The sequence below is a fragment of the Bradyrhizobium sp. MV1.5 genome (assembly GCF_055807615.1).
Genome location: NZ_JBVVPL010000022.1, coordinates 1 through 56,788, shown reverse-complemented (window position 1 = coordinate 56,788; position 56,788 = coordinate 1). Strand labels below are relative to the sequence as shown.

Here is a 56,788-nt window from a genome sequence, read left to right as displayed (position 1 = left end):
GACGGCCTCTTGACCGATTCCTATGATTTCGAGAGCCGCAAGAAGTACATGAAGGAGAAGGGCGGCTGGAGCAAAGCGGTCTGGGGCAAGCTCGCAGAGCAGGGACTGCTCGGTCTGCCCTTCGCGGAGGCCGATGGCGGCTTCGGCGGCGGCGGCGTCGAGACCATGATCGTGATGGAGGCGCTCGGCAAGGCACTGGTGCTCGAGCCTTATCTCGCAACCGTCGTGATCGGCGGCGGCTTCCTGCGCCATGCGGGCAGCGATGCGCAGAAGGCCGCGCATGTGCCCGGCATCGTCGACGGCAGCAAGACGCTCGCCTTTGCCCAGCTCGAGAAGAACTCGCGCTACGATCTCTTCGACGTCACCACGACGGCGAAGAAGAAGGGTGAGGGTTGGGTCATCGACGGCGAGAAGTTCGTCGTGCTCAACGGCGAGAACGCAGACACCCTCATCGTGACCGCGCGCACCAAGGGCGAGCGCCGCGACAAGACCGGCATCGGCGTGTTCCTGGTGCCGGCCGATGCCAAGGGCGTCGCCAAGAAGTCGTATCCGACCCAGGACGGCCTGCACGCCGCCGACATCACCTTCACCGGCGTCGAAATCGGTGCCGATGCCGTGCTCGGCAATCCCGACGACTCGCTCGGGCTGATCGAGCGTGTGGTCGACGAAGCCCGCATCGCGCTTTGCGCCGAAGCGGTCGGCCTGATGGACGAGTCTCTGAAGACAACAGTCGAGTACATCAAGACGCGCAAGCAGTTCGGCGTGCCGATCGGCTCGTTCCAGTCGCTGCAGCACCGCGCCTCCGACATGTTCGTCGCCGCCGAGCAGGCACGATCGATGTCGATGTTCGCGACCATGGCTGCTGATTTCGAGGACGCCAAGGAGCGCAGCAACGCCGTTGCCGCGGCTAAGGTGCAGATCGGCAAGTCGCTGAAGTTCGTGGGACAGCAGGCGATCCAGCTCCACGGCGGCATCGGCATGACCATGGAGGCGAAGATCGGCCACTATTTCAAGCGCCTGACCATGATCGAGAACTCGTTCGGCGACACCGACTACCACCAGCGCCGCGTGGCGGACGGTGGCGGGTTGATCTAGCCGCGGCAGCTGTCGTCCCCCGCGAAAGCGGGGGATCCAGTACGCCGCGGCTTCTCGGTTCTAGCCGCGCCGTCTCTGGAATACGGGATCGCCCGGTCAAGCCGGGCGATGACGTCTGAATGAGTGGCCTCAACGGAGCAACAAGAATGAAAAACACCCCGTTCGATCTCACCGGCAAGGTCGCCGTGGTCACCGGCTCCAGCCGTGGCATCGGCCGCTCCTCCGCCGAGCTGCTCGCAAAGCTCGGCGCCAAAGTGGTGGTCTCCTCGCGCAAGGCCGACGCCTGCCAGGACGTCGCCGACGGCATCAAGGCGGCCGGCGGCGAGGCCACCGTCATCCCCTGCAACATCGCGCGCAAGCAGGAGGTCGAGGCGCTGATCGCGGGTGCGACCAAGCACTACGGCAAGATCGACATCCTCGTCTGCAACGCCGCGGTGAATCCGTATTACGGCCCGCTGCTCGACATCACCGACGAGGCCTTCGACAAGATCATGGGCTCGAACGTCAAGAGCAACATCTGGCTCTCCGCGCTGGCGATCCCGCAGATGGCTGAGCGCGGCAACGGCTCCGTCGTCATCATCTCCTCGATCGGGGGCTTGCGCGGCTCGACCGTGATCGGCGCCTACGGCATCTCCAAGGCCGCCGATTTCGCGCTGTGTCGTTCGCTCGCCGGCGAATGGGGCCCGAAAGGCGTTCGCGTCAATTGCATCGCGCCCGGCCTCGTCAAGACCGACTTCGCCCGCGCGCTGTGGGAGGACGAAGCGAATCTGAAACGCCGCACCGCAACCACCCCACTTCGCCGCATCGGCGAACCCGACGAAATCGCAGGCGCGGTCGCCTACCTCGCCTCCGATGCGTCGAGCTTCATGACGGGACAAACGATCGTCATCGACGGTGGCGTGACCACGGCGGCGCCGTAACTCCTGCTCTACTTTAATTGTACGCCGGGCGCGTTTCACTTATCCTCCGCCGGAGGGGGAGGGTCGCTTCGCTGCATGCGAGCCCACCCTGCCCCTCCAGGGGAGGGTGGGAGGACAGCCGTCTTGACCTTCCCGCCCCAATCCGCTCCCTTTGAGCCGACACAATCTCCCATCACCGGACAACGCCGGGACAGCGCCAAAGAAACCCCAAGGTTCGCCGCCATGTCTTTCGTCCTCGCCATCGACCAGGGCACCACCTCCTCGCGCGCGATCGTGTTTCGCGGCGACATTTCCATTGCGGCGAAGGCGCAAGCCGAGTTTCCGCAGCATTTCCCCGCCTCGGGCTGGGTCGAGCACGAGCCCGAGGACATCTGGACATCGACCGTGACGGTCTGCCGCGAGGCGATCGCGCAGGCGGGCATCGGGCCCAAGGACATCGCCGCGATCGGCATCACCAACCAGCGCGAGACCACCGTCGTGTGGGACCGCGCCACCGGGCAGGCCGTGCACCGCGCCATCGTCTGGCAGGACCGCCGCACCGCTGACATCTGCGCGAAACTGAAAGCCGACGGCCGCGAGCCCGTGATCTCGCAGAAGACCGGCCTGATCATCGATCCCTATTTCTCCGGCACCAAGGTCGCCTGGATTCTCGACCACGTCCCCGGCGCCCGGGCGCGTGCCGCGCGCGGCGAATTGATGTTCGGCACCGTCGATTGCTATCTGCTGTGGCGCCTCACCGGCGGCAAGGTGCACGCCACCGACGCCACCAACGCCTCGCGCACGCTGCTGTTCAACATCCACACCGGCCAGTGGGACGACGAGCTCTTGGAGATCATCGGCGTGCCGCGCTCGATGCTGCCCGAGGTGAAGGATTCCTCCGCCCGCTTCGGCGAGAGCACGCCGGACCTGTTCGGCGGCGCCATTGCGATCTCCGGCATCGCCGGCGACCAGCAGGCCGCGACCATCGGCCAGGCCTGCTTTCGTCCGGGCATGATGAAATCCACCTACGGCACCGGCTGCTTCGCCCTGCTCAACACCGGCACCACGCCGGTGGCCTCGAAGAACAAGCTGCTCACCACCATCGCTTACCAGCTCGGTGGCAAACGCACCTACGCGCTCGAAGGTTCGATCTTCGTCGCGGGCTCGGCAGTGCAGTGGCTGCGCGACGGCCTCGGCATCATCAAGCACGCCGCCGAGACCGGACCTCTTGCCGATCAGTCGGACACCATGCAGAGCGTCTATCTCGTCCCGGCCTTCGTCGGCATGGGCGCGCCCTACTGGAATCCGCGCGTGCGCGGCGCGCTGTTCGGCCTCACCCGCAACACCGGCCCGGCCGAGCTTGCCCACGCCGCGCTCGAAAGCGTCTGCTACCAGACCTTTGACTTGTGGGCCGCGATGCGCGCGGACTGGCCGAGCTCGGAAACCGCCAGCGTCGTGCTGCGCGTCGACGGCGGCATGACCGCCTCGGACTGGACCATGCAGCGCCTCGCCGATTTGTTGGACGCACCGGTCGACCGCCCCGTGATCCAGGAGACCACCGCGTTAGGTGCCGCCTATCTCGCCGGTCTCCAGGCCGGCGTCTATCCCGAACCAACAAAATTCGCCGACAACTGGCGCCTCGAGCACCGCTTCAAGCCCAACATGAGCCAGGCGACGCGCGAGCGGAAGCTGGCGGGCTGGACGAGGGCAGTGAAGGGCGTGCTCGCGAGCGACGAGGGGGAGGGGTAGGCCGTCTCGTAGCCCGGATGGAGCGCAGCGAAATCCGGGGTTCTCTGGAAGCGATTACCCTGACGCCGTGGTGAATGAAGCCTATCCACAAACTCCGCCGTCGTCCTGGCGAAAGCCAGGACCCATAACCACCGAGCTAAATTGCCTTGGACCGCTGGCGGCCTCAGCCTGCCGCGACAGCGACCAGCTGTGGTTATCGGTCCTGGCTTTCGCCAGGACGACCCGGAATGTGTGGCCGGCGCTCAGCTTCAAAGGGACGCATCCCATGATCCTCCCCGACGGTTATTCCGACATCTCCGCCGGCAAGATCGCTGCCGTCGTCACCCATCTCGAGATGACAGCGACGCCTGCGCGCCGCAACGATCCGCCTGACGCTCCATCAGGTCCTCGGATCCTGCGCAAGGTCGATACCCCCGCGCTGCATTGGTATCGCGATCTCCATCGCCGCGTCGGTGAGGAGTGGTTATGGTTTTCGCGGGCGCGCATGAACGACCCGGAGCTCGCCGCAATTATCCACGCACCGGGCGTCGAGGTCTATGCACTGGTCGTGGACGGCCACGATGAAGGCCTGCTGGAGCTGGACTTTCGCGAGGACGGCCAGTGCGAGCTCGTGTATTTCGGTGTCACCGCAAAGCTGATCGGCAGCGGTGCCGCCCGCTTCATGATGAACCGTGCACTTGAGCTCGCATGGTCCCGCGACCTGTCCCGCGTCTGGGTGCACACCTGCACCTTCGATCATCCGTCCGCCGTGGCGTTCTACCAGCGCTCCGGCTTCCGTCCGTTCCACCGCCAGATCGAGGTCGCCGACGACCCGCGCCTCGACGGCACGCTGCCCCGGACGGCGGCGAAGCATGTGCCGATCATCGAATAGTGCGTAGCTGCCTCCTACCCGTCATTGCGAGGCGCCCTTGCGACGAAGCAATCCAGTCTGTTTCCGCCGAGAGATACTGGATTGCTTCGCTGCGCTCGCAATGACGGAGCGTGGCGCCGTCGTCGCCTTTCATTCGGGCTACGCGCTCCCGATCATGCGAAGCTCGCTAGCTGTTGAAATTGACCGCGTTGGTGTTCGCCCCGCAAACCAGCACCGCGACCCGCTCGCCGGGTGCCGGACGATAGCGACCGGAGAGCAAGGCGGCAAATGCCGCTGCGCCGCCGGGCTCGGCCACCAGGCGCAGGCTCGACCACAACGCTGCCTGCGCCTGCCTGATCGCATCGTCGGCGACCAGCACGACCTTTTCGACATGGGCCCGCGCAATCGGAAACATCAATTGTCCGACACGTCGCGGGGCAAGACTGTCGGCGGCGATGCCGCCCGCCGGCGCATCGATCGGCGCGCCCGCCGCGAAGGCGGCGTGAAGCGTTGGCGATTGCTCCGGCTCGACCGCGACGATGCGCGTCCTGCCGGCACTCCAGGCCGCCATGCCACCGATCAGGCCGCCGCCGCCGACTGCAACCAGCACCGTGTCGATACCCGGTGCATCCTGCTCCAGCTCCATTCCGACGCTGCCCTGACCGAGCAAGGTCTCGACCTGATCGTAGGCATGCACGGCCATGGCGCCGGTCTGCGCGACATGGGTTTCGCTCGCGGCGAGCGCGTCGGCATAGCGGCTGCCCGCAATCACGAGTTTCGCGCCATAGCCCCTGATCCGCTCGGCCTTGGCCGGCGAGGTGATGTCGGGCACGAAGATCGTGGCAGGAGCGCCGAGCCGCTGCGCCGCATAAGCTACCGCCGCGCCGTGATTGCCGCCCGATGCGGCGACGACACCGGTCTCCGGCAGCTGCCGCAACAGCAGGTTGGCGAAGGCGCCGCGCGCCTTGAACGATCCGGAATGCTGCAGCATCTCGAGCTTGAAAATGACGGGTGAAGCCGGCAGGCCGAAATCGGAGAGATCGGCCTGGAGGAGTGGCGTGCGCCGTATGTGCGGACGGATGACGGCCTCAGTCGCCGCGATCCGCTCCCGATTGATGTCCATTGTTGCTGTCATGATGCCGTCCTTGATAGCGCATCCGGCAGACGCTGTCGCGGCGTCGTTGCATCCGGCGCAATGCTCCGCTTCCATGATTTTGCTTGCGCCACTGCGGCCTTGCCGTGGAAACTGATCCGCCCTGCCTCGTCCAAAAGCCAGAAGAGCGCAAACCATGTTCCTGATCGGCCAATACGACTCCCCCTTCGTCCGCCGTGTCGCGATCGCGCTGCGGCTTTACGGCCTCGCCTTCGAGCACAAGCCGTGGTCGACCTTCGGCGATGCCGCGAAGATCGCGCCATATAACCCGCTGCGACGCGTGCCGACGCTGGTGCTCGACGACGGCGAGGCGCTGATCGAGAGCACGGTCATCCTCGATTATCTCGACGAATTGGTAGGGCCGGAGAAGGCGATGCTGCCGCGCTCCGGCGCCGAGCGCCGGCATCATTTGCGCATCTGCGCGCTCGCTTCCGGCCTTGGCGACAAGTCGGTCAGCCTGCTCTACGAGCGCGTGTTGCGAAAGGAGCAGCTTGCGCTGTGGGTCGAGCGCTGCGAGGCGCAGATCGCGGACGTGCTGAAAGCGCTGGAGGCCGAGCGCGCCAAGGTGACCACGCCTTACTGGCTGGGCGAGCGCATCGGTCACGCCGACATTGTGGTCGCCTGCGTCGTCCGCTTCACCCGCGAGGCGCACCCTCAATTGTTCGAGCCGTCGCGGTATCCGGCGCTGTCGGCGCACGCCGACGCCTGCGAGGCGCTGGCGCCGTTCAAGGAGATCGTGCAACCGCTGGCACCACCGAAGGGGTGAGGCTTTTTCAGGCTCTCCCGCAATTGCAGAGGATTTCACGAGGACCGCGCGGCTTGCTCCGCCTCTCCCGCTTGCGGGAGAGGCCGACGCGCCCCGGGCGATGCGCAGCATCGTCCCGCGCGCGGCGGGTGAGGGCTCTCACGACCCAGGGACTTCCTCCGCAATTCTCGACAATCCCGACGCGGAGAGACCCCCACGCGTTGCCGCAGGGCGCCGCTACGCAAACCCGACCTTGATCAGGATCATCAGAAAAAGGCCGCCGACAACCGCGCAGACCGCGGCGCCGATCAGCGGCCCCAGCGCGCCTTCCCGGCTTGCTGGCTCCAGCACGGCTTGTCCGGGCCGGTCCGGATCGTAATAGACCTGGACGCTCTTCCCAGGTCGATATTTCGCCGCGGCCTCTTCGGCGACCTCGCGCAGGCCGGAGATCATGGTGCCGTTCCAATCGACTTCGGTGCCGATGAAGTCGCGCTTGCCGACCCTGTAGGCGTAGCGCAGGTCGACCTGATAGCGGTGCACGAGCTTTGAAGTCGTCGGTCGATTGTCGTGCTCGGTCTTCTCCTCGACGATTTCCTCGATCACGTCGCAATGGGTGACCCTGCCCGATGCGGTCGGCCAGCGCAGGCTGGCGCTCGCCAGCCGGCGCGTCCGGACATAATCGGCGGCGAGGAACACCCCGCCCACGAGCACGATGATCGGCACCGCGAACGCGAACAGCGGAATGCCATTGTCGGCGTAGAGCACGTGGCCTGCGAACGAATGCGCGGTCAGGGTGGCGGCGATGACGCCGAACACCATCGTGAACGCCACCAGCGCCGCGACGTTCTGCGCGGCAGCGGGCTCCAGCAGCGCCTCGGTCGGTTGCTTCGGATCGACATGGACCTCGACATGGGCGCCGACCGGATAGCGTCCGGTCAGTTTTGCGGCCAGGACCCTCGTCGTGATGACGGTGCCGCCGACAAAGACCTTGTCGCTCTCCAGCTCCTGGCCGCCGGCCTGATAGCGATAGCGGATGATGGGCTTGGCGTCGTTCCGGTCGTCCGAGGAATGCGTCGCCGGCTGGTCGACCCGGGAGACCGTGATGATGCCCTCCACCTTGTCCCAGCTCCGCGCCGCCACCATCCGGCCCCGCATGCGGACCAGGTTGAACAGCGTCAATCCAAACAGCAGCACGGCGATGCCGGCGGCAATCTGGGTCCACATCAATTGTTGGGCGTTCAGCATCCGATTCCCCTGCGCTTCGGCGGCGACCGCCATTGGTCGCAGCCAACACGCTTTGCGTTCGATGCTGTGCGTTGCCCAGCACATGCCAGGCGTTGCTTCACCAATGTCGTCCTGGCGAAAGCCAGGACCCATTGCCCTAGCGGGTCATTTGCCGAAGACTGGTCGTTCGGTATCGCCTGCGATGGTCACCGATGGATCACCCGGCCCTTGGCGGGCTCATAGAAGTGCAGGTCTTTGTCGGTCACGGGCTTTTTCCTTCTCGTCATTGCGAGCGCAGCGAAGCAATCCAGAATCCCTCCGCGGAGACAGTCTGGATTGCTTCGCTGCGCTCGCAACGACGGAGTGTGTTGATCCGTCATTGCCCGCATGGATCCTGGCCTTCGCCAGGACGACACAGAACGTTCGACCGAACGTGTGGCATGCGCCCATGATCGCGGCGGACGAGGCAGCGAGTATCAAACGGACGCGGTCGGCAATGATGGAATGTTACAGGTGTTTTGCCCGACGCCGCAAGTCATTTCGGCAAGACCGAAAATTATCGAGCATCTTCAACCCCATGCCTACTGTGCATGGGGTTGATTTTCGCTTTTTTGTTTGGAGGGCGCCTAACCCGCCCCCGCACGCTTCTTCTGCCAGACCAGGTGCACCGCGCAGGTGCAGCCCGGCGGATGCGAGGCAAGCTCCTTCGACGTTTCGTCGTTGGCCGGTGTTGCCGCGAACGCCGCCTTGTCGCTCGCGCTCTCTCGCGCCGGGATGTAGTTCAGGATCGGCGCGAGCCAGCGCTCGGCCTCGGCGAGGCTCATGCCCTTGCGCGCAGCATAGTCCTCGACCTGATCGCGCTCGATCTTGCCGACGCCGAAATAATAGCTCTCGGGATTGGCGAGATAGAGCCCCGACACGGAAGAGCCCGGCCACATCGCAAAGCTCTCGGTCAGCTTCACGCCGGCGGTGTTCTCGGCGTCGAGCAGTTCGAACAGCGTCGCCTTCTCGGTGTGATCGGGCTGCGCGGGGTAGCCGGGGGCGGGACGGATGCCCTGATACTTTTCGAGGATCAGATCGTCGGTCGAGAGCGTCTCGTCCGGCGCATAGGCCCAGAACTCGCGGCGGACGCGGGCATGCATGCGCTCGGCGAAGGCCTCCGCAAGGCGGTCGGCCAGCGCCTTGCACAGGATCGAGGAATAGTCGTCATTGGCCATCTTGAAACGGTCGGCGACCACATCCTCGCCGATGCCGGCGGTGACGACGAAGCCGCCGACATAATCGGGCACGCCGGTGCCGGCAGGCGCGACGAAGTCGGCGAGTGCGGCGTTGAAACGGCCCTCGCGCTTCTCGAGCTGCTGGCGCAGCGTGTGCAGCGTCGCGATCGTCCTGGTCCGGCTCTCGTCGGCATAGAGCACGATGTCGTCGCCCTGCGCATTGGCGGGCCAGAAGCCGACGGTGGCCCGCGCGCGGAACCATTTCTCCTTGACGATCAGGTCGAGCATCTTTCGCGCGTCGTCGTAGAGCGAGCGCGCGACTTCGCCGACCTTGACATCGTTAAGGATGGCGGGGAAGCGCCCGGCGAGCTCCCAGGTCTGGAAGAACGGCGTCCAGTCGATATAGGGCACCAGCTCGGCGAGATCGTAGTCGTCGAAGCTCCTGGTGCCGAGGAAGGTCGGCTTCACCGGCTTGTTGGCGGCAAAATCGACCGGCACGCGGTTGGCGCGGGCGGTCGCCAGCTTCAGCCGCTTCTTGTCGGCCTGGGCGCGCATATGCGCGTCCGAAATCTTTGCGTACTCGGCACGCACTTCGGCGGCATAGGCCTCGCGCCTCTCGGGCGACAGCAGCGCGGAGGCGACGCCGACCGCACGGCTGGCGTCGTTGACATGCACGACGGGACCGGCGCGATAGCTCGGGTCGATCTTGACCGCGGTATGCACGCGGCTCGTGGTGGCGCCGCCGATCAAGAGCGGCAGCTTGAGGCCTTCGCGCTGCAATTCGCCGGCGAAAAACGCCATCTCATCGAGCGAGGGCGTGATCAGGCCGGACAGTCCGACGATGTCGGCCTTCTCCGCCTTCACGGTCTCGACGATCTTGGCTGCGGGCACCATCACGCCGAGGTCGATCACCTCGTAATTGTTGCACTGGAGCACGATGCCGACGATGTTCTTGCCGATGTCGTGGACGTCGCCCTTGACGGTCGCGAGCACGATCTTGCCGGCGGACGAGGAGCCTTCCGTGCCGATGCCGTTGGCGAGATTGCGCGCCTTCTCCTCCTCCATGAACGGCATCAGCCAGGCGACCGCCTGCTTCATCACGCGTGCCGATTTCACCACCTGCGGCAGGAACATCTTGCCGTCGCCGAAGAGATCGCCGACCACGTTCATGCCGGCCATCAGCGGGCCCTCGATCACGTCGAGCGGGCGCTTGGAGGCCTTGCGCGCTTCTTCGGTATCCTGCTCGATGAACTCGGTGATCCCATGCACCAGGGCGTGCGACAGCCGCTTCGCCACCGGCCATTCGCGCCAGGTGAGATCGGCTTCCTTGGTCTGGGTCTTGTTGCCGCGGAATCGTTCCGCGAGCGCCAGCAGACGCTCGGACGCACCGGGGTCGCGGTTGAGGATGACGTCCTCGCACACCTGGCGCAACTCGGGATCGATGTCGTCATAGACGATCATCTGCCCGGCGTTGACGATGCCCATGTCCATGCCGGCCTTGATGGCGTGATACAGGAACACCGAGTGCATGGCCTCGCGCACCGGCTCGTTGCCGCGGAACGAGAACGACAAATTGGACACACCGCCCGAGATATGCGCACCCGGCAGATTCTTGCGGATCCAGCGCGTCGCCTCGATGAAGTCGACGCCGTAATTGTTGTGTTCTTCGATGCCGGTTGCGATCGCGAAAATATTCGGATCGAAGATGATGTCCGCCGGCGGGAAGCCGACGCGGTTCACCAGGATGTCGTAGGCGCGCTTGCAGATCTCGGTCTTGCGGGCGAACGTATCGGCCTGGCCGACCTCGTCGAACGCCATCACCACGACAGCCGCGCCGTGACGGCGGGCGACCTTGGCCTCGTGAATGAACTTGTCCTCGCCTTCCTTCATGGAGATCGAATTGACGACCGGCTTGCCCTGCACGCATTTCAGGCCGGCCTCGATCACGGAGAATTTCGAGGAATCGACCATGACGGGGACGCGGGCGATGTCGGGCTCGGCGGCGACGAGGTTGAGGAAGGTCACCATCGCGGCTTCCGAGTCCAGAAGCCCCTCGTCCATGTTGACGTCGATGATCTGCGCGCCGTTCTCGACCTGGTCGCGGGCGACCTGCAGCGCGGCGGTGTAGTCGCCGGCGGTGACCAGCTTGCGGAAGCGGGCGGAGCCCGTGACGTTGGTGCGCTCGCCGACGTTCACGAAAGGAATCGCGTCGGTCAGGATGAACGGCTCGAGGCCGGAAAGCCGCAAGCGAGGTTCGATCTCCGGCACGATGCGCGGCTTGTGCGGCGCGACCGCAGCCGCAATCGCCGCGATATGGTCCGGCGTGGTGCCGCAGCAGCCGCCGACGATGTTGACGAGGCCATCGCGCGCGAACTCGCCGACCAGGCGGGCCATGTATTCCGGCGTCTCGTCATATTGGCCGAACTCGTTGGGCAGGCCGGCATTGGGATAGGCACAAACAAGCGTATCGGCGACGCGGCCGATGTCGGCGATATGCGCGCGCAGATCTTCCGCGCCGAGCGCGCAGTTGAAGCCGATGGTGACGGGCCTGGCGTGCTGCACCGAATGCCAGAACGCTTCCGGCAACTGGCCGGACAGCAGGCGGCCGGACTTGTCGGTGATGGTGCCCGACACCATCACAGGCATGTCGATGCCGCGTTCTTCCGTGATCTCGGCGATCGCGTAGAGCGCCGCCTTGGCGTTCAGCGTGTCGAAGATGGTCTCGACCAGCAGCAGATCGACGCCGCCGTCGAGCATGCCATTGATCTGCTCGCCATAGGATTTGCGCAGATCGTCGAATGTGACGGCGCGGTAGCCGGGATTGGAGACGTCGGGCGAGATGGAGGCGGTGCGGTTGGTCGGCCCGATGGCGCCGGCGACGAAGCGCGGCTTGCCGTCCTCGGCCTCGACGCGGCGTGCGGCGTTGCCGGCGAGGCGGGCGCCTTCGCGCGCCATCTCATAGACGATGTCGGCGAGATCGTAATCGGCCTGGGCGATCGACGTCGTGGAGAAGGTGTTGGTCGCGACGATGTCGGCGCCGGCACGCAGATAGGCGGCGTGGATGTCCTCGATCGCCTGCGGCTGGGTCAGGATCAGGAGGTCGTTGTTGCCGCGCAGATCGCGATGGAAGGTCTTGAAGCGCTCGCCGCGGAAGGCGGCTTCGTCGAACTGGAGGTTCTGGATCATTGTCCCCATGGCGCCGTCGAGCACGAGAATGCGCTCACGCGCGGCGTCGAGCAGGGCGGTTCGCTTGGGAGAGGTGGATACGGTCATGGTGTCTTAAGCCGCCTTCTGCGCGCTCTTGGCGCGGATGCCGAGCAAATGGCTGATCGCGAACACGAGATCGGCGCGGTTCATGGTGTAGAAATGGAAGGTGTCGACGCCGTGCTTCGCCAGCTTCTGCACCTGGCCGGCCGCGACGGTGGCCGCCACCAGCTTGCGGGTCTCGGCGTCTTCATCGAGGCCCTCGAACTTCGCGGCGAACCAGTCCGGCACCGAGGTGCCGTTGCGGGTGACGAAATTGCGAGCCTGCTTGAAATTATGCATGGGCATGATGCCCGGCACGATCGGAATGTTGATCCCGCGCGCGCGGACGCGGTCGAGATAGCGGAAGTAGAGGTCGTTATCGAAGAACACCTGCGTGATCGCGCGGGTCGCACCCGCATCGACCTTGGCCTGCAGCGTGTCGATGTCATCGTCGAAGTCGCGCGCGTCCGGGTGCTTCTCAGGGTACGCCGAGACCGACACCTCGATATCGCCGTGCCGCTTCTTGATGCCGGCGACGAGGTCGGCGGAGCTCTGGTAGCCATCGGGATGGCTGGAATAGGCCGTGCCGATGCCGCCCGCGGGATCGCCGCGCAAGGCCACGATGTGGCGTACGCCGACCTCGTGATAGCGGTCGACGATCTCGTCGATCTCCCCGCGCGAGGCGCCGACGCAGGTCAGGTGCGCGGCCGGCAGCAGCGCGGTCTCCTTGAGGATGCGCGAGATGGTCGAGTGGGTGCGCTCACGGGTCGAGCCGCCGGCGCCATAGGTGACCGAGACGAATTTCGGGTCGAGCGGGGCCAGCCGGTTGATGGTGTCCCAGAGATTGCGCTCCATATCTTCGGTCTTGGGCGGAAAGAACTCGAAGGAAATCGCAGGCCGCTTCAGGTGCCCGTCTTGCCCGTCGGTATGGGCAGTCGTCGTCACGTCAGTCATGGGCACCACTCACTCCAGGGGCTCGCCGGGTCGTTGGCGGTTCGGCGGTCAGGTCTAGATTGGGAGAGGCTAAGATAAGCCAAAACGGCCGCACTCGACAGCCCATCAGAGATGGGAAATTGCCCACTTTCTGCACATCGATTAAAAAAGTCTGAGGTATGAGGTCAAGGTGGGAAGATCGCTTTCAACTAAATCTTTTGTCTTGTCAGATAAATAACAAAAGATGGCGGCTTGCTCGTTGCGTATTTATCGGTGGGCAATATGAAAATCATAATGTAAGGGCGGTAATCGTCCCAACGCTGCGGCGAAGGCGCGCGAGCCCGCGGCCTGCACGTCAGACCTGCGCGCCCTGCCCATTGCCGCTGCGCCGCTCTCCACTACGTTAGCGCGCCATGATCCCGCTCTCAGTCCTCGACCTCTCCGTCGTCACAACTGGCACAAAGCCCGCCGCGGCGCTGCGCAACAGCATCGACCTGGCGCGCCATGTCGACGGACTCGGCTATGTCCGCTACTGGCTCGCCGAGCATCACAACCTCGCCTCCGTCGCGAGTCCGGCGCCCGACGTGATGATCGGGCAGATCGCGGCGGTGACCAAGCACATCCGCGTCGGCTCCGGCGGCGTGATGCTGCCCAATCACGCGCCGCTGGTCGTGGCCGAGCGCTTCAAGATGCTGGAGGCGTTGTTTCCCGGCCGTATCGACCTCGGCCTCGGACGCGCCCCCGGGACTGACGGTGCCACGGCCTATGCGCTGCGAAGCCGGCTCGACCGTCGCGAAGGCGACGATTTCCTAGAGCGGCTGCACGAATTGATCCTGTGGCAGACCCGTGAATTCCCCTCGGGCCATCCCTACCACAATGTCGTCGCGATGCCCGACGATACGCCGTTGCCGCCGATCTGGCTGCTCGGCTCCAGCGATTATTCGTCGGAGCTCGCTGCGCAGGTCGGCATGGGCTTCGCATTCGCCCATCATTTTGCGTCCCATGATGCGATCGATGCGATGGTGCATTATCGCAATCGTTTTCAGCCCTCGGCCTGGAGCGCGATCCCGCGCGCGATCCTCGCGGTCGCCGTCATCACGGCCGATACGGATGACGAAGCCGAAAAGCTCTCCGCGTCTTTCGACCTCAACCGCCTGCGCCGCGACCGCGGCCAGTATCTTCCACTGCCGAGCGTCGAGGAGGCGCTGGCCTATCCCTATACCGACTCGGAGCGCACCTCGATCCAGCGCAACCGCTCGCGCCTGTTCGTCGGCAGCCCTGCAACCGTGCGGAAGACGCTCCAGCCACTGATCGACGCGAGCAAGCCGGACGAGTTGATGGTGATCACCGCTGTGTATGATCACGAGGCGCGCAAGAAATCGTATTCGCTGCTGGCGGAGGCGTTCGGGCTTAAGGCGGTCGGATAAAGCTCTCGTGCCCCGGCTCGCGCTTCGCGCGCCCGGGACGCGAAACTACTCCATCGTCGCGCGGAACGGGTGACCCGGATACACGCCGACGATGCGGAATTCGCGTGAGAAGAATTTCAGCTCCTCGATCGCGAACGCGAGGCCCTTGTCCTCGGGGTGGCCGTCGACGTCGGCGTAAAACTGGGTGGCGAAGAAATTGCCGTCGACCATGTAGCTCTCGAGCTTGGTCATGTTGACGCCGTTGGTGGCAAAGCCACCGAGCGCCTTGTAGAGCGCGGCCGGCAAATTGCGCACCCGGAATACAAAAGTCGTGACCAGCGGACCGGAGCCCTGTGCGGCCCATTTCGGTTCGCGCGCGAGCAGCACGAAGCGCGTGGTGTTATGGGCCTCGTCCTCGATGTCCTCGGCCAAAATGTCGAGGCCGTAGATTTTTGCGGCGAGGCGCGAGGCGATCGCAGCCACGGTCTTGTCGTTGCGCTCGGAAATGTCGCGGGCGCTGCCGGCGGTGTCGGCGTGCACGATCGGCTTGATGCCGAGCTTGCGAATGATGCGCCGGCATTGACCGAGCGCGTGCACATGGCTCTCGACGCTCTTGATGTCTTCGAGCCTGGTCCCCTTCACCGCCATCAGCTGATGCCGGACCGGCAGAAACCATTCGCCGATGATGAAGAGGCCGGAGGCCGGCAGCAAATGATGGATGTCGGCGACGCGGCCCGCGACCGAATTCTCGATCGGGATCATACCGAGGTCGGCTTCGCCCGACGAGATCGCCGACAAGGCGTCCTCGAAGGTGGCGCAGGGCATCGGCTCGGCGTCAGGATAGGCCTCGACGATGGCGATGTGGGAATTGGCGCCAGGCTCGCCCTGGAATGCGATTTTCAGCTTGCTCATGCTCGGTCTTGTAACAGCGGCTCAGGATTTGGAAAGGATGCTGCGGGCCGTTTCCAGGTCCGCCGGCGTGTCGACCCCGCGGGGCACGGTATCGACGATGGTGAAGTCGATGCGCATTCCGGCCTCGAGCGCCCGGAGCTGCTCGAGCTTCTCCTGCAGTTCCAGCGGCGAAGGCGGAAGCCGGACGTAGCGCTCCAGCGCGGCGCGGCGATAGGCGTAGAGGCCGATATGGTGGTAACGCGGCCCGTCGCCGGTCGGCGCCGTTGCGCGGGTGAAATAAAGCGCGCGCATGCGTCTGCCGCCGAGCGAGGTCCCGATCGCCTTCACGACGCTCGGCGCGAGGTCCTCCTCCTCCGTATGGATCTGCGAAGCCAGCGTCGCGATATCCACGTCAGGGTCTTGCAGCGGCGGCAGCACCTCGCGGATGTTGTCGATCGTGATGGTCGGGAAATCGCCCTGCAGATTGACCACGATTTCGGCCTTGCCGTCCGGATCGAGCTTCTGCATGGCCTCGTGGATGCGATCGGAGCCGGACGGGTGCTCCGGGCGGGTCATCACCGCCTCGCCGCCATTGGCGGTCACGACGGACGCGATCTCCGCGGTGTCGGTTGCGACCGCGACCCGACCGATGCCGGCGGCCTCGGCGCGGCGCATCACGTGCACGATCATCGGCTGCCCCGCGATATCGGCGAGCGGCTTGCCGGGCAGGCGGGTGGCGGCCATGCGGGCCGGAATTAGCACCAGGATGCGGGGATCGATCATCGGTCAAGGGCCTGGAAACGGGGCGTTTTCCGCGCCGAGAAATCGGGTGGGGACGGGCGTGAAGCCCGCTCGCTTATACGGGTTGCCAGACCCCGGGCAAACCGATATCTCAATGGCAAAACTCGGGGAAACAGTAAGGAACGTTGATTCTCCGAGGCTCGTCCTGGCGGCCGCATTGGGCCGCTCGATCCTTCTTGCGGTGTGGGGCCTGGCCGGAAATGGACTCTTTCGAACTGAACAAGATTCTCGGTGCCGTGCTCGGCACCTGTCTCCTTTTGCTGGTGACGAGCTTCACCGCCCAGGCGTTGTTCTCGCCCAAGATGCCGGAAAAGCCGGGTTTCGAGATCGCGGTGAAGGAAGACGCCGGTCACGGCAAGGAAGGCGGCGCTGCCCCCGCGGCCGCCGAACCGATCGAAAAGCTGCTCCAGACCGCCTCGGTCGAGAAGGGCGCCTCCGCCGCCAAGAAGTGCGGCGCCTGCCACACCTTCGAGAAGGGCGGCCCGAACCGTGTCGGTCCGAACCTCTACGGCGTTGTCGGCGACCACGTCGGCGAGGGCCGCGGCGGCTTCAACTTCTCGGCCGCGATGAAGGCCAAGGGCGGCACCTGGGATTTCGAAGCCCTCAACAAGTTCATCGCAAATCCCAAGGCGGCTGTGCCGGGCACGGCGATGGGCTTTGCCGGCATCCCGAAGGATAGCGAGCGCGCCGACGTGATCGCTTACCTGAACAGTCTCTCCGACAGCCCGAAGCCGCTGCCCACGGCGGCGAAGTAAGGCCTATCGACTCCGATCTTAGTACGCGGCCAGGCTGAAAAGCCTGGCCGTTTGCTTATCCGGGCCTCGCGGCGTTGTTATCGGGGCGTTTGGCCGCAGCCATCAGCCAGCCGGCCTTCCAAGATGAGGAAAAAGCAACATATTCCGTCGAAACCTCGCCTATATTGGGAACTTAAAGGAGTAGCCTCCTTCAAGACAGGAATGTTGATTTGGCCCTTACCCGACGCGATCTCCTGCTCACCGGCACTGCTGCCGCAACGCTCCCCGCCCTTGGTTCCGTAGGGGGTCTTCCCGGCGTCGGCGCGGCACACGCGCAATCCGCCGGCGAGCCCACCTGGCGACACGCGCTGTCGCTGTTCGGACAGGTCAAATACCCAGCGGACTTCAAGCGCTTCGACTACGTCAATCCGGAAGCGCCAAAAGGCGGCGTCGCACGCCAGATCGCCGTCGGCACATTCGACAATTTCAACATCGTCGTCTCCGGTGTGAAGGGGCAAGTCGCCGGTGCCGTAGCATTCATCTACGAATCCCTCACGACGGCCGCGCTCGACGAAGTCTCGACCGAATACGGCGCGCTGGCCGAGGCCGTCAGCCATCCGGATGATTTCTCCTTCGTGACCTACCGCTTGCGGCCGCAAGCCAAATGGCATGACGGCAAGCCTGTTACCGCGGACGACGTGATCTTCTCGCTCGATTCCTTCAAGAAGCACCACCCGATGTACTCGGCCTATTACAGCCATGTGGTGAAAGCCGAGAAGGTCGGGGAGCGCGAGGTAAAATTCGTGTTCGACGCGCCAGGCAACCGCGAATTGCCGCAGATCGTCGGGCAGCTCACGGTCCTGCCGAAGCATTGGTGGGAGGGCACGGACGCGCAGGGCCGGAAGCGCGATGTCTCCGCCACCACGCTCGAAGTGCCGCTGGGTTCGGGCCCCTACAGGGTCAAGGAATTCGTTGCCGGACGGTCGATCGTGCTGGAGCGCGTCAAGGATTATTGGGGGCGCGACCTCGCGGCCAATGTGGGCCGAAATAATTTCGACGAGCTGCGCTATGAGTATTTCCGCGACGCCACCGTGGCGATCGAGGCTTTCAAGGCCGATCAGGTCGATTGGCGCACCGAGAACAGCGCGAAAAATTGGGCAACGGCCTACGACTTCCCGGCCGTCACCGACAAGCGCGTGATCCTCGAGGAGTTCGCCAATCGCAGCTCGGGCGTCATGCAGGCCTTCGTGCCGAACCTGCGCCGCGCCAAGTTCAAAGATCCGCGCGTGCGACGTGCGCTCAATTACGCGTTCGACTTCGAGGAGATGAACAAGCAGATCTTCTACGGCCAGTACAAGCGTATCAGCAGTTATTTCGACGGCATCGATGAGCTGATGGCGACCGGGCTGCCGCAGGGAAAAGAGCTCGAGATTCTCGATACGGTCCGCGCCGAGGTCCCGCCCGAAGTCTTCACCACGGCCTATACCAACCCGGTCGGCGGCAGTCCGGAAGCCGTGCGCGACAATCTGCGCGAGGCGCTGCGGCTGTTCAAGGAAGCCGGCTATGAGGTGCGCGACCGCAAGCTGGTCGACGTGAAGACCGGCACGCAGTTCTCCTTGGAATTGTTGAACTCGGATCCGAGCTTCGAGCGGATCACGCTATTCTACAAGCCGTCGCTGGAACGGCTCGGCATTGCCGTCAGCGTGCGGACGGTGGATCCCACTCAGTACGAGAACAGGACGCGCGAGTGGGATTTCGATATCGTCACCAACTCCTGGGGCGAGTCGCAGTCGCCGGGCAACGAGCAGCGCGAATTCTGGTCGTCGAAGACGGCCGACATCGCGGGTTCGCGCAACATTACCGGCATCAAGAATCCGGCGGTCGACAAGCTGATCGAGCGGGTGATCTACGCCAAGGGTCGCGACGATCTCGTCGCGGCAACCAAGGCACTCGACCGCGTGCTGCTGTGGAATCACTACGTCGTACCGCAGTGGACTTATACGAAGGTCCGCACCGCGCGCTGGGATCGGTTCGGCCGGCCGGCGGAATTGCCCAAATACGGTCAGTCCGGCTTTCCGTTCATCTGGTGGTACGACGCGGACAAGGCGGCGCGGATCGCAAAGAAGTCGTGAAGGACATTTCTCGCATGGCGCAGCTTTCACGCCGGCATGTGCTGGCTCTGGGTGCCGGTGGCGCGTTCAGCGCCGCCTGGCTCCGGGGTGCGGCAGCGTCCGAGATGCCTGCCGAGGGCCATGGCATGTCGGCCTTCGGCGACCTCAAATATCCCGCCGACTTCCATCACTTCGACTACGTCAATGTCGAGGCGCCGAAGGGCGGCACTTTCTCGCTTATCCCGTCGGTGCGCGCCTACAACCAATCCTACCAGACCTTCAACTCGCTCAATGCCTTCATCCTCAAAGGCGATGGCGCGCAGGGCATGGACATGACCTTTGCGCCGCTGATGCTGCGAGCCAATGACGAGCCGGACGGGATGTACGGGCTTGCCGCCAAGTCTGTAAAGATATCGGCAGACAGGCTGGTCTATCGCTTCACGATGCGGCCCGAGGCGAAATTCCATGACGGCACCAAGCTCACTGCTCACGATGTGGCGTTTTCGCTGACGTCGCTGAAGACGAAAGGCCATCCGCTGATCATCGTGCAGATGCGCGACATGGTCAGCGCGGAAGCCGTTGACGATGCAACACTTGTTGTGACCTTCGCCAAGGGACGCGCGCGTGACGTGCCACTCTATGTGGCGAGCCTGCCGATCTTCTCGAAAGCGTATTATGCCTCTCGCGCCTTCGACGAAACGTCGCTCGATATCCCGTTGGGCTCGGGCCCGTACAAGGTCGGCAAGTTCGAGGTCAACCGCTATATCGAATACGAGCGCGTCAAGGACTGGTGGGCTGCCGATCTGCCCCCCTGTCGCGGCAGCTACAATTTCGACGTCGTGCGCTACGAATTCTACCGCGACCGCGATGTCGCCTTCGAGGGTTTCACCGGCAAGAACTATCTCTACCGCGAGGAGTTCACCTCCCGCCTCTGGGCGACGCGTTATGATTTTCCTGCCGTGAAGGACGGTCGCGTCAAGATGGAGGTCGTGCCCGACGACACGCCCTCCGGCGCGCAAGGATGGTTCATCAACACGCGGCGCGACAAGTTCAGGGATCCTCGCGTGCGCGAGGCACTGATCGACGCCTTCGACTTCGAGTGGACCAACAAGACCATCATGTACGGTGCTTATGCCCGCACGGTGTCGCCATTTCAGAACTCGGACCTTATGGCGAGCGACGGGCCTCCGCCGCCGGAAGAGCTGAAGCTGCTGGAACCGTTTCGCGGCCAGGTTCCCGACGAGGTGTTCGTCGCACCGTTCACGCCGCCGGTCTCGGACGGCTCCGGGCAGGACCGCAGCCTGTTGCGCAAGGCGCAGCAATTGCTCAGCGAGGCCGGCCTGCCGATCAAGGACGGCAAGAGGATGCTGCCGAACGGCGAGATCTTCAGGATCGAATTTCTGTTGGACGAGCCTTCGTTCCAGCCGCACCATGGGCCCTACATCAAAAATCTCGCGACGCTCGGCATCGAAGCGAGCGTGCGTCTCGTCGATGCCGTGCAACACAAGGCGCGCCAGGAAGATTTCGACTTCGATCTGACGATCCAGCGCTTCAGCATGTCGGCAACGCCGGGCGATGCCATGCGCTCCTTCTTCTCGTCGCAGGTCGCGGCAACCAAGGGCTCGTACAATCTCGCGGGCGTCGCCAGTCCGGCCATCGATGCCATGATCGAGAAGATCATGGCGGCCGACAGCCGCGAGGAATTGACCGTCGCCTGCCGCGCCTTCGATCGCCTGTTCCGTGCCGGCCGTTATTGGGTGCCGCAATGGTACAACAAGACGCATCGGCTTGCTTATTGGGACCAATTCGGCCATCCGCAGAAGCCGCCGCGTTATGCCAACGGCGTCGGCGCCCCCGATATCTGGTGGTACGATGGCGGCAAGGCCGCTAGGCTCGAGCAGGCGAAGCAGCCATGAGCGCCTATATCGCCCGCCGCATCCTGCTGATGATCCCGACCTTGCTCGGGATCCTCTTCGTCTCCTTCATCGTCGTGCAGTTCGCGCCGGGCGGCCCGGTCGAGCGCGTGATCGCGCAGCTCTCGGGCGCCGACACCGGCGGGACCTCGCGCATCTCGGGCGGCAGCGACTTTGCGCAGCGCGCCCCGGGGCAGCTGGGGGCCGGCGGTGACGCCATCAATTCGAAATATCGCGGCGCGCAAGGCCTCGATCCCGATTTCATCAAGAAGCTGGAAGTGCAGTTCGGCTTCGACAAGCCGGCCCCGGAGCGCTTCGCGCTGATGGTCTGGAACTTCGCTCGCTTCGATTTTGGCAAGAGCTATTTTCGCGACGTCAGCGTCCTGCAGCTCGTCAAGGAGAAGTTGCCGGTCTCGATCTCGCTCGGCATCTGGCTGACGCTGCTGACCTACCTGATCTCGATTCCGCTCGGCATCCGCAAGGCGGTGAGGGACGGGACGCGCTTCGACACCTGGACGTCGAGCGTGCTCGTGCTCGGCTATGCCATACCCGGCTTCCTGTTCGCGATCCTCCTGATCATCCTGTTTGCCGGCGGTTCGTTCTTCAACTGGTTCCCACTGCGCGGACTAACGTCGGACGGCTGGTCGCAGTTTCCGTGGTACTGGAAGATCATCGATTACTTCTGGCATTTGACGCTGCCGCTGATCGCCATGGGACTCGGCGCGTTCACCACCATGACGTTCCTGACCAAAAACTCGTTTTTGGACGAGATCCGCAAGCAATATGTGATGACCGCGCGCGCGAAAGGCTGCAGCGAGAATCGGGTGCTCTATGGTCACGTCTTCCGCAACGCGATGCTGATCGTCATCGCCGGCTTTCCCAGCACCTTCATTCACGCCTTCTTCTCGGGCTCGCTTCTGATCGAGACCATCTTCTCGCTGGACGGGCTGGGGCTGCTCAGTTTCGAGAGCGTTCTCAACCGCGACTACCCCGTGGTGTTCGGCACGCTCTTCATCTTTTCGCTCGTCGGCCTCGTGATCAACCTGATCTCTGACCTGACCTATATGTGGATCGATCCGCGAATCGATTTCGAGGCGCGGGAGGTCTGATGACGCTGGCTGTCCCCACCACGCCGATCGAAACCACTGCGAAGTCGCCGCTCGGCAATGCCGTGCCGATCACGCGCAAACCGTTCGTGCCATCGCCGCTCAACAGACGCCGATGGCAGAATTTCAAGGCGAACCGGCGCGGTTATTGGTCGTTCTGGATCTTCCTGATCCTGTTTGTGGTGTCGCTGTTCGCCGAGCTGATCGCCAACGACCGGCCGTTCCTGATCAAATATGATGGCCACCTCTATTGGCCGTCCGTCGTCACCTATTCGGAAACCACTTTTGGCGGCGACTTCGAAACGGCGGCCGACTATCGCGATCCCTATTTGCAGAAGCTGATCAGAGACAAGGGCGGCAGCATCGTCTGGCCGCTGATCCGCTATTCCTACGACACCCACAATCTCGATCTGCCGACGCCGGCGCCGTCGCCGCCAACATGGATGTTGACGGAAGCGCAGTGCAAGCCCGTCGTCGAGAAGAAGGGCCTCAAGAGCTGCCGCGATCTCGAATACAACTGGCTCGGCACCGACGATCAGGGCCGCGACGTGGTCGCGCGGCTGATCTACGGCTTCCGCATCTCGGTGCTGTTCGGCCTCTGCCTGACCATCGTCTCTTCCGTCGTCGGCATCGCGGCCGGCGCGGTGCAGGGCTATTTCGGCGGCTGGATCGACCTGTTGTTCCAGCGCTTCATCGAGATATGGACCGCGATTCCATCGCTCTATCTGCTGCTGATCCTGTCGTCGGTGCTGGTGCCCGGCTTCTTCGTGCTTCTCGGCATCCTGCTGTTGTTTTCCTGGGTGTCGCTGGTCGGACTCGTGCGCGCGGAATTCCTGCGCGGGCGCAATTTCGAGTACATCCAGGCGGCGCGGGCGCTCGGGGTGTCGAACAAGGTCATCATGTTCCGGCATCTGTTGCCGAACGCGATGGTCGCGACCATGACGTTCCTGCCGTTCATCGTGTCGAGTTCGGTGATGACGCTGACGGCGCTCGATTTCCTGGGGTTCGGACTGCCGCCCGGCTCGCCGTCGCTCGGCGAGCTGCTGTCGCAGGGCAAGTCCAACGTGCAGGCGCCCTGGCTCGGTTTCTCCGGCTTCTTCTCGGTCGCGATCATGCTGTCGCTCTTGATCTTCATCGGCGAGGCCGTGCGCGACGCCTTCGATCCGCGCAAGACGTTCAGGTAAGCCAATGGACGCGATCAACCAGCCTTTGCTCAGCGTGCGCGAGCTCTCGGTGGCCTTCCACCAGGGCGGCGTCACCACGCTCGCGGTCGACAAGGTCTCGTTCCAGATCAGGCGCGGCGAGTGCGTGGCGCTGGTCGGCGAGTCCGGCTCCGGCAAGTCGGTCAGCGCGCTCTCGATCCTCAAGCTCCTGCCCTATCCGAACGCCTCGCATCCCTCGGGCAGCATCCATTTCAAAGGCCAGGAACTGATCGACCGGTCGGAGCAGGAGATGCGGGAGATTCGCGGCAGCGACATCTCCATCATCTTCCAGGAGCCGATGACCTCGCTCAATCCACTGCACACGATCGAGGCGCAGATCGGCGAGATCATCCAGCTGCACAATCCGACCAGCAATGCCGAGGCGCGCAGGCGGACGCTGGAATTGCTGACGCAGGTCGGCATTCCCGAGCCTGAAACGCGGCTGAAGAGCTATCCGCACCAGCTCTCCGGTGGCCAGCGCCAGCGCGTGATGATCGCGATGGCGCTCGCCAACGAGCCGGACCTGCTGATCGCGGACGAGCCGACGACGGCGCTCGACGTCACCGTGCAGGCGCAGATCCTGACGCTGCTCGCAGAGATCCGCGGCCGACTCGGCATGAGCCTGCTTTTCATCACCCACGATCTCGGCATCGTGCGTCGCATCGCCGACCAGGTCTGCGTCATGAAAGGCGGCGAGATCGTCGAGCAAGGACCTGTCGAGCAGGTCTTCAAAAGCCCGAAGCATCCCTATACGCGCGACCTGCTTGCCGCGGAACCGAAGCCCGATCCAGCGCCGCCGCAGCCGGATGCGCCGGTGGTGATGTCGGCCGACGACCTGAAAGTCTGGTTTCCGATCAAGCGCGGGTTGATGCGCAAGACGGTCGGTCACATCAAGGCGGTGGACGGTGTCAGCATCGCCGTGCGCAAGGGCGAGACACTCGGCGTCGTCGGCGAATCAGGCTCGGGCAAGACCACGCTGGGGCTCGCATTGCTGCGGCTGATCTCCTCGAACGGACGTATCGTGTTCCTGGGAAAGGATATCCAGGGTCTGCGCTTCAAGGAGATGCGGCCGTTCCGGCGCGACATGCAGATCGTGTTCCAGGATCCGTTCGGCTCGCTCAGCCCGCGCATGTCGGTCGCCGACATCGTCGCCGAAGGCCTCACCGTGCATCAGCCGCAGCTCTCGCGCGGCGAGCGTGAGGAGCGCGTCGTCAAGGCGCTCGAGGACGTCGGACTGAAGCCGGATACCCGTCACCGTTATCCGCATGAATTCTCCGGCGGCCAGCGCCAGCGCATCAGCATCGCGCGGGCGGTGGTGCTGGAGCCGGATTTCGTCGTGCTGGACGAGCCAACCAGTGCGCTCGACATGCTAATTCAGGCGCAAATGGTCGATCTGCTGCGTGAATTGCAGCGCCGTCGCGATCTCACCTACATGTTCATCTCGCACGATCTGCGCGTCGTCGCCTCGCTCGCCAGCCATCTGATCGTGATGCGCGGCGGCAAGGTGGTCGAGGAAGGCCAGGCCGCCGAGCTCTTCAAGAACCCGAAGACGGATTACACCCGCGCGCTGTTTGCGGCGGCGTTCCGGCTGGAGACGGCGGGGAACGGGTCGGCAGCGACATAGCGTCCGTCAGAGCCGCTTGATCGCGGTGACCTCACTGCCGGCTTGCCTGATCCTTGCGATGGCCGGCTCGACCGGTTCGATCACCGTTGCCATGTGATGCGCATTGGCGTGAACCATGGTGCTGCCATCACGGACGATGGCGACATGCCCCTTCCAGAAGATCAGATCGCCGCGGAGCAAGCTGCTTCGCTCATGCGGTTCCAGCGCACGTCCGAGTCCGGCCTGCTGCATGTCGCTGTCGCGCGGGCAGCCGATGCCGGCTGATGTCAGCGAGACCTGGACGAGACCGGAGCAATCGACGCCGAGGCTGCTCTTGCCACCCCAGAGATAGGGCGTGCCGACGAAACGCTCGGCGACTGCGACGAAATCGGGCTCGCGATGGCCAAGCGGAGCGAGATGAACCTTGGGCAGATATTGTCCGTCGCGCGTCACGGCGAAGCTGCCGTCCTCGCGTGCAACCGCGATCTTCGACCCCATCACCAGCGTGTCTGCCGGCGGCAGCTTGATCGAGGGACCGGGGAAGGCAAAGGTTCGTAAAGCACTGACCATATGGGTCGGCGCGGCCGCGGGCTTCATGAGCGCTGCGTCCGGCAGCCAGCCGACATATCCGTCACCGGAAAGCTGACCCCACGCCCAGCCTTCGCCGTTGCGGTCGTAGACCGTGATGCGCTCGCCGCGCAACGCTTGCGTCATCAGCATCGCGTTCGGCGACGGCTGTTCGCGCACGGGCGCGATCGCCTCGACTATCTCGAATTCCTCGCCCGTGACGAAGCGATGCGCCTGCACCTTGCCTTCGAGATATTTCGCGGCGAGGTCGCCCCGCGCCGGTGTCAGCCTTGGGTCATGTCCTGGATCATGCATAGCGCTCGCTCAGCAATGTGTAGATCGCGCGCGCGGCCTGGCACTCGCCGCCCTCGGGGCGTGCGGGCTTCGCCGACGGCGTCCAGCCGTAAATGTCGACATGCAACCAGCTCCTGGCGTGTTCGACGAAGCGTTGCAGGAACAGCGCGCAGATGATCGAGCCGGCAAAGCCGCCGGATGGTGCGTTGGTGATGGTGGCCGTCCTGGAGTCCAGCCACGCATCGTAAGGCGGCCACAGCGGCATGCGCCACAACGGATCGTTCTCCCTCACCGCGCATCGTGCGACGTCGGCGGCAAGCGTCTCATCATTGGTGTAAAACGGCGGTAAATCCGGCCCCAGCGCGACGCGTGCCGCTCCCGTCAGCGTGCCGAGATCGATCAGCAGGTCCGGCTTTTCCTCGTCCGCCAGCGCCAGCGCGTCGGCGAGCACCAGCCGCCCCTCCGCGTCCGTATTGCCGATCTCGACCGTGATGCCCTTGCGCGAGGTGAAGATGTCGAGCGGGCGGAAGGCATTGCCCGCGACCGCGTTCTCCACGGCCGGAATCAGCACGCGCAGTCGCACCTTCAGCTTCGCATCCATCACCATGCGCGCCAGCGCCAGCACGTTGGCGGCGCCTCCCATGTCCTTCTTCATGATCAGCATGCCGCTCGACGGTTTCAGGTCGAGCCCGCCGGTGTCGAAGCAGACGCCCTTGCCGACCAGCGTCACCTTGGGATGAGCCGGGTCGCCCCAGCCGATGTCGATCAGCCGCGGCGCGCGGTCCGAGGCCATGCCGACGGCGTGGATCAGCGGAAAATTCGTCTTCAAGTCATCACCGATGGTGCAGGCAAAGCTTGCGCCGAATTCGGCGGCGAGATCCTGCGCAACTGCGGCCAGCTCCTCCGGCCCCATGTCGTTGGCCGGCGTGTTGATGAGGTCGCGCGCCAGCATTGCGGCGTCCGCGATGCGGTTGATCTCGGTCGCGTCGATGCCGTCGGGGGGCACGAGGCGGACCTCGGGGCGATCGGCCTTGCGGTACCGGGCGAAGCGGTAGCTGCCGAGCGCGAAGGCGAGTGCGGCGAGCCGTGCATCGTGCGGCGCATTGGCGAAGCGATAAATGCCCGGCGGCAGCAGGCCGGGCAGGGCGCCCGGTCGGAACAGGTCGCTCGATCTTGCACCTTCGTCATCGAGCCCGAACAGCACTTGCGCGATCGAGCCATCGGGCGCGGGCAGGGCGAGATAGCCGCCCGGCTTTGCTGTAAAGGCGTTCGCGGTGGCGAACTGGCGTTGCGCCGCCGGTAGCCGCTCGGCGACCTGATCCCAACTCGACTTGGTGACGAAGGTGATCGGGATGGCGGTAGGCGACGTCTCGAAGACAGAAGGCATTGGCGGGTCCGGATCGTCAGATCGAGCGGGTCATACGAACGGACGAGATTTCGCAGAGTTTCGCCGCCGCTGCAATCAGCTTTGCTGCCACCTTTCAGTGATCCGCTACTCGCAGCAAGGGGGCCATGCTAGGTTCCGGCAACGGCCGTCAGGTGCGGAGATCTCCGGCGGCCGACGACAAAGCCGGCCGGGAGGAAATGCAATGGAATTTGTGTGGAGCGTGGTCACATTCTTCGGCCAGGCGGTCGAGGCGATCTTTGGCTATGTCGAGCATCATCATTGGATATTCGCGTTCCTTGCCGGCGGTTACGTCTTCTATCTCCACGACCGCTCCGTTCACGCGCGGTTCGATGCACTTGACAAGCGCATTGACGAAATCCGCAAACGGCTCGCCATCGAATATTGATCGGGTGAGCGAAACCTCCATTGGGCAGGCCCGTATCTCATGCTGAGAGCTGCCGTTCACGCAAGAGCGGCCACAGGGCTTTACTAGCGTTGCGGTTGTGGCATTATTGGCCAATATTTTAGATTGTGTCGTGCGGTTCTGTACGTGGCGAGAGTCGATTCATACCCCGGCTCATCATGGCCCGGGCTGATACCGGATTGAACCTGATCGTCGAAGGCATTTTTCTCATCGTTTGCGCGGCGCGGCATTCGCGAATAAGCGACGCAAAATGGATAGATCGTTCGTCATCGTACAGATTTCCGACCTGCATCTGGACGGGTCTGGTCGACTGCTTGCGACCATCGAGACGCTCAATGCCGCAATTCGCGAGAGGATGGCGGACTTCGCGGATGTTCCCGATCGCATCCTGCTGATCACCGGCGATATCGTGGACGACCCGACGCCGCCTGCGCTCGACGAAGCGCTCGCCGTCATTGCGTCCTTCCGGCAGACCGGGCTGTTCACCGACATCCAGGCAATTGCCGGCAATCACGACGTCAAGCGCCCGAGCCAGCGTGCAGGCCGCCACGACGTCTATGATTACCTGCACTTGCCGCGCACCTCGAAGAGCGTCTACTACCGTCAGGCCGGCCTAGATCTGGTGCTGCTGGATTCCAACCGCGCGAGCCTCACGACGCTCGCGAGCGGCAACGTCGACCAGAGCGCCTATAACGCCATGGTTTCGGATTCCGCGCGGCTGAGCGTCGAGCTCGCGGGCAGCCTCGGGTCGGGCGGCCGCGCCGATTATGCCGAGCCGGTGGAAAATCTCGTGCGCGTGCTGGCGCTGCACCATCATCCACTGCCGCAGGCGACCGGAGAAGGAAAGCGGTTTCTCGGTGTGCCCGACGAGCCGCTGATGTATCTCGCCGCCCCCGCGACCTTCCTCGAAGCGGCGACATCGCTCAATGTCGATCTGGTTCTGCACGGACACCGGCATGTCGAAGGGCTGACGCGCTATTCGATTCCCGATCCGCGCGTCACGTCGAGTGAGAGCGATGAAGCATTCTGGCGCACGATCTACGTCTTGTCCTGTCCGTCGTCGACCGGGCAGGCCGGTGACGATGCCGGCTTCAACGTCATCCATTTCGGCCCGATGTCCCATGGTGACCGCACCGAGTATCGCTTCGCGATCGCCCGCTACTCACGTCCGCGCAAGGATGCTGTCTTCAGGCCGCTCGATTCCAACCTGCCGCACGGCGTCGTCAGGCTGCCGGCTGGACGGGATTTTTCCCGAGATCCGGCCGTCCAGTCGGGCATCGAGATCGACGCATGCACGACGCTGAAACCGGATCAGGTCGCAGCATTCGCGCGCCGGCTCCTGCTGCGCCGCGCCTTCTATGCCGACGGCGAGGTGGATTGGGCCAATTTGCTCCACGTCTATCTCGTCACCTCTCATGTCTGGGCCGATCTGGAAAGCAAGTTCTCGAGATCTGCACGTAAGCATGAGGTCGAGGCCGCAGCCGCGGTGACATCACTACTGCGCCGACTGATCGAGCAATCTGCAAATGTGCTCGGCATCGACGACGTTCAGTTCGACGAGCTCCGCACGAGGCGTCTGGTCAATCGTGACGATCTTCGACGCGAATTGCCGAGGGGCGTGCGCCCGGACATCGATGTCGAGATCGAGATGCGGCAACGACTGCAATTGCTGCGGGACCTGAACGAGCAGGCGAAGGCGCTCGGCCTCGATCCGGGTCTTGGCAGCAAGATGCCTCCGCAGACGCCGTAGTGACGGGCGCGGGTCGGGGCATTAACCCGCCGTTAGGGTTAACAGTCTATTGCTGGCGCGTTCGGCTCGATCAATCGGCTCGAGAGTCAAAGCGTCATGCGTCAACGGTTCAGTCGTGAGCGATTAAGTCTTGCCCGGCTTCTTGCGTCCACCTCGCTCGTCGCGGCGGTGGCCATGGGCCTCGGCGGCTGCACGGCAATGTCGAAACTCTCCGACGTCACGGGCTCGGTCGGGCCGCGGGCGGAAGCCGCTCCCACCGATCCCGCGCGCGCCGCTGAAGTCTATGGCGAGCGCTATCGCGCCAATCCCAAGGACGCCGACGCGGCGTTGGCCTACGGCCAAGCCCTGCGCGCCAACGGCCAGCGTGCCCAGGCCGCCGCCGTGCTCGAGCAGGCGACCATCGCCAATCCCGGCAACAAGGCGCTGATGGCCCAATACGGCCGCGCGCTCTCCGACAACGGCAATTTCCAGCAAGCCTTCGACGTGCTGTCGAAGGCGCATTCGCCCGATAATCCGGATTGGCGCCTGCTCTCGGTGCAGGGTACCGCACTCGATCAGATGGGCCGTCACGAGGAAGCGCGCTCCTATTACGCGAGTGCGCTCAAGATCGCGCCTGGCGATCCCGGAGTGCTCTCCAATCTCGGCCTGTCCTACATGTTGTCGAGAGATCTGCCGAGGGCCGAAGACGCGCTGCGGCAAGCCTATGCCTCGCCGCACGCAAGCGCGCGGGTGCGGCAGAATCTCGGTCTGGTCGTCGGTCTCCAGGGCCGTTTCGCCGAAGCCGAGACCATCGTGAAGGCGGACCTGCCGCCGGACCAGGCTGCGGCCAATGTCGCCTATCTCAAGGAAATGCTGACCCGCAGCGACGTCCGGCGTGGTGCGCCGAAGCGGACGCCGGTCGCCTCGCTCGGCCAGTCCGACTGATCAGACGTGATCTTCCAATCTTGGTCTTCCAGTCTTGAAGGGGCGTCCGCGGACCGTACGCGGTCCACGTCTAGCGTCATTGCATCTCGGTGACCTTGATGCCCGTCGGTCCGAGAATAACGACGAACAGCACCGGCAGGAAGAACAGGATCATCGGTACCGTCAGCTTCGGCGGCAGTGCTGCGGCCTTTTTCTCGGCTTCGTTCATGCGCATGTCCCGGTTTTCCTGCGCCATCACTCGCAAAGATTGGCCGAGCGGGGTGCCGTAACGCTCCGCCTGCTGGAGCGCGAGACATACCGACTTGACGCCTTCGAGCCCGGTGCGCCGCGCAAGGTTCTCGTAGGCGACCTTGCGATCCTGCAAATAGGACAGCTCGGCCGTGGTCAGGGTGAACTCCTCCGACAGCGCGATCGACTGGGTCACGATTTCGACCGCGACCTTCCGGAACGCCATCTCGACCGACATGCCGGATTCGATGCAGATCAGGAGCAAGTCGAGCGCATCGGGAAAGGCGCGCTTGATCGAAAGTTGGCGCTTGGAAATCGCGTTCCTGAGGAACAGCATCGGCGCCTGAAGTCCGAGATAGGCCGCACCGACGCAGATGCCGATCTTGATCGGCATCGACTGCTGCATGTGCGCGATCAGGAACACGTAGACGACCGAACCGACGAACAGCACGATCGGGGCAACCAGGCGGGCAAACAGGAAGGTGATGTAGGGCGCCTGGCCTCGATAGCCCGCCATGATGAGCTTGTCCCGCGCAGCTTCCTGCGCGAGCCATTTGGTCAGGTTGAAGTCATCGACGACCTTCGAGACGAGCTGCTTCGGCGTCTGGCGCAGCGAGACTTTTTCACTCTTGTGGAGGCGCTCGCGCTCGCGCTGCCGGATGCGCTCACGTTCGTTCGCCACCGCCTTCATCCGCTTGGAAAGGCCCTCGCCAGCGAACAGCGGCATCACCAGTGTATAGACGGTGGCGCTGGCGGCAATGGCCGCCAGCAGCATCGTCATGAAGTGGACGTCGTGAAGTTTCGCAACGAGGAACTCTACCATAAGGCACCATCAGAAGTCGAAATTGATCATCTTCTTCATCACCATGATGCCGATCGACATCCAGACGACGCAGCCGACCAGCATGAGCTGGCCCGTGGGATGAGTCCAAAGCATGGAGATGTATCCCGGCGTCGTGAGGTAGACGAGGAACATCACGATCGGCGGCAGCGAGCCAATGATGCCGGCCGAGGCCTTGGCTTCCATCGACATCGCCTGGATCTTCTCTTTCATCTTCTTGCGGTCGCGCAGCACCTTGGAGAGGTTACCGAGCGCTTCGGAGAGGTTGCCGCCCGATTTCTGCTGGATCGAGATGACGATGCCGAAGAAATTGGCCTCGGGCAACGGCATGCGATCGTAGAGTCGCGTGCAGGCCTCGCCGAGCGGCATTCCGATCGCCTGTGTCTCGATGATGGACAGAAACTCGGAGCGCAGCGGCTCTGGCGCGTCGGCGGCGACCACCTTGATCGATTCGAACAGCGGCAGGCCCGCCTTGATGCCGCGGACGATGACGTCAACGGCATCGGGCAAGGCGGCCAGGAACTTGTTTTCACGGCGCTTCTTCAGGAAGCTGAGCGCCCAGCGGGGCAGACCGAGCCCGCCGGCAAACGCGAAGCCGGCGGCACCGAGCAGGCCGCCGCCGATGAACAAGGCGACTGCGAACAGCACGCCCGCCACGACGGCGGACACGATCCAGAATTTCTGCGGCGCCCAGTCGAGGCCGGCCTGCGACAGGCGAACACTGAGCGGTACGCTCTTCTCCTGCTGGCGCCGCGCCTCGAGATCCTTGAGCGAGGTTTCGACCTGCTCGCGCCGCGAGCGCTGCGTCTTCTCGGCCGCGCGGGCCGTGGGCGCCTCGGCCCGCGCGATCGAGGCGCGGCGGCTCTCGGCCTTCCGTTCCCCGGACAGCATCGGATAAAGGAAGACCCAGGCGAGGCCGCCGACGGTCGCGGTGGCAAGGAAGGCGAGGGCAAGGGCTTGCATGTTCATGGCTGCGCTGACCTGCTCACGTCGGGGGCGCCACTTCCGCGGCGTCGAGCGCCGCGGCAAGGCGCTTCTCTTCGCCGTAATAGCGGGCGCGTTCCCAGAATTTCGGGCGGCCGATTCCGGTCGACCGGTGCCGGCCGATGATCTTGCCGTTGGCGTCCTCGCCGACCATGTCGTAGAGGAAGACGTCCTGGGTGATGATGGTGTCGCCTTCCATGCCCATCACCTCGGTGATGTGGGTGATGCGGCGCGAACCGTCGCGCAGGCGCGCGGCCTGGACGATGACGTCGATCGAGGCGCAGATCATCTCGCGGATGGTGCGTGAAGGCAGGGAGAAGCCGCCCATCGTGATCATGGATTCGCAGCGCGATAGCGCTTCGCGCGGATTGTTGGCGTGCAGCGTGCCCATCGAGCCGTCATGGCCGGTGTTCATGGCCTGGAGCAGGTCGAACGCCTCGGGTCCGCGGACTTCGCCGACGATGATGCGCTCGGGACGCATACGCAGGCAGTTGCGCACCAGCTCGCGCATGGTGACCTGGCCCTCGCCCTCGATGTTGGGCGGGCGGGTTTCCAGTCGCACCACGTGCGGCTGTTGCAGCTGGAGTTCGGCGGCGTCTTCGCAGGTGATGACGCGCTCGTCGTGTTCGATGTAGTTGGTCAGGCAGTTAAGCAACGTGGTCTTGCCAGAGCCGGTACCGCCGGAGATCAGCACGTTGCAGCGGACGCGGCCGATGATCTGGAGGATTTCCGCGCCCTCCGGCGAGATTGCCCCGAACTTGACGAGCTGATCGAGCGTCAGCTTGTCCTTCTTGAACTTGCGGATCGTGAGCGTGGGGCCGTCGATCGACAGCGGGGGCACGATGGCGTTGACGCGGGAGCCATCGGCCAGGCGCGCGTCGCAGATCGGCGAGGATTCGTCGACGCGCCGGCCGACCTGGCTGACGATACGCTGGCAGATGTTGAGGAGCTGCTGATTGTCGCGGAAGCGGATACCGGTGCGTTGGATCTTGCCGGCGACCTCGATGTAGACGGTGTCGGCGCCGTTGACCATGATGTCGGCGATGTCGTCGCGCGACAACAGCGGCTCGAGCGGACCGTAGCCGAGGACGTCGTTGCAGATGTCGTCAAGCAGCTCTTCCTGCTCGGCGATCGACATCACGATATTCTTGATCGCGATGATCTCGTTGACGATGTCCCGGATTTCCTCGCGCGCGGACTCCGAATCGAGCTTGGCGAGCTGGGCGAGGTCGATGGCCTCGATCAGCGCGCCGAAGATGGTCGCCTTGACCTCGTAATAATTGTCCGAGCGGCGGGCTTCCATGGTCGGCGCAGGCTTCGCCGGGGCGAGCGGCGGCGAGGAGACTGCCGGCGGCGGCGGCACGCGCGACACGGCGGGCGCCTGAACCTGTGCAGGCTCTGGCGACACGGCACCGGGCTTGGGGGCCCGGACGTCGGCGTCTGTTCCGCTACGCTTACCGAACACTTAAGAACTCCATGCGGCGACCTATTTTCCCCGCAACTTGTCAATCAGGGGTGAAAGCAGGGACGACTTTTGCTTCTTCGTTTCGCTGCGGCCGGTCAGGCGCTGGGCGATCTGAAGGAACATCTCGATCGACTTATGGTTGGCCGAGATCTCCGCGATCATCTGGCCGTTGTTGGCCGCCGAGCCGAAGATCTGCGGCTCGAACGGGATTGAGACGACCGGCTGGCTCTCGATCGCCTTGGCGAACTCCGCCGCGGCGATTTCGGGCCGTTTCGGTACCCCGACCTGGTTCAAACAGTAGAGCGGCGGCCGGTCGTTGGGGCGCGCGGCCTTCAGGAGATCGAACATGTTCTTGGTGTTGCGCAAATTGGCGAGGTCGGGCGCCGCCACGATCAGGATGTCGTCCGCTCCGATCAGGGCGCGTTTGGTCCAGCCCGACCATTGGTGCGGAACGTCGAGCACGATGCAGGGCATGGTGGAGCGCAGCGTGTCGAACACGGCATCGAAGGCGTCGGCGCCGAAATCGTAGACCCGGTCGAGCGTCGCCGGCGCCGCCAGCAGGCTGAGGTGGTCGGTGCATTTCGACAGAAGGCGGTCGATGAAGGCGGTGTCCACGCGATCGGGCGAGAACACGGCGTCGGCAATGCCCTGCGGTGGATCCTGGTTGTAGTCGAGTCCGGCAGTGCCGAAGGCGAGGTCGAGGTCGGCGACGACCGCGTCCATCGCGAGATCGCGGGCGATCGCCCAGGCGACATTGTGGGAGATGGTTGACGCGCCGACGCCGCCCTTGGCGCCGACCACGGCGATGATGCGGCCGACGGCCTTGGCTTCCGGCGCCGAGAACAGGTTGCAGATCGAGCGCACGACGTCGATCGCGCCAACCGGCGCGAGCACGTAGTCGCTGACGCCGCGGCGCACCAGCTCGCGGTAGAGCATGACGTCGTTGATGCGGCCGATCACGACCACGCGGGTGCCGGCGTCGCAGACGGTCGCGAGATGGTCGAGCCCGCCCAGGAGGTCGTTGCGGCCGTCGCTTTCGAGCACGATCACGTTCGGCGTGGGTGCCGAGCGGTAGGCTTCCACCGCAGCCGCCATACCGCCCATCTGGATCTTCAGATGGGCCTTGCCGAGACGGCGATCTTCGCCGGCCGACTGCACGGCAGCCGCCGTTTCCACGGTCTCGCAGAAAGCCTGGACGGAAACGCGGGGCGCCGGTGCAATATGCTCCTCGACCGGCGGGAGCGATGCCTCGGACTGTTCTTCTTGGGGCTGGCGAGCGTAGCTGATCATCTGCCGGTGTCGCTGAGTTTGGCCTTGTCGGCCTCAGGATAGGCGACCGCCGTCGGCATTCCCTTGCGATACTTCTCGAACGCGGCGGTCCGCCGCGGCGTGTAGGACGGCGTTTCGGGCCGCGGCTGCTCGAGATCCGACGGATTGTCGACCATCGCTGCGAGGTTGCGCTGATAGGCGCAGCCGTAATTGTAATAGTCCTTGTTCTCGAACCAGCTCTTGTTCTTCATCGAAGGGCCGATATCTTCCGGCCACAGGCCGCAGGGACCCGCGACTGCAGCGATCTTGGAATAGGTGAGCCGGATCGGCGGCAGGAAGCGCTTGTCTTCCGGCTGGTAGGAGCGGGCGCTGATGCCGCGCGGCGGAACGCCCGCCGCCGACAGCATTGCCTGGATTTCGCGCATGGTATCCGCGACCGGACGCGCGTTGGGCGTGCCGGACGGTACGTCGATCCGGATCGCGCCGGTGCCTTCGTGCATCCAGGCCGACGCGACGCCCATCACGTCGGCGCGCTGGGCGGCGGTCAAGCCGCCGCGAGCATGGCCGACGAAGACGACGATGGAGCGATTCTGCTCCTCGATCGCGATCGGATGGCGCTGCTTGTAGTCGTCGGGAATGGAGGCCGTGACCGCTTCGTCGTGCTGGCAACCGCCAAGGGCGAGCGCCATGCCGACGAGCGCGCCGCCGAGGTGGATGGCGCGTCTGCGAATCTGGGGTGGTCTAGTAATCTTCATGAAGTCCCCGTTCCGCCTCAGTCGGTGATGAAGCCGTAGGTGCCGCGGTAGTTCTTGGCCGGTTCGGTCCGGCCGGGCACGCCGTAGATGCGGTTGATGTTGCCGAGCAGTTCGGCCTGCGGATCAGCCGGCGCGGAGAAGCCATCATCCGGCCGCGATAGATCCTTTTGCGCAACTGCGCGAACGATGTAGGGCGTCACGATCACGACCAGCTCGGTCGCGTTGTTGACGAAGTCGCGGCTACGGAACAGCGTGCCGAGGATCGGGAGCTGCATCAGACCCGGCAGTCCGCTGACCGCTTGCTTGGTCTGCTGCTGGATCAGGCCGGCCATCGCCATCGCGCCGCCTGAGGGAATTTCCAGCGAGGTTTCTGCGCGGCGGGTCTTGATCGAGGGCACCGTGAGCGAGTTGACCGAGGTCGAGGTCACGGCCTGGGACAGCGTGATCGCGTTTTCGTTCGAGAGCTCGGACACCTCGGTCATCACCCGCAGGCTGATCTTGCCCTCGGTGAGAACGACGGGGGTGAAGTTGAGCGAGATGCCGAACTTCTTGAAGCTGATCTGGGTGGTACAGACGTGCGTGGTGGGGTCGCACGCATAGCCCGCAGGCACCGGAAATTCACCGCCGGCAATGAACGTTGCCGATTCACCGGAGATCGCGGTCAGATTCGGTTCGGCCAGCGTCCGGATCACGCCCGCGGTCTCCATCGCACGCAGCGTGGCCTGCACCGACGGGGCCGCGCCGAACTTCGTGGTCAGGTTATTGCCGTCGACGAGGTTGTGGCCGAGAGCCGTAAACGGATTGGAGTTGCTGAAGCTGACGACCGAGGTGCCGTAGCTGAGGTTGGCGGTGAGGTCGATTCCGAGCTGCTTGACGATGCTGCGCTGGACTTCCGCGACCGTCACCTTGAGCATGACCTGATCGCGGCCGCGGACCACGATCGAGTTCACGACCTTCTCGGGGCCGCCGGCGAGGCGCACTGCGAGGTCGTTGGCCTGCTGGGCTTCGGCTGGATTCGCGGCCGAGCCGGTCAAGATGATGCCGTCGCCTAGTCCGTCGATCTGGATGTCTGAGTTCGGCAGGACCTGCTTCAGCGCGGCCCGCACGCCGTTGAGGTCGCGCTTGACCGCGATGTCATAGGCCGCGATCTGCTGGCCGGCGGAATCGAAGAACACGATGTTGGTCTGCCCGATCGAGGCGCCGATGATGTAGGCACGCTGCGCCGAGCGGACGACCGCATTGGCGATCTTGGGATCGGCGACAAGCACGTCCTTGATGTCGCGCGGAAGGTCGATCACGATCGACTTGCCGATGCCGAGCGAGAGGAATCGCGCGTTCATCTGACCGTCGGCCGCAGCCTGCGCGACAGGGCGATAGTCGGCGGCGACCACAGGGGTCAGCACCGGGCTGAGCGCGAGCGCGACGGCGGCCGAAAACGACAGGGCGCGGACCACATGGGTTCGCATCGTCGCCAAATTCGCCCTGCATTTCATGTCGACAGTCCTCATCGTGCCTTCGCCGTCGAGCTTGGGATACCGTACCGAATGATCGAAACGCCCTCGCGCTTCTGTGCGGGGTCATCGAGCGTGATCTCGCTCAGCTTGACGTCGGCGATACTGCGCAGCGCCAGCGACAGCGTGCCGCTCTGACGTGCGGAGGAGAGCGTCGCAGTCTGCGCCGGATTGAGTTCGAGGGTGACGGTCTTGCCGACCACCGCGTTCTGCCCGTCCTTCTCCTTGGGAGCCTGGTCGATGGCCAGGACGCGGATATTGGCCAGGATGATCTCGGACGTGATGACATCGGGAGCGCCGCTGCTCTGGTCCGGGTTTTTGAGACGGCGCGTCAGAAGCACGTCGACGCGGTCGTTGGGGAGGATGAAGCCACCTGCGCCGGTTTCCGGCGAGATCTCGGTCGAGATCGCCCGCATGCCGGTTGGCAGGATTGCCGCCATGAAGCCGGAGCCTTCGGCCTTGACCAGCTTCTGGTCCCGGATCGGCTCACCCTGGATGAAGGGGGATCGTGCGATCGAGCCGGTGACCTGGGTTACCCCCTCGGGGCGCTCGTTGCGGCGGATGAAGGTGGTGCTGGCGGTCGCGGACGGCCATGTCTGCCATTGCACGTCTTCCGGCTTGACGGTCTGGCCGAGGCCGATGTCGTTCTTCGCGACCAGGACGTCGACGGTGGGAAGCTGCGCGACCGGAGCCGGAGGCGGTGCAGAATTGTCCGAGCCGCTCGCCAGATACGCGGCGACACCGCCGGCGCAGATGGCGACCGTCAGGACGACAATGCGTGCCCTATTCATACGCTTCACTTTCCAACAAACGCCGCGACGCTGACGCCGCCGTAATCGGCAGTTGACCAGCTATTCGTCAAAGCATGGTTAATGAGGCGTATCTAAATCGCCTTAACGCCGGGTTTACCCGATGCGTTCAGCGCAATGCGAGGTGAGCGAGGTCGATCGCCTTCACCCATTCGGTCTCCGGGTAGACCATCAGCGCGCTCAGTGCGAGCGCGATGCCGTAGGGAATGCCGCTCTCCTTGGCGTGCAGCCGCGCGAGCCAGGTCTGGCCCGCCAGCCCGTAAGGCAGCGGCCACTGCCGGAACTGGAGCAGGAGCAGCGTCAGCGCCCCGCCGAACAGCGAGGCGTAGAGCAGAAAGTTCATCAGCTGTGCGAACCCGAACCAAAGCGCGACGGAGGCCGCCACCTTGGCATCGCCGCCGCCGACCCAGCCCATCGCAAAACAGGTAAAGGCCACGACCAGGACGAGCGCGCCGGCGCCGACATGGCTCAGCATCTCGTAAGGTGCCATGCCACCGGCGAGAGCGAGCGCGAAAAAGCCGGCGACCAGCGCCAGCGATACGCGGTTCGAGATCGTCATCGTGAAGAGATCGCTTGCGGCGGCAAACGCCATCAGGGCCGGGAAGAGCAGAAGGCGCGCAAGGTCGAGGATCATGGGCTGCGTCATGAGGCCTGGGTTTGCCGCGGAGCTGGCGTCGCCGGATTCTAGCCGGCAGTGCTAAACAAACCGAAAACGGCGGCGGCGGTCTCGAGGGGCGGAACCAGCCGAATGCGTGCTCACCAGAGGCAGGCGATGCGTGCGGCGAGCGCGACGGTCGCAAGCAGCAGTGCCAGACAGACCCAGTAAGCCGGCGAGCCGGTCTGCGCCGCCTCCGCCGCGTTTGCCGCGACCGCGGCATCGGTTCTGTACTTGCTGAACGCCACTGTAACTCGCCGTCTGAAAAACAAAGGCCCCGGAGGCCCGGGGCTTTTGCAGTCGTTCGTCGATCGCCTACTTCAGCGAGCTGCTGATCGAGGTGAACTTGGCGTTCAGCGTGGTGCCGAGATTGTTGACGACGGTGATGATGGCCAGCGCGATGCCGGCGGCGATCAGACCGTATTCGATGGCGGTGGCGCCGGATTCATCTTTCGCGAAACGCGCAATCAGGTTCTTCATGAACAAAACTCCATCTGGGGTGGGATCGCCTCGTTCGGCGCTGTGCTTGACGCAACGACCATGAGATCCGAGCTCTTTCGGGAGAGTTAATTCGATCGGGCAAACCCGCTTGCCGCTGGCCAGAGTGAATTTCCCCTTAAGGCAACCAGCCGCAATTCGTTCCGGTTCCGGATGTGCAGCAAGCGCAGCACCGGCTTCACCGTCCCTTAAATTTGGGGGAGTACGCGTAGGCGGGACCAGCAATTCGCAAGAGAGGCGACAATGTCGAGCCTGCCCATGGAAATCGCCCTGATGCTCGGCGAGACCATCGCGAAGGTGATCCCCACGACCTTCGCACTCGCGGTGGTCTTCACCGTGCTGGAGCATGTCTGGGCCTGCAATCCCGGCGTGCCTTGGTGGCGCAAGCGGGAGATCGTCACGGACATCTGCTACTGGTTTGTCGTTCCGGTGTTCGCACGCGTCATGCGGATCGGCCTTCTGATCGTCGGTGCGAGCTTCGTCTTCAACATCCATGATGCCGACGGGCTCATCGCCTTCTACGACAACGGGCATGGCCCGCTGGCGCTATTGCCGCTCTGGGTCCAGGCCATGCTGTTCCTGGTGCTATCCGATTTCATGCTGTACTGGCTGCACCGGCTGTTCCACGGCGGCGGGTTCTGGAAGTACCACGCGATCCATCACTCCTCGGAGGAGATCAGCTGGATTTCTGCGGCCCGCTTCCATCCCGTCAATCTCGTGCTCGGTACCATCGCGGTCGACGTCGTGCTGCTGATGGCCGGCATTTCGCCGAACGCCATGGTCTGGCTCGCCCCGTTCACGACCTTCCATTCGGCCTTCGTGCACGCCAACCTGAACTGGACCTTCGGGCCGTTCAAATATGTGCTGGCGACGCCGGTGTTCCACCGCTGGCACCACACCGCGCTCGCAGAGGGCGGCGACACCAATTTTGCCGGCACGTTCCCGATCTGGGACGTGCTGTTCGGCACTTTCCGCATGCCTGAGGGGCAACTGCCGCAGGATTACGGCAAGGATGAAGCCACCATGCCGAAGGAAATCGGAGGGCAGCTTGCCTATCCGTTCCGCCGCTAGGTTCTCGAGGGCCGCGAATCGCCAGTCCGTTCAAACAATAGTCGGCGAATTTGCGGAACGTTCACGAATTGAGGGCAGGTTAGCCGGGTCGGGCACCGGCTCGGCTGTTATCTGATCGCTTCTGCCGGTTTGTGACGTCCCGGGGGTAAGAGTATGCGTAAACAACTGCTGCGCCGTCATGCGCGCGTCTGTCTTCTGGTTGCGGCCGCGGTGCTGGCATCGCCGGCTGCCGTCGTTGCCGAGTCCGCCGATGCCATCGCCGTCAATGTCGACCAGGCCAAGCTGGTGCGACTGCCTGGCAAGGTGGCAACCATCGTGGTCGGCAATCCCCTGATCGCCGACGTCACGCTCCAGCCCGGCGGCATGATCGTCGTCACCGGAAAGGGTTATGGCGCCACCAATTTCATCGCGCTCGACCGGGGCGGCGAGATCCTGGTCGACCGCCAGATCCAGGTCGAAGGTCCGAGCGATCGGCTCGTTACCGTCTATCGCGGGATCGAACGCGAGTCCTATAGCTGCGCGCCGCTTTGCCAGCGCCGCGTGACGCTCGGCGACAGCGACACCTACTTCAACAGCGCGATGAGCCAGGCCGGTTCGTTGAGCAGCTCGGCCAGCGGCAGTGCCGGTGCGGGCGCCAAGACGAATTGACCAAGACGAACTGACCAAGACCAACCAAGTAAGACCAACCAGCGAGTTTGATTGGCGGGTTTGCCGGGGCAAGGATCGTCCTCGCCCGCCGCACGCGCGCGAGTTTCTCTCTCCGCGTCCTCGTCTCCATGCTCTCGTCTCCATGGTCTGGGTCGTTCGCGGTTAACGCGGCCTTAACGGCCCGGGCCGCCGGGTGCGGATCGCCTGAAACACTTAAACAATCAGTTTCCGCTATTGAACATGGCAGATGATTGCTGCTGCTGGGGAATTTGATGCCTTCGCCTGCACCTACGAGATTCACGCTCCTCGCCACGTTGCGCCGGTTTCGTGGCAGCCGCCGCGGCTCCGCAGCCGTCGAGTTCGCGCTGGTCGCGCCGATGTTCTTCGCGTTGCTGTTCGCCATCATCGAGTCGGCGCTGATGTTCTTGGCGAGCCAGGTGCTCGAGAGTGCCTCGCAGAATTCTGCGCGCGTGCTGCTGACCGGGCAGGCGCAAGGCGGCACGCTAACGGCCTGCGCGGTCTCCGGCGTCAGTACACCCTGCTCGCAAACGACGTTCAAGGCTTACGTCTGCAGCCAGATCCCGGCTCTGTTTGATTGCAGCAAGCTCTACGTCGACGTGGTGAGTACAAACTCGTTCGGAGCGCTAAGCCTCACGAATTATGGCAATTCCTGCAGCTTCAATCCAACCGGCGTGCAGTACAGTGCCGGGGCCGCCAACCAGGTCGTCGTGGTGCGGCTGTTCTATCAGTGGCCGCTCTTCGTCACTGGCCTTGGCTTCAACATGGGCTGCGGCAACAAGCGGCTGCTGATTGCGACCGCGGCCTTCAAGAATGAACCCTTCTGAGACAGATGGACCCGGGCGGACCGATGCAGGCGATTGCGAATATCTGGAGGAATGCCCGTAGCTCTGTGCGCGGCTTCCTCGCCGACAGGCGTGCGATCGCGGCGACCGAGTTCGCGGTCATCGTGCCGCTGATGCTTGTGATGTTCTTCGGGACGGTCGAATTTTCATCGGCCGTGGCGATCAATCGCAAAGTCACAATGATTGCACGGACTCTGTCCGATTTGACGTCGCAGTCGACGGGGGTCGACGATGGCGACATGCAGGACACGTTCACCGCAAGCATATCGATGATCATGCCTTACGACGCTACGCTCGTGAACGGCACGGTGGTTCAGATCAAAATCGATTCAAGCAGTGTCGCCAAGATCCAATGGAGCAAGTCCGCCACCATTGCCAACGGTGCGACGCAGGCCACGCTGACGGCTCCGCCCCCGGCTCTGGCTGCTGGTACCACGGTCACCTCGATGATTCCGCCGACGCTCTTGATCCCGTCGACCTACCTCATCTTCAGTCAGGCAAGTTACCTCTACACGCCTTCCGTCAAGTTCGTCCTGAAGTCGGGCATCACGATGAGCGATGTCTCCTACACGCGGCCGCGCCAGGTCACCTGCGTTCGTTACAACAATGCAGCGTGTTAGCCGTAGTGTTGAGGTCTGCGAGCAGATAGCGGGATGAAAAAGGCCGGGCATCGCGCCCGGCCTTTTCGTTGATTTGTTCGCTTGAGCCGATCGGGGCCGTAAGCGGCAAGCTCAGCCGGCGGAGCGGAGGTTGTCCGCTGCCGACTTGCCGGAACGGCGGTCGGCCACGATCTCGTAGGAGATCTTCTGACCTTCGCGCAGCGTGCCGAGTCCTGCACGCTCCACAGCGCTGATGTGGACGAACACGTCCTGGCCGCCATCGTCAGGCTGGATGAAGCCGAAGCCTTTGGTCGCGTTAAACCACTTCACGGTTCCCATGCTCATGGGGGTAGTCCCTTCTCAGATAACACAATGTCAGAGCCCGCTTGCGCGGACAGGTTAGATCGAATTTTTGGAAGGGTCGTCAGCGTGTCTGAACCGGCTGTACCGGTGGATGCTAATGTCGTCCGGCCGAAAATCGATTAATTCATTTTATTGGAAACAGAACCCCAAAACAATGCTGACGTGCACGATTTTTTGATCCGCCGTGATGGTCACGGCGGATCAGCATACACGTCGGAATTTCGGGTCTGCGCTCGCGCGCTGGCCCCGACTAGCGGCGGCGGAACTGACCGCCACGCTGTCCGGGACGCGGAGGTCCGCCCATCCCGCTCGGACGTTCGTCCTTGTGGCGGAAAATCAGCCGGCCCTTTTCGAGGTCATAGGGCGACATCTCTACCGTCACGCGGTCGCCCGCCAGAGTCTTGATGCGGTTCTTCTTCATCTTGCCGGCGGTGTAGGCGACGATCTCGTGTCCGGCGTCGAGCTGCACGCGGTAGCGCGCGTCGGGGAGGATTTCGGTGACCAGTCCTTCGAACTGGATCAGCTCTTCCTTAGCCATGAATTTCTCCAGGTCGTGGACGGCTAGTGCGAATGGGGTTTGCGGGTCGGTTGGCCATTCGGCCGACTCTCGCGGCGCAAAAAGGCAACGCCTTGTATCCCATCAGACGCCCCGGCGCTATGCGCGGAACGCTGTTCCGGACGGCCGTTTGGCGACGAATGCGCCTTGCCTCCGGAGCGGCCGCGAGGAGCTGCCTTCGGGCCACTGCCGGGCCTTCCGTCGCCCTGCTTGGCGGCACTGTGGTGGCGCCCGTCCGCATGCCTTTCGTCGGCGCGGCGGCCGTCAGCGTGGCGTCCCTCACCATGTCTTGCGCCTTGCGGACGCTGGCCCGGGCGGCCCGGCCGACCCTGTCGTTGCTGCTGCGGGGGAGGGCCCGCATCGCGGCGGCCGGCATCGGTGCGGCGATCCTCACGCGGCAGCGCCACTTTGATCAGCCGCTCGATGTCACGGAGATAGCTGAGCTCCTCGCCGCCTGCGACCAGCGAGATCGCGGTGCCCTCGGCACCCGCGCGCGCGGTGCGGCCGATCCGATGCACATAGGTCTCCGGCACGTTGGGCAGATCGAAATTGATGACGTGGGTGATGCCGTCGACATCGATGCCGCGGGCGGCGATATCGGTGGCGACCAACGTGCGGATTTCACCGGTGCGGAACTGGGCAAGCGTCCGTTCGCGATGGTTCTGCGACTTGTTACCGTGGATAGCGCTGGCGGGAATGCCGGCCTTCTCGAGCGTCTTCACCACCTTGTCCGCGCCGTGCTTGGTGCGGGTGAAAACCAGCGCGCGGTTGACCTGCTCCTGCTTCAACAGCTGAGCGAGGAACGCCGGCTTGGCGGAGAAGTCGACCTGGATAATGCGCTGCTGGATGCGCTCCACGGTCGAGGAGACCGGGGTCACGGCGACGCGGGCGGGGTCGCGCAGCATGGCGTCGGCCAGCTCGGCGATGTCCTTCGGCATGGTGGCCGAGAAGAACAGCGTCTGCCGCTTGATCGGCAGCTTGGCGACGATTTTGCGGATGTCGTTGATGAAGCCCATGTCGAGCATGCGGTCGGCCTCGTCGAGCACGAGGAATTCGACGCTTCCAAGCTTCAGCCCGTTGCTCTGCACGAGGTCGAGCAAACGGCCGGGGGTGGCGACCAGCACCTCGACGCCCTGCATCAGCGAGCGGACCTGACGGCCCATCGGCACGCCGCCGATGGCGAGCGTCGAAGACAGGCGGATGTGGCGGCCATAGGCGTTGAAGCTGTCGAGGATCTGGCCGGACAGCTCGCGGGTCGGCGACAGCACCAGGACGCGGGCCGTCTTCGGCTGCGGCTTGATGCGATTTTCGAGCAGGCGGTGCAGGATCGGCAGCGCGAAGGACGCGGTCTTGCCGGTTCCGGTCTGGGCGATGCCGACGACGTCGCGGCCGGTCAGCGCGGTCGGAATCGTCTGGGCCTGGATGGGGGTGGGGGTGACGTAGTTCTCTTCGGTGAGAGCACGGGCGATGGGCTCGGCGAGGCCGAAATCCTGAAACGAAGTCAAAAGATGGGTTCTTTCCATGTCATAAGCGGGCGCCCGGCGCATTCGGCGCGGCGCGCGCAAAAGGGTGTCGAGAGGGACACCTGCGTGTTTGGGGTGTCGGATGGCTTGATGGGATGGGGCAAGCCAGACGCCCGTAAGGGCTTAAGAACACGCGGCTCGCAACGGTCGCCTGATTCGCAGGAGACCTCGACTTCATATGGAACATTGAGGCGGCGCTTTCAAGGCACGCCCCACACAATCGGCGATCGCGGTGCAGAAATAGTTATGCTGGAAATTTAGCCAGAGTGGCAAATTTGCTCATAAAATAACCTGCCTGCCGCATTCGCATACATTTGAATTGCTCAATGTTTAGGCTGCGCAGCGCATGCGATACTTCGTTTTCTGTCAATTTCATTAGCAATATCAGTAGCTTGATTGGTGCCAAATCCATGGCACGGTTCTTGCGAATCCGTTAATCGCAGGCGGCCGTTGGGGCCGTTTCGCAGCGTTTTTCACGTCTGCGTCAGGGAGATGAGACACTCATGCATAGCAAATCCACTCACGATATAGCGGCGCCATTTAGCCGCCGTGGCATTCTCGCCGCGACCGCCGGACTGATGCTTGGTCTGGCTTCCATTTCTGGTGCGAAGGCCGCGGACGACACCATCAAGGTCGGCGTGCTTCATTCCCTCTCCGGCACCATGGCCATCAGCGAAACCACGCTGAAGGACACCATCCTCTTCCTGATCGACGAGCAGAACAAGAAGGGCGGCGTCAACGGCAAGAAGCTCGAAGCCGTGGTCGTCGATCCCGCTTCGAACTGGCCGCTGTTCGCCGAGAAGGCGCGCGAACTGATCACCAAGGACAAGGTCTCGGTCGTGTTCGGCTGCTGGACCTCGGTGTCGCGCAAGTCGGTGCTCCCGGTGTTCAAGGAGCTGAACAGCATCCTGTTCTACCCCGTGCAGTACGAGGGCGAGGAGAGCGAGCGCAACGTGTTCTACACTGGTGCCGCGCCGAACCAGCAGGCGATCCCTGCCGTCGACTATTTGATGAAGGACGAGAAGGTGAAGCGCTGGGTGCTCGCGGGCACTGACTACGTCTATCCGCGCACCACCAACAAGATCCTGGAAGCCTACCTGAAGTCCAAGGGTGTCGCCCAGGAAGACATCATGATCAACTACACGCCGTTCGGTCATTCCGACTGGCAGACGATCGTGGCCGACATCAAGAAGTTCGGCTCGGCCGGCAAGAAGACCGCGGTGGTCTCGACCATCAACGGCGACGCCAACGTTCCCTTCTACAAGGAGCTCGGCAACCAGGGCATCAAGGCGAAGGACATCCCGGTCGTCGCGTTCTCGGTGGGTGAGGAAGAACTCGCCGGCATCGACACCAAGCCGCTGCTCGGCCATCTCGCCGCCTGGAACTACTTCCAGTCGATCAAGTCGCCGGAGAACGAGAAGTTCATCAAGGCGTGGCAGACCTACACCAAGAATCCGAAGCGCGTGACCAACGATCCGATGGAAGCGCACGTGATCGGCTTCGACATGTGGGTCAAGGCGGTCGAGAAGGTGAAGTCGACCGATCCGGACAAGGTGATCGATGCGCTCCCGGGCATCGAAGCCAAGAACCTGACCGGCGGCACCTCCAAGATGCTTCCGAACCATCACATCACCAAGCCGGTGTTCATTGGCGAAATCAAAGCCAACGGCCAGTTCGACGTGGTGTGGAAGACCCCGGGTCTTGTCGCGGGCGACGCCTGGTCCAAGGAGCTCGACGGCTCCAAGGACCTGGTCGGCGACTGGGTCGGCAAGAAGTGCGGTAACTTCAACACCAAGACCAACAAGTGCCTCGGTTCGGGCTCCTGATCCGGATCTGACGCTCCATTGCACGATCGGAGAAGGCGGCGATCCCGCCGCCTTCTCCACCCTTTTCTGCCGGGGTCTTTCACAGTGCCAGCCAATTTGTCCGCCCGCCTCTGTTCGCTCCTGCTCTCGTTGTTCCTGATCGCGTTCGCACTGCCGGCCTTGGCCGGCCCGTTCGAGGATGCGGTCGCCAAATTCGCCAACGATGATTATTCCGACACGGAAGAGGCGATCGGCGTGGTCGCAAGCAGCGGCAATACGCTGGCCTTTCCGATCATCAGCGCGCTCCAGGACGGCCGGCTCATGGCCGACCCCGATAGCAAGAAGGTTTACGTCACCGGCACCGACGGCAAGTCGATCGATGCCGCGACCGGCCAGGCCGTGGCCAGCGTGCCCGACAGTGCAAGCGCGGTCCGCCTCAACAACCGCCTGCGCCGCAGCGTCGATGCCGCGATCGGCAGCCTGACTCTGCAGTCACCGGACATCGGAGCGCGGCTCCAGGCCGCGCAATCCGTCTTCAAGTCGCATGAGGAGACGTCGCTCGAAGCCGTCGATGGCGCGCTCGCCAAGGAAACTAACCGATCCGTCAAGGTTGCGCTGGGTGACGCCCGCGCAGCGATCCTGTTGTTCAAGCCTGATGCCACCGAGGTCGAGAAGCTCGAAGCTGTTGCCACCATCAAGGCGCGCGGCGACCAGGAGGCGATGGCGCTGCTCACCGGCATGGGCGACCAACCGGCCTCGGTGACCAAGGCTGCGGCGAGCGCAATCGGTTCGATCCAGAGTTCGCTCGCGGTCTGGTCGATGGTGCAGAATGCCTGGTACGGCCTCTCGCTCGGTTCGGTGCTGCTGCTTGCCGCGATCGGGCTTGCCATCACTTTCGGCGTGATGGGCGTCATCAACATGGCCCATGGCGAGATGGTGATGATCGGGGCCTACACCACCTTCGTGGTGCAGGAGGTGATCCGCACCCGCTATCCCGGCCTGTTCGACTATTCGCTGCTGATCGCCGTGCCGCTCGCCTTCCTGGTGGCGGGCGCACTCGGCGTCGTGATCGAGCGCAGCATCATTCGCTTTCTCTACGGCCGTCCCCTGGAGACGCTGCTGGCGACGTGGGGCCTGTCGCTGGTGCTGCAGCAGGCCGTGCGTACCATGTTCGGCCCGACCAACCGCGAGGTCGGCAACCCCTCCTGGATGAGCGACGCGTTCGAGCTCGGCCAGATCACCATTACCTACAACCGGCTCTGGATCCTGGTCTTTACGCTCGCGGTGTTCGTCATTCTGCTCGCGATGCTGCGCTACACGGCACTCGGGCTCGAAATGCGCGCGGTGACGCAGAACCGCCGCATGGCGGCCTCGATGGGCATCGCGACTTCGCGTGTCGACGCGCTGACCTTCGGACTCGGCTCGGGCATTGCCGGCATCGCCGGTGTGGCGCTGTCGCAGATCGACAATGTCAGCCCCAATCTCGGCCAGAGCTACATCATCGACAGCTTCATGGTCGTGGTGTTCGGCGGAGTCGGCAATCTCTGGGGCACGCTGGTCGGCGCCTTCACGCTCGGCATCGCCAACAAATTCCTGGAGCCGGTCGCCGGCGCCGTGCTCGGCAAGATCGCCATCCTCGTTCTCATCATCCTGTTCATTCAAAAGCGGCCGCGCGGCCTGTTCGCGCTCAAGGGCCGTGCGGTGGAAGCATGACCCCTCACATGCTGACGCGATCGCTGGATCGCGGCGCGACCATCTTCCTTGCCATCGTCGTGGCCTGCGGCATCCTCATCCCGCTCTCCAACCTGCTGCTGCCCGCGGGTTCGTTCCTGCAAGTGCCGACCTATCTCGTCGCGCTCTGGGGCAAATATGTCTGCTACGCCATCCTGGCGCTCTCGATCGACCTGATCTGGGGCTATTGCGGCATCCTCTCGCTCGGCCACGGTGCCTTCTTCGCCCTCGGTGGCTACGCGATGGGCATGTACCTGATGCGGCAGATCGGCAGCCGCGGCGTCTACGGCAACCCGATCCTGCCGGACTTCATGGTGTTCCTGAACTATTCGAAGCTGCCCTGGTACTGGTACGGCTTCGACATGTTCTGGTTTGCCGCGCTGATGGTGCTGATCGTACCGGGGCTGCTCGCCTTCTGCTTCGGCTGGCTCGCCTTCCGCTCCCGCGTCACGGGAGTGTATCTGTCGATCATCACGCAGGCGATGACCTACGCCCTGCTGCTTGCCTTCTTCCGCAACGATTTCGGCTTCGGCGGCAACAACGGCATGACCGACTTCAAGGACATTTTGGGCTTCAACGTGCAGGCCGAGGGCACGCGTGCCGCGCTGTTCGCGCTGAGCTGCCTGGCGCTGATCGCTGGCTTCCTGATCTGCCGCGCCATCGTCTCGTCCAAGCTCGGCAAGGTGCTGATCGCGGTGCGCGATGCGGAATCGCGCACGCGCTTCCTCGGCTACCGCGTCGAATCCTACAAGCTGTTCGTGTTCACGGTGTCGGCCTGCATGGCCGGCGTCGCCGGCGCGCTCTATGTGCCGCAGGTCGGCATCATCAACCCGAGCGAATTCGCGCCGGGCAATTCGATCGAGGCGGTGATCTGGGTTGCGGTCGGCGGCCGCGGTACGCTGGTCGGCGCCGCGCTCGGTGCCGTCGTCGTCAACTACGCAAAGACGTTCTTCACCTCCGGCATGCTCGCGCCCTACTGGCTGTTCATGCTGGGTGCCATGTTCATCCTGGTAACGCTGCTGCTGCCCAAGGGCATCGTCGGCACTTTCAACGCCTGGTGGGACTCGTCGAAGGAAAGGCGCGACGCCGCGACCATTGCGAGCGCCGCGGCCGAAGATGGCGTCGCCGAACCCAAAATGGCGGAGGAGGTGCAATGAACGTCATGGACACCCGCGCGACCTCCGCAATGCTGTATCTCGACGGCGTGCACGTCTCGTTCGACGGCTTCCACGCCATCAACAACCTCTCGCTGACGCTCGAGCCCGGTGAGATGCGCGCCATCATCGGCCCGAACGGCGCCGGCAAGACCACGATGATGGACATCATCACCGGCAAGACCAAGCCCGACGAAGGCACCGTGCTGTTTGACGGAGTCACCGATCTGACGCGGCTGGACGAGACCCGTATCGCCGAGCTCGGCATCGGCCGTAAATTCCAGAAGCCGACCGTGTTCGAGAGCCAGACCGTGCAGGACAATTTGCTGCTCGCGCTCAATGTCGACCACAGCGTCAAGGGCACGCTGTTCTGGCGCGGCAGCCGGGCGGAATCCGAACAGATCGACAAGGTGCTGGAGACGATCCGCCTCACCGATGCCCGCAACCGTCTCGCGGGCAGCCTCAGCCACGGCCAGAAGCAGTGGCTCGAGATCGGCATGCTGCTCGCCCAGGATCCGAAACTGCTTCTCGTCGACGAGCCCGTCGCTGGTATGACCGACGTCGAGACGCATCTTACGGCCGAGCTTCTCAAGGAAATCAACAAGACCCACACCGTGATGGTGGTCGAGCACGACATGACGTTCGTGCGCGAGCTCGGCGTCAAGGTCACTTGCCTGCACGAGGGTACCGTGCTCGCGGAAGGCACCATCGACCAGGTCTCGTCCAACGAGCGGGTCATCGAAGTGTATCTGGGGCGGTGAGCGATGCTTGAGGTCAAGGACATCAACCTGTTCTACGGCGCGGCGCAGGCGCTGCGCGGCGTATCGATCGCGGCCGAGCCCGGCAAGGTCACCTGCGTGCTCGGGCGCAACGGCGTCGGCAAGACCTCGCTCTTGCGCGCCATGGTCGGGCAGTACCCGATCTCCTCGGGCGCGATCGTGCTCGACGGCAGTGATATCACGGGCCTGAAGCCCTATGAGCGCGCGCGCAAGGGCATCGGCTTCGTGCCGCAGGGGCGCGAGATATTTCCGCTTCTGACGGTCGAGGAGAATCTCAAGACCGGCTTCGGCCCGCTCAGGCGCGAGGACAAGCACATTCCGGACGACGTGTACTCACTGTTTCCGGTGCTGCAATCCATGCTCGGACGGCGCGGCGGCGATCTCTCCGGCGGCCAGCAGCAACAGCTCGCGATCGGGCGCGCGCTGGTGATGCGGCCAAAGCTGCTGCTGCTCGACGAGCCGACGGAGGGCATCCAGCCCTCGATCATCAAGGACATCGGCCGTGCCATCTCGTACCTGCGCAACCTCGGCAACATCGCCATCGTGCTGGTCGAACAATATCTCGACTTTGCCTGCGAACTCGGCGACAGTTTTGCGGTGATGGATCGCGGCGCGGTGAAGTTCACCTGCGACCGCTCCAATCTCGACGCGAGCGAAATCAGCCGCCAGATGGCGCTGTAGGCCATTCTGCCGCGACCGGCTGGGGAGGCGGATGCGCAGCGACGTTTCAGCGACATCTTCGGTGTTCGACGCCAACCGTGCCCGCGGCGCGGTGCGCTTCGACGTCCACGCGCGCGACGGTGTGACGCGTCGCGGGATCTTGCATGAGTCCGGCTCCCTGCGCGTACGCTTCCCTTCGCCGGAGGACGAAGGGCTCTCCGGCGTGTTCGTCAACACGGCCGGCGGTGTCGCCGGCGGCGATCGCTTCGACATCGAGATCGCCGCCGCAGATGGTTCGAAGCTGACGCTGACGACGGCGGCCGCGGAAAAGGTCTATCGCGCGCCAGGGCAGGCGGCGGAGCTCAATATAGCGCTGAAGGTTGCCGCAGGCGCGCATCTCGGCTGGCTGCCGCAGGAGACTATCCTGTTCGACCGGGCGCGCGTACGCCGTCGCTTCGACATAGACCTCGATGCGACTGCCTCGCTCCTGCTGTGCGAGATCGTGGTGTTCGGCCGTACCGCGATGGGTGAACGGATGGCGCAGGGCGAGTTCGTCGACCGCTGGCGGCTGCGTCGTGGCGGCAGGCTGGTGTTCGCCGAGACCGTCAGGCTCGACGGCAATATCGGCGCAAAGCTTGCGCGATCGGCGACGGCGAAGGGCGGCGCTGCGATCGGGACGGCGCTGATCGTGCCCGGCGACGAGGCCCTGATCGAGCGCATCCGCGAGGCGTCGGAATCCTTCGTCGGCGAGGTCGGGATATCCGCCTGGAATGGCTTTGCAATGGCGCGGTTCTGTGCCCAAGATGCGGCGCGCCTGCGCGCCGACATGATGGCCGTGTTGGCGCGCACCGGTGCGGCGCTGCCGCGGCTCTGGTTGAATTGACGAAGTGAACGGAAGAGATTTTGTATGAACCTGTCTCCCCGCGAAAAGGATAAGCTTCTGATCTCGATGGCGGCGATCGTGGCCCGCCGCCGGCTGGATCGCGGCGTCAAGCTCAACCATCCCGAGGCGATCGCAATCATTTCCGACTTCATCCTCGAAGGCGCGCGGGATGGCCGCACCGTCGCCGAGTTGATGCAATCGGGTGCGCAGGTTCTCACCCGCGACCAGGTGATGCCGGGCATTCCCGAGATGATCCACGACGTCCAGGTCGAGGCGACCTTTCCGGACGGGACCAAGCTCGTCACCGTCCACGAGCCGATCAGGTAGTTTTGAATTCGTCATTCCGAGGCGCCTGAAGGGCGAACCCGGAATCCAGAGGTTGTTGATTGAGATTCCGGGTTCTCGCTGCGCGAGCCCCGGAATGACGAGGAGGATAGAATGATCCCCGGCGAACTCTTCATCCAGGACGGCGAGATCGAGCTCAATGCCGGCCGCAAGACCGTGACGCTGACGGTTGCCAACACCGGCGACCGCCCGATCCAGGTCGGCTCGCACTATCATTTCTTCGAGACCAACCCGGCGCTGAAGTTCGACCGCAAGAAAGCCCGCGGCATGCGCCTCGACATCGCCGCCGGCACCGCCGTTCGCTTCGAGCCCGGCCAGACCCGCGACGTCCAGCTCGTCGCGGTGGCCGGCAAGAAGACCATCTACGGCTTCCGCGGCGACGTGATGGGGAAGCTGTGAAATCCACAGGAACGAGCGTGGCGCGGCATGGTTGAGGCGAAAACGGAGGACTTTGCCATGCTGTCACCTGTCCGCCTCGTTTCCGAAGCCGCCGAACTCGCCGCGCGCCGTCACAACGGGATGGCGCGCAAGGGCCGCGGTCATGAGCCTTACATCAACCACCTCACCGAGGTCGCGAACCTGCTTGCCACTGCGACAGACGGCGCCGACGCCGAACTCGTTGCCGCCGGCTGGCTGCATGATGCGATCGAGGACACCGACACCACGCGCGAGGAGCTCGCGCAAAAATTCTCTGACCGTGTCGCGTCGCTTGTCGACGAGTGCACCGACGATATGAGCCTGCCTAAGCCGGAGCGGCGGCGGCGTCAGGTGCTCGACGCACCGAAAAAATCGGCTGGCGCCAGGCTGATCAAGATCGCCGACAAGATCAGCAATATCGGCGCGCGCGTACATTCGGATCCGACGGCCGAGGAACGTGACGACCTCGTCGATTACACCGACTGGGCCGAGCAGGTTGTCGCCGGTTGCCGCGGCGCCAACTCTTGGCTCGATATGACATTCGACGACATGGTGCTCACAGCGAGGACCTCGCTGTGAGCACCGATCCCAAATTCAAACGCAAACGGGGCTTGTGATGTCCGTCAAAATAAAGCGTTCCGTCTATGCCGACATGTTCGGTCCGACCACCGGCGACAGGGTGCGGCTGGCCGACACCGACCTCATCATCGAGGTCGAGAAGGATTTCACCACCTACGGCGAGGAAGTGAAGTTCGGCGGCGGCAAGGTGATCCGCGACGGCATGGGCCAGTCGCAAGTTACCAACAAGCAGGGCGCGGCGGATACCGTCATCACCAATGCGCTGATCGTCGATCACTGGGGCATCGTGAAGGCCGACGTCGCGATCAAGGACGGCATGATCGCCGGCATCGGCAAGGCCGGCAATCCCGACATCCAGCCCGGTGTCACCATCATCATCGGCCCCGGCACCGACGTGATCGCCGGCGAAGGCAAAATCCTCACCGCCGGCGGCTTCGACAGCCACATCCACTTTATCTGCCCGCAGCAGATCGAGCACGCGCTGATGTCTGGCGTCACCTCGATGCTAGGGGGCGGCACCGGGCCCTCGCACGGCACGTTCGCCACCACCTGCACGCCGGGGCCGTGGCACATGGGGCGGATGATCCAGTCGTTCGACGCATTTCCGGTCAATCTCGGCATCTCCGGCAAGGGCAACGCCTCGCGGCCCGCCGCGCTGGTCGAGATGATCAAGGCCGGCGCCTGTGCGCTGAAGCTGCACGAGGACTGGGGCACCACGCCGGCCGCGATCGACACCTGCCTGTCGGTCGCCGACGACTACGACATCCAGGTGATGATCCACACCGACACGCTGAATGAATCCGGCTTTGTCGAGGATACCATCAAGGCCTTCAAGGGCCGCACCATCCACGCCTTTCACACCGAGGGCGCCGGCGGCGGTCACGCCCCCGATATCATCAAGGTCGCGGGGCTGAAGAACGTGCTCCCGTCTTCGACCAACCCGACGCGGCCCTTCACGCGCAACACCATCGACGAGCATCTGGACATGCTGATGGTCTGCCACCATCTCGATCCCTCGATCGCGGAAGATCTGGCGTTTGCCGAAAGCCGCATCCGCAAGGAGACCATCGCGGCCGAGGACATCCTGCATGATCTTGGCGCGCTCTCCATGATCTCGTCGGACTCCCAGGCCATGGGCCGCCTGGGAGAGGTCATCATCCGGACCTGGCAGACCGCCGACAAGATGAAGAAGCAGCGCGGCTCGCTGCCGCAGGACAAGGGCAAGGACAACGACAATTTCCGCGTCAAGCGCTACATCGCCAAATACACGATCAATCCCGCGATCGCCCATGGCGTTTCGAAGCTGATCGGCTCGGTGGAGAAGGGCAAGCTCGCCGATCTCGTGCTGTGGTCGCCGGCCTTCTTCGGCGTCAAGCCGGATTGCGTCGTCAAGGGCGGCATGATCGTCGCGGCTCCCATGGGCGATCCCAACGCCTCGATTCCGACCCCGCAGCCGGTGCATTACCAGCCGATGTTCGGTGCCTTCGGCAAGGCGATGACCGCATCCTCGGTGGTGTTCACCTCGAAGGCCGCGATCACCGGTGGCCTCGCGCGAAAGCTCGGCATCGACAAGAAGCTCTATGCGGTCCAGAACACCCGCGGCAGGATCTCGAAGAAGAGCATGATCCACAACGACGCCACGCCCAATATCGAGGTCGATCCGGAGACCTATGAGGTCCGCGCCGACGGCGAGCTCTTGACCTGCGCCCCCGCCGAGGTGCTGCCGATGGCGCAGCGATATTTCATGTACTGAAATAGCGCCTCGACGCATGTCTCAGGAACATGTCCTGGCCGCATATCCGGGAGCAGCTTTTCCGGGTTTTGCGTTCGATCGCGCTTGGTCTAAGGTCCCGCCCGGTATCTGAAGCCCAGAAGAAAAGCCGGGAGGATTTCTCGTGATCTACGTCGTTGCCACCCTGACCATCAAGCCCGAAACGCGCGCCGAATTCATTGCAGCCGCCACCGCCTGCATCAAGGAGACGCGGAAAGAGCCCGGCAACATCGCCTATGATCTGCATGAGAGCGTTACCGATCCCGCCAAGATGGTGTTCGTCGAGCAGTGGGAGAATGCCGAGGCGCTGGTGCCGCATCGCGCCATGGAGCACATGAAGACGTTCGGCCGCGTCGCGGTGAAGTGTTTTACGGCGCCACCGAAGATCGAAGTGATCACGCCGGAGAAGGTCGAGACACGGTAACGGGCAAAAGCGCATGATCCGGGCGACGCAGGTCAGGGGACAACACCGCTTCGCGGAAGCGCCGGCGGATACGGTCGTGCTCGATTTTGACGATCGACACCGCCGCCGCATGGCGATGACGGGGACGCGGGGGCTCGAATTCCTGCTCGACCTGGAGAATGCCGTCGCGCTGCGCGGCGGCGATGCGCTGGTGTTGGAGGACGGCCGGCTGATCGAGGTGGTCGCCGCGCCCGAGCCGTTGCTCGAGATCCGCGGCCACGATCCGCACCACCTTATTCGCGTCGGTTGGCATCTCGGCAATCGCCATCTGCCGACGCAGATCATGGCCAAGGGCCTGCGCATCCGCCGCGACCACGTCATCGAAGCCATGGTGAAGGGCCTCGGCGCACGCGTGATCGAGATCGAGGCGCCGTTCGATCCCGAAGGCGGCGCCTATGCCGATGCCGGTCATGCGCATGGACACGACGGCCACGCGCATCACGATCATGGCCACGATGATCATCACGGTCATGATCACCACCATGATCATGCCGCACATGGCGACGGTCACTCTCACCACCACGACGAGCATTGCGATCACCCCGATCATCACCACGGCCACAAGCATGCTCATGACCACAAATGAGCCGCTCGCGGCCCGCGACCTCGCGGAGCGCGAGGCGGCGGCGCTTTACCGGCTGATGACCTGGCTGTCGCCCGCATTTCCCGTCGGGGGCTTTTCCTACTCCAGCGGCATCGAATGGGCGGTCGAGGCTGGCGACATAGCCGACACCGCGTCGCTGGCGGACTGGCTCGATGCGATGCTTCGCGATGGCTCTGGCTTCTGCGATGCGACGTTTCTGGTCCACGCCTATCGCGCCACTGAAGCGGGCGAGGGCGACACCTTGGGCGATATCGCAGAGCTCGCCGCGGCCTTCGTGCCGTCGCGCGAGCGGCAGCTGGAGACGACATCGCAGGGCCGTGCCTTCATCGACATCGCCCGCGCCGCATGGGATGCCGATGGGCTGGATGCCATGGTTTCGGCATGCTGCACCCCATTGGTCTATCCAGTTGCTGTTGGCGTGGTCGCCGCGATGCACGGCGTGCCGCTGGCGCCGACGCTGCACGCCTTCCTGCATGCGCTGGTCTCGAACTGGATTTCCGCGGCCAGCCGGCTCATTCCGCTCGGCCAGACCGACAGCCAGCGCGTGCTGGTGAGGCTGGAAGCCGCGGTTGCGGCGACGGCGAATCGTGCGCTGAATGCGACGTTGGACGATGTCGGCGGCGCGGCATTTCGCGCCGACCTCGCCAGCCTGCGGCACGAGACGCAATATACGCGGCTGTTCAGATCTTGAGCACGAGCCTCACTCTGTCGTCCCGGCGAAGGCCGGGACCCATA

The 56,788-nt window shown here is 64.0% G+C and carries 53 protein-coding genes (1 of these 53 cut by a window edge); 32 read left to right on the top strand and 21 right to left on the bottom strand.

The window, feature by feature from the left end; all coding sequences use genetic code 11:
* The 4 genes from pimD to AC0L2J_RS20930 form a co-directional block, all read left to right on the top strand.
* Positions 1-1,095 carry the 3' portion of a pimeloyl-CoA dehydrogenase small subunit gene (gene pimD, locus AC0L2J_RS20945; protein ID WP_473393758.1) on the top strand. The gene continues 48 nt to the left of window position 1, outside the view, so the window shows 1,095 of its 1,143 coding nt (coding positions 49-1,143); its start codon lies off the left edge, out of view; the stop codon is at positions 1,093-1,095.
* 146 nt (positions 1,096-1,241) lie between these two features.
* Positions 1,242-2,015 (top strand): SDR family NAD(P)-dependent oxidoreductase, encoded by a 774-nt coding sequence (locus AC0L2J_RS20940; RefSeq protein ID WP_473393754.1) that lies wholly within the window; start codon positions 1,242-1,244, stop codon positions 2,013-2,015.
* A gap of 222 nt (positions 2,016-2,237) precedes the next feature.
* Entirely contained in the window at positions 2,238-3,743 is a 1,506-nt protein-coding gene (gene glpK / locus AC0L2J_RS20935) for a glycerol kinase GlpK (protein WP_007605333.1), read from the top strand.
* Between the two features lie 265 nt (positions 3,744-4,008).
* A complete protein-coding gene (locus AC0L2J_RS20930) occupies positions 4,009-4,614 on the top strand; it encodes a GNAT family N-acetyltransferase (protein WP_007605336.1) in 606 nt (201 codons plus the stop codon).
* A 166-nt stretch (positions 4,615-4,780) separates the two neighbouring features.
* Here the strand turns inward: AC0L2J_RS20930 and AC0L2J_RS20925 are convergent, their stop codons facing one another.
* Entirely contained in the window at positions 4,781-5,728 is a 948-nt protein-coding gene (locus tag AC0L2J_RS20925; RefSeq protein WP_007605338.1) for a threonine/serine dehydratase, read from the bottom strand.
* Between the two features lie 154 nt (positions 5,729-5,882).
* Between AC0L2J_RS20925 and AC0L2J_RS20920 the strand changes: the two genes are divergently transcribed.
* Positions 5,883-6,512 (top strand): glutathione S-transferase family protein, encoded by a 630-nt coding sequence (locus AC0L2J_RS20920; protein WP_007605339.1) that lies wholly within the window; start codon positions 5,883-5,885, stop codon positions 6,510-6,512.
* Positions 6,513-6,728: 216 nt separating this feature from the next.
* On the opposite strand, the gene AC0L2J_RS20915 is transcribed toward AC0L2J_RS20920, so the two are convergent.
* The 3 genes from AC0L2J_RS20915 to metF all read right to left on the bottom strand — a co-directional run bounded on the left by AC0L2J_RS20915 (position 6,729) and on the right by metF (position 13,132).
* Positions 6,729-7,736, bottom strand: coding sequence for a DUF3592 domain-containing protein (locus tag AC0L2J_RS20915; protein WP_088931321.1), 1,008 nt, complete (start codon positions 7,734-7,736; stop codon positions 6,729-6,731).
* 605 nt (positions 7,737-8,341) lie between these two features.
* Positions 8,342-12,205, bottom strand: a complete 3,864-nt coding sequence (metH, locus tag AC0L2J_RS20910) for a methionine synthase (RefSeq protein ID WP_473393746.1) — start codon at positions 12,203-12,205, stop codon at positions 8,342-8,344.
* Between the two features lie 6 nt (positions 12,206-12,211).
* Entirely contained in the window at positions 12,212-13,132 is a 921-nt protein-coding gene (metF, locus tag AC0L2J_RS20905) for a methylenetetrahydrofolate reductase [NAD(P)H] (protein ID WP_007605346.1), read from the bottom strand.
* A gap of 392 nt (positions 13,133-13,524) precedes the next feature.
* On the opposite strand from metF, the gene AC0L2J_RS20900 reads away from it, so the two are divergent.
* Positions 13,525-14,538 carry an LLM class flavin-dependent oxidoreductase gene (locus tag AC0L2J_RS20900; RefSeq protein WP_473393744.1) on the top strand — a complete coding sequence of 338 codons (1,014 nt, stop codon included), beginning with the start codon at positions 13,525-13,527 and terminating at the stop codon, positions 14,536-14,538.
* A 45-nt stretch (positions 14,539-14,583) separates the two neighbouring features.
* On the opposite strand, the gene AC0L2J_RS20895 is transcribed toward AC0L2J_RS20900, so the two are convergent.
* Together AC0L2J_RS20895 and AC0L2J_RS20890 are read right to left on the bottom strand one after the other, a co-directional pair.
* Positions 14,584-15,429: a prephenate dehydratase gene (locus AC0L2J_RS20895; RefSeq protein WP_007605348.1), complete on the bottom strand. Its 846-nt coding sequence runs from the start codon at positions 15,427-15,429 to the stop codon at positions 14,584-14,586.
* Positions 15,430-15,450: 21 nt separating this feature from the next.
* A complete protein-coding gene (locus AC0L2J_RS20890) occupies positions 15,451-16,191 on the bottom strand; it encodes a 3-deoxy-manno-octulosonate cytidylyltransferase (RefSeq protein ID WP_007605349.1) in 741 nt (246 codons plus the stop codon).
* Between the two features lie 218 nt (positions 16,192-16,409).
* Between AC0L2J_RS20890 and AC0L2J_RS20885 the strand changes: the two genes are divergently transcribed.
* The 6 genes from AC0L2J_RS20885 (at position 16,410) to AC0L2J_RS20860 (ending at position 24,899) form a co-directional block, all read left to right on the top strand.
* Positions 16,410-16,964: a c-type cytochrome gene (locus AC0L2J_RS20885; protein ID WP_473248241.1), complete on the top strand. Its 555-nt coding sequence runs from the start codon at positions 16,410-16,412 to the stop codon at positions 16,962-16,964.
* A 209-nt stretch (positions 16,965-17,173) separates the two neighbouring features.
* A complete protein-coding gene (locus AC0L2J_RS20880; protein ID WP_473248242.1) occupies positions 17,174-19,075 on the top strand; it encodes an extracellular solute-binding protein in 1,902 nt (633 codons plus the stop codon).
* Between the two features lie 14 nt (positions 19,076-19,089).
* Positions 19,090-20,970, top strand: a complete 1,881-nt coding sequence (locus AC0L2J_RS20875; protein WP_473393742.1) for an extracellular solute-binding protein — start codon at positions 19,090-19,092, stop codon at positions 20,968-20,970.
* A complete protein-coding gene (locus tag AC0L2J_RS20870; protein ID WP_007605353.1) occupies positions 20,967-22,076 on the top strand; it encodes a microcin C ABC transporter permease YejB in 1,110 nt (369 codons plus the stop codon). The genes AC0L2J_RS20875 and AC0L2J_RS20870 overlap by 4 nt, the downstream gene beginning before the upstream one ends.
* Complete coding sequence (locus tag AC0L2J_RS20865; RefSeq protein WP_473393740.1) at positions 22,076-23,257, top strand: ABC transporter permease; 1,182 nt, start codon at positions 22,076-22,078, stop codon at positions 23,255-23,257. The genes AC0L2J_RS20870 and AC0L2J_RS20865 overlap by 1 nt, the downstream gene beginning before the upstream one ends.
* 4 nt (positions 23,258-23,261) lie before the next feature.
* Positions 23,262-24,899 carry an ABC transporter ATP-binding protein gene (locus AC0L2J_RS20860; RefSeq protein ID WP_007605369.1) on the top strand — a complete coding sequence of 546 codons (1,638 nt, stop codon included), beginning with the start codon at positions 23,262-23,264 and terminating at the stop codon, positions 24,897-24,899.
* Positions 24,900-24,905: 6 nt separating this feature from the next.
* Here the strand turns inward: AC0L2J_RS20860 and AC0L2J_RS20855 are convergent, their stop codons facing one another.
* Positions 24,906-25,760 carry a C40 family peptidase gene (locus AC0L2J_RS20855; RefSeq protein WP_473393738.1) on the bottom strand — a complete coding sequence of 285 codons (855 nt, stop codon included), beginning with the start codon at positions 25,758-25,760 and terminating at the stop codon, positions 24,906-24,908.
* Positions 25,753-27,126: a leucyl aminopeptidase family protein gene (locus tag AC0L2J_RS20850; protein ID WP_473393734.1), complete on the bottom strand. Its 1,374-nt coding sequence runs from the start codon at positions 27,124-27,126 to the stop codon at positions 25,753-25,755. Before AC0L2J_RS20850 ends, AC0L2J_RS20855 begins: the two co-directional genes overlap by 8 nt.
* Positions 27,127-27,328: 202 nt before the next feature.
* Between AC0L2J_RS20850 and AC0L2J_RS20845 the strand changes: the two genes are divergently transcribed.
* From AC0L2J_RS20845 to AC0L2J_RS20835, 3 genes are all read left to right on the top strand, one after another.
* Complete coding sequence (locus AC0L2J_RS20845; RefSeq protein ID WP_063994676.1) at positions 27,329-27,532, top strand: hypothetical protein; 204 nt, start codon at positions 27,329-27,331, stop codon at positions 27,530-27,532.
* Positions 27,533-27,800: 268 nt separating this feature from the next.
* A complete protein-coding gene (locus AC0L2J_RS20840; RefSeq protein ID WP_473393732.1) occupies positions 27,801-29,300 on the top strand; it encodes a metallophosphoesterase family protein in 1,500 nt (499 codons plus the stop codon).
* A gap of 96 nt (positions 29,301-29,396) precedes the next feature.
* Positions 29,397-30,224, top strand: a complete 828-nt coding sequence (locus AC0L2J_RS20835; protein ID WP_063994677.1) for a tetratricopeptide repeat protein — start codon at positions 29,397-29,399, stop codon at positions 30,222-30,224.
* A 76-nt stretch (positions 30,225-30,300) separates the two neighbouring features.
* On the opposite strand, the gene AC0L2J_RS20830 is transcribed toward AC0L2J_RS20835, so the two are convergent.
* The 10 genes from AC0L2J_RS20830 to AC0L2J_RS20785 form a co-directional block, all read right to left on the bottom strand.
* On the bottom strand, positions 30,301-31,275 hold the full coding sequence (locus AC0L2J_RS20830) for a type II secretion system F family protein (protein WP_007605386.1): 975 nt from the start codon (positions 31,273-31,275) through the stop codon (positions 30,301-30,303).
* A gap of 9 nt (positions 31,276-31,284) precedes the next feature.
* Positions 31,285-32,262, bottom strand: coding sequence for a type II secretion system F family protein (locus AC0L2J_RS20825; protein ID WP_007605387.1), 978 nt, complete (start codon positions 32,260-32,262; stop codon positions 31,285-31,287).
* A 16-nt stretch (positions 32,263-32,278) separates the two neighbouring features.
* Entirely contained in the window at positions 32,279-33,742 is a 1,464-nt protein-coding gene (locus AC0L2J_RS20820) for a CpaF family protein (protein WP_007605388.1), read from the bottom strand.
* 21 nt (positions 33,743-33,763) lie between these two features.
* A complete protein-coding gene (locus AC0L2J_RS20815) occupies positions 33,764-35,032 on the bottom strand; it encodes a CpaE/TadZ family protein (RefSeq protein WP_007605389.1) in 1,269 nt (422 codons plus the stop codon).
* Entirely contained in the window at positions 35,029-35,766 is a 738-nt protein-coding gene (locus AC0L2J_RS20810) for a CpaD family pilus assembly protein (RefSeq protein WP_063994679.1), read from the bottom strand. The genes AC0L2J_RS20815 and AC0L2J_RS20810 overlap by 4 nt, the downstream gene beginning before the upstream one ends.
* A gap of 17 nt (positions 35,767-35,783) precedes the next feature.
* The gene (locus AC0L2J_RS20805) at positions 35,784-37,259 is read right to left on the bottom strand and encodes a type II and III secretion system protein family protein (protein ID WP_473393729.1); all 1,476 of its coding nucleotides are present in this window, start codon (positions 37,257-37,259) and stop codon (positions 35,784-35,786) included.
* An 11-nt stretch (positions 37,260-37,270) separates the two neighbouring features.
* Positions 37,271-38,068 carry a Flp pilus assembly protein CpaB gene (cpaB, locus tag AC0L2J_RS20800; protein WP_473393725.1) on the bottom strand — a complete coding sequence of 266 codons (798 nt, stop codon included), beginning with the start codon at positions 38,066-38,068 and terminating at the stop codon, positions 37,271-37,273.
* A 127-nt stretch (positions 38,069-38,195) separates the two neighbouring features.
* Positions 38,196-38,720, bottom strand: a complete 525-nt coding sequence (locus AC0L2J_RS20795; RefSeq protein ID WP_035974674.1) for an A24 family peptidase — start codon at positions 38,718-38,720, stop codon at positions 38,196-38,198.
* A gap of 122 nt (positions 38,721-38,842) precedes the next feature.
* Positions 38,843-38,989, bottom strand: coding sequence for a hypothetical protein (locus tag AC0L2J_RS20790; RefSeq protein WP_007605397.1), 147 nt, complete (start codon positions 38,987-38,989; stop codon positions 38,843-38,845).
* 67 nt (positions 38,990-39,056) lie between these two features.
* Complete coding sequence (locus tag AC0L2J_RS20785) at positions 39,057-39,221, bottom strand: Flp family type IVb pilin (protein ID WP_007599783.1); 165 nt, start codon at positions 39,219-39,221, stop codon at positions 39,057-39,059.
* A gap of 261 nt (positions 39,222-39,482) precedes the next feature.
* Between AC0L2J_RS20785 and AC0L2J_RS20780 the strand changes: the two genes are divergently transcribed.
* The 4 genes from AC0L2J_RS20780 to AC0L2J_RS20765 all read left to right on the top strand — a co-directional run bounded on the left by AC0L2J_RS20780 (position 39,483) and on the right by AC0L2J_RS20765 (position 42,441).
* Positions 39,483-40,310, top strand: a complete 828-nt coding sequence (locus AC0L2J_RS20780; RefSeq protein ID WP_007605401.1) for a sterol desaturase family protein — start codon at positions 39,483-39,485, stop codon at positions 40,308-40,310.
* Between the two features lie 153 nt (positions 40,311-40,463).
* Positions 40,464-40,958: a pilus assembly protein N-terminal domain-containing protein gene (locus AC0L2J_RS20775; RefSeq protein ID WP_007605403.1), complete on the top strand. Its 495-nt coding sequence runs from the start codon at positions 40,464-40,466 to the stop codon at positions 40,956-40,958.
* A gap of 272 nt (positions 40,959-41,230) precedes the next feature.
* The gene (locus AC0L2J_RS20770; RefSeq protein WP_007605404.1) at positions 41,231-41,803 is read left to right on the top strand and encodes a TadE/TadG family type IV pilus assembly protein; all 573 of its coding nucleotides are present in this window, start codon (positions 41,231-41,233) and stop codon (positions 41,801-41,803) included.
* Between the two features lie 23 nt (positions 41,804-41,826).
* Positions 41,827-42,441, top strand: coding sequence for a TadE/TadG family type IV pilus assembly protein (locus AC0L2J_RS20765; protein ID WP_035974676.1), 615 nt, complete (start codon positions 41,827-41,829; stop codon positions 42,439-42,441).
* A gap of 111 nt (positions 42,442-42,552) precedes the next feature.
* On the opposite strand, the gene AC0L2J_RS20760 is transcribed toward AC0L2J_RS20765, so the two are convergent.
* The 3 genes from AC0L2J_RS20760 to AC0L2J_RS20750 form a co-directional block, all read right to left on the bottom strand.
* Positions 42,553-42,765, bottom strand: a complete 213-nt coding sequence (locus tag AC0L2J_RS20760) for a cold-shock protein (protein ID WP_007599788.1) — start codon at positions 42,763-42,765, stop codon at positions 42,553-42,555.
* A 268-nt stretch (positions 42,766-43,033) separates the two neighbouring features.
* A complete protein-coding gene (infA, locus tag AC0L2J_RS20755) occupies positions 43,034-43,321 on the bottom strand; it encodes a translation initiation factor IF-1 (protein WP_007599789.1) in 288 nt (95 codons plus the stop codon).
* Positions 43,322-43,344: 23 nt separating this feature from the next.
* Positions 43,345-44,886 carry a DEAD/DEAH box helicase gene (locus AC0L2J_RS20750; protein WP_050992548.1) on the bottom strand — a complete coding sequence of 514 codons (1,542 nt, stop codon included), beginning with the start codon at positions 44,884-44,886 and terminating at the stop codon, positions 43,345-43,347.
* Positions 44,887-45,365: 479 nt separating this feature from the next.
* Here AC0L2J_RS20750 and urtA point away from each other — a divergent pair, with 479 nt between their 5' ends.
* The 13 genes from urtA to AC0L2J_RS20685 all read left to right on the top strand — a co-directional run bounded on the left by urtA (position 45,366) and on the right by AC0L2J_RS20685 (position 56,744).
* A complete protein-coding gene (urtA, locus tag AC0L2J_RS20745) occupies positions 45,366-46,688 on the top strand; it encodes an urea ABC transporter substrate-binding protein (protein ID WP_473248250.1) in 1,323 nt (440 codons plus the stop codon).
* Between the two features lie 84 nt (positions 46,689-46,772).
* Positions 46,773-48,380, top strand: a complete 1,608-nt coding sequence (gene urtB / locus AC0L2J_RS20740; RefSeq protein WP_473393719.1) for an urea ABC transporter permease subunit UrtB — start codon at positions 46,773-46,775, stop codon at positions 48,378-48,380.
* Entirely contained in the window at positions 48,377-49,555 is a 1,179-nt protein-coding gene (urtC, locus tag AC0L2J_RS20735; RefSeq protein WP_063994681.1) for an urea ABC transporter permease subunit UrtC, read from the top strand. Before urtB ends, urtC begins: the two co-directional genes overlap by 4 nt.
* Entirely contained in the window at positions 49,552-50,313 is a 762-nt protein-coding gene (gene urtD, locus AC0L2J_RS20730; RefSeq protein ID WP_027515450.1) for an urea ABC transporter ATP-binding protein UrtD, read from the top strand. Before urtC ends, urtD begins: the two co-directional genes overlap by 4 nt.
* A 3-nt stretch (positions 50,314-50,316) precedes the next feature.
* The gene (urtE, locus tag AC0L2J_RS20725; protein WP_007605420.1) at positions 50,317-51,012 is read left to right on the top strand and encodes an urea ABC transporter ATP-binding subunit UrtE; all 696 of its coding nucleotides are present in this window, start codon (positions 50,317-50,319) and stop codon (positions 51,010-51,012) included.
* 31 nt (positions 51,013-51,043) lie between these two features.
* Positions 51,044-51,874 (top strand): urease accessory protein UreD, encoded by an 831-nt coding sequence (locus AC0L2J_RS20720; protein WP_473393717.1) that lies wholly within the window; start codon positions 51,044-51,046, stop codon positions 51,872-51,874.
* Between the two features lie 24 nt (positions 51,875-51,898).
* Positions 51,899-52,201 (top strand): urease subunit gamma, encoded by a 303-nt coding sequence (locus tag AC0L2J_RS20715; RefSeq protein WP_473393714.1) that lies wholly within the window; start codon positions 51,899-51,901, stop codon positions 52,199-52,201.
* A 111-nt stretch (positions 52,202-52,312) separates the two neighbouring features.
* Positions 52,313-52,618: an urease subunit beta gene (locus tag AC0L2J_RS20710; protein WP_007599812.1), complete on the top strand. Its 306-nt coding sequence runs from the start codon at positions 52,313-52,315 to the stop codon at positions 52,616-52,618.
* Positions 52,619-52,675: 57 nt separating this feature from the next.
* A complete protein-coding gene (locus AC0L2J_RS20705; RefSeq protein ID WP_473393710.1) occupies positions 52,676-53,215 on the top strand; it encodes an HD domain-containing protein in 540 nt (179 codons plus the stop codon).
* A 37-nt stretch (positions 53,216-53,252) separates the two neighbouring features.
* Positions 53,253-54,968, top strand: a complete 1,716-nt coding sequence (gene ureC, locus AC0L2J_RS20700; protein ID WP_007605426.1) for an urease subunit alpha — start codon at positions 53,253-53,255, stop codon at positions 54,966-54,968.
* A gap of 142 nt (positions 54,969-55,110) precedes the next feature.
* On the top strand, positions 55,111-55,410 hold the full coding sequence (locus tag AC0L2J_RS20695; RefSeq protein ID WP_007599815.1) for a putative quinol monooxygenase: 300 nt from the start codon (positions 55,111-55,113) through the stop codon (positions 55,408-55,410).
* Between the two features lie 13 nt (positions 55,411-55,423).
* Positions 55,424-56,035 (top strand): urease accessory protein UreE, encoded by a 612-nt coding sequence (locus tag AC0L2J_RS20690; protein ID WP_473393706.1) that lies wholly within the window; start codon positions 55,424-55,426, stop codon positions 56,033-56,035.
* Positions 56,016-56,744, top strand: coding sequence for an urease accessory protein UreF (locus AC0L2J_RS20685; RefSeq protein ID WP_473248291.1), 729 nt, complete (start codon positions 56,016-56,018; stop codon positions 56,742-56,744). The genes AC0L2J_RS20690 and AC0L2J_RS20685 overlap by 20 nt, the downstream gene beginning before the upstream one ends.
* Positions 56,745-56,788: the final 44 nt, after the last annotated feature.

Coding starts and splice junctions, on each gene's coding strand:
- AC0L2J_RS20940 (WP_473393754.1), top strand. CDS start 1,242: ATGAAAAACACCCCGTTCGATCTCACCGGCAAGGTCGCCGTGGTCACC.
- glpK (WP_007605333.1), top strand. CDS start 2,238: ATGTCTTTCGTCCTCGCCATCGACCAGGGCACCACCTCCTCGCGCGCG.
- AC0L2J_RS20930 (WP_007605336.1), top strand. CDS start 4,009: ATGATCCTCCCCGACGGTTATTCCGACATCTCCGCCGGCAAGATCGCT.
- AC0L2J_RS20925 (WP_007605338.1), bottom strand. CDS start 5,728: ATGACAGCAACAATGGACATCAATCGGGAGCGGATCGCGGCGACTGAG.
- AC0L2J_RS20920 (WP_007605339.1), top strand. CDS start 5,883: ATGTTCCTGATCGGCCAATACGACTCCCCCTTCGTCCGCCGTGTCGCG.
- AC0L2J_RS20915 (WP_088931321.1), bottom strand. CDS start 7,736: ATGCTGAACGCCCAACAATTGATGTGGACCCAGATTGCCGCCGGCATC.
- metH (WP_473393746.1), bottom strand. CDS start 12,205: ATGACCGTATCCACCTCTCCCAAGCGAACCGCCCTGCTCGACGCCGCG.
- metF (WP_007605346.1), bottom strand. CDS start 13,132: ATGACTGACGTGACGACGACTGCCCATACCGACGGGCAAGACGGGCAC.
- AC0L2J_RS20900 (WP_473393744.1), top strand. CDS start 13,525: ATGATCCCGCTCTCAGTCCTCGACCTCTCCGTCGTCACAACTGGCACA.
- AC0L2J_RS20895 (WP_007605348.1), bottom strand. CDS start 15,429: ATGAGCAAGCTGAAAATCGCATTCCAGGGCGAGCCTGGCGCCAATTCC.
- AC0L2J_RS20890 (WP_007605349.1), bottom strand. CDS start 16,191: ATGATCGATCCCCGCATCCTGGTGCTAATTCCGGCCCGCATGGCCGCC.
- AC0L2J_RS20885 (WP_473248241.1), top strand. CDS start 16,410: ATGGACTCTTTCGAACTGAACAAGATTCTCGGTGCCGTGCTCGGCACC.
- AC0L2J_RS20875 (WP_473393742.1), top strand. CDS start 19,090: ATGGCGCAGCTTTCACGCCGGCATGTGCTGGCTCTGGGTGCCGGTGGC.
- AC0L2J_RS20870 (WP_007605353.1), top strand. CDS start 20,967: ATGAGCGCCTATATCGCCCGCCGCATCCTGCTGATGATCCCGACCTTG.
- AC0L2J_RS20865 (WP_473393740.1), top strand. CDS start 22,076: ATGACGCTGGCTGTCCCCACCACGCCGATCGAAACCACTGCGAAGTCG.
- AC0L2J_RS20860 (WP_007605369.1), top strand. CDS start 23,262: ATGGACGCGATCAACCAGCCTTTGCTCAGCGTGCGCGAGCTCTCGGTG.
- AC0L2J_RS20855 (WP_473393738.1), bottom strand. CDS start 25,760: ATGCATGATCCAGGACATGACCCAAGGCTGACACCGGCGCGGGGCGAC.
- AC0L2J_RS20850 (WP_473393734.1), bottom strand. CDS start 27,126: ATGCCTTCTGTCTTCGAGACGTCGCCTACCGCCATCCCGATCACCTTC.
- AC0L2J_RS20845 (WP_063994676.1), top strand. CDS start 27,329: ATGGAATTTGTGTGGAGCGTGGTCACATTCTTCGGCCAGGCGGTCGAG.
- AC0L2J_RS20840 (WP_473393732.1), top strand. CDS start 27,801: ATGGATAGATCGTTCGTCATCGTACAGATTTCCGACCTGCATCTGGAC.
- AC0L2J_RS20835 (WP_063994677.1), top strand. CDS start 29,397: ATGCGTCAACGGTTCAGTCGTGAGCGATTAAGTCTTGCCCGGCTTCTT.
- AC0L2J_RS20830 (WP_007605386.1), bottom strand. CDS start 31,275: ATGGTAGAGTTCCTCGTTGCGAAACTTCACGACGTCCACTTCATGACG.
- AC0L2J_RS20825 (WP_007605387.1), bottom strand. CDS start 32,262: ATGAACATGCAAGCCCTTGCCCTCGCCTTCCTTGCCACCGCGACCGTC.
- AC0L2J_RS20815 (WP_007605389.1), bottom strand. CDS start 35,032: ATGATCAGCTACGCTCGCCAGCCCCAAGAAGAACAGTCCGAGGCATCG.
- AC0L2J_RS20810 (WP_063994679.1), bottom strand. CDS start 35,766: ATGAAGATTACTAGACCACCCCAGATTCGCAGACGCGCCATCCACCTC.
- AC0L2J_RS20805 (WP_473393729.1), bottom strand. CDS start 37,259: ATGAAATGCAGGGCGAATTTGGCGACGATGCGAACCCATGTGGTCCGC.
- cpaB (WP_473393725.1), bottom strand. CDS start 38,068: ATGAATAGGGCACGCATTGTCGTCCTGACGGTCGCCATCTGCGCCGGC.
- AC0L2J_RS20795 (WP_035974674.1), bottom strand. CDS start 38,720: ATGATCCTCGACCTTGCGCGCCTTCTGCTCTTCCCGGCCCTGATGGCG.
- AC0L2J_RS20785 (WP_007599783.1), bottom strand. CDS start 39,221: ATGAAGAACCTGATTGCGCGTTTCGCGAAAGATGAATCCGGCGCCACC.
- AC0L2J_RS20780 (WP_007605401.1), top strand. CDS start 39,483: ATGTCGAGCCTGCCCATGGAAATCGCCCTGATGCTCGGCGAGACCATC.
- AC0L2J_RS20775 (WP_007605403.1), top strand. CDS start 40,464: ATGCGTAAACAACTGCTGCGCCGTCATGCGCGCGTCTGTCTTCTGGTT.
- AC0L2J_RS20770 (WP_007605404.1), top strand. CDS start 41,231: ATGCCTTCGCCTGCACCTACGAGATTCACGCTCCTCGCCACGTTGCGC.
- AC0L2J_RS20765 (WP_035974676.1), top strand. CDS start 41,827: ATGCAGGCGATTGCGAATATCTGGAGGAATGCCCGTAGCTCTGTGCGC.
- AC0L2J_RS20760 (WP_007599788.1), bottom strand. CDS start 42,765: ATGAGCATGGGAACCGTGAAGTGGTTTAACGCGACCAAAGGCTTCGGC.
- infA (WP_007599789.1), bottom strand. CDS start 43,321: ATGGCTAAGGAAGAGCTGATCCAGTTCGAAGGACTGGTCACCGAAATC.
- AC0L2J_RS20750 (WP_050992548.1), bottom strand. CDS start 44,886: ATGCGCCGGGCGCCCGCTTATGACATGGAAAGAACCCATCTTTTGACT.
- urtA (WP_473248250.1), top strand. CDS start 45,366: ATGCATAGCAAATCCACTCACGATATAGCGGCGCCATTTAGCCGCCGT.
- urtC (WP_063994681.1), top strand. CDS start 48,377: ATGACCCCTCACATGCTGACGCGATCGCTGGATCGCGGCGCGACCATC.
- urtD (WP_027515450.1), top strand. CDS start 49,552: ATGAACGTCATGGACACCCGCGCGACCTCCGCAATGCTGTATCTCGAC.
- urtE (WP_007605420.1), top strand. CDS start 50,317: ATGCTTGAGGTCAAGGACATCAACCTGTTCTACGGCGCGGCGCAGGCG.
- AC0L2J_RS20720 (WP_473393717.1), top strand. CDS start 51,044: ATGCGCAGCGACGTTTCAGCGACATCTTCGGTGTTCGACGCCAACCGT.
- AC0L2J_RS20715 (WP_473393714.1), top strand. CDS start 51,899: ATGAACCTGTCTCCCCGCGAAAAGGATAAGCTTCTGATCTCGATGGCG.
- AC0L2J_RS20710 (WP_007599812.1), top strand. CDS start 52,313: ATGATCCCCGGCGAACTCTTCATCCAGGACGGCGAGATCGAGCTCAAT.
- AC0L2J_RS20705 (WP_473393710.1), top strand. CDS start 52,676: ATGCTGTCACCTGTCCGCCTCGTTTCCGAAGCCGCCGAACTCGCCGCG.
- ureC (WP_007605426.1), top strand. CDS start 53,253: ATGTCCGTCAAAATAAAGCGTTCCGTCTATGCCGACATGTTCGGTCCG.
- AC0L2J_RS20690 (WP_473393706.1), top strand. CDS start 55,424: ATGATCCGGGCGACGCAGGTCAGGGGACAACACCGCTTCGCGGAAGCG.
- AC0L2J_RS20685 (WP_473248291.1), top strand. CDS start 56,016: ATGCTCATGACCACAAATGAGCCGCTCGCGGCCCGCGACCTCGCGGAG.